The sequence below is a fragment of the Gammaproteobacteria bacterium genome (assembly GCA_021647245.1).
Lineage (GTDB): Bacteria > Pseudomonadota > Gammaproteobacteria > RBG-16-57-12 > RBG-16-57-12 > JAFLJP01.
Window position 1 is genome coordinate 1 of sequence record JAKIVC010000016.1, and the last position, 57,671, is coordinate 57,671.

At 50.0% G+C, this 57,671-nt stretch carries 52 protein-coding genes, 1 tRNA gene and 1 pseudogene (1 of these 54 running past the window's edge); 29 read left to right on the top strand and 25 right to left on the bottom strand.

Annotation, left to right across the window (positions count from 1 at the left end; all coding sequences use genetic code 11):
• A partial coding sequence (locus L3J94_05945; GenBank protein ID MCF6218293.1) for a replication-associated recombination protein A occupies positions 1–900 on the top strand: 900 nt, incomplete at its 5' end.
• 81 nt (positions 901–981) lie between these two features.
• On the top strand, positions 982–1,464 hold the full coding sequence (locus L3J94_05950) for a DUF1456 family protein (GenBank protein MCF6218294.1): 483 nt from the start codon (positions 982–984) through the stop codon (positions 1,462–1,464).
• Between the two features lie 98 nt (positions 1,465–1,562).
• Here the strand turns inward: L3J94_05950 and L3J94_05955 are convergent, their stop codons facing one another.
• From L3J94_05955 to epmB, 3 genes are all read right to left on the bottom strand, one after another.
• The gene (locus L3J94_05955) at positions 1,563–3,629 is read right to left on the bottom strand and encodes a bifunctional diguanylate cyclase/phosphodiesterase (GenBank protein ID MCF6218295.1); all 2,067 of its coding nucleotides are present in this window, start codon (positions 3,627–3,629) and stop codon (positions 1,563–1,565) included.
• A gap of 119 nt (positions 3,630–3,748) precedes the next feature.
• Entirely contained in the window at positions 3,749–5,494 is a 1,746-nt protein-coding gene (locus L3J94_05960; protein MCF6218296.1) for a hypothetical protein, read from the bottom strand.
• A 105-nt stretch (positions 5,495–5,599) separates the two neighbouring features.
• Positions 5,600–6,607 carry an EF-P beta-lysylation protein EpmB gene (gene epmB, locus L3J94_05965; GenBank protein ID MCF6218297.1) on the bottom strand — a complete coding sequence of 336 codons (1,008 nt, stop codon included), beginning with the start codon at positions 6,605–6,607 and terminating at the stop codon, positions 5,600–5,602.
• Between the two features lie 53 nt (positions 6,608–6,660).
• Between epmB and efp the strand changes: the two genes are divergently transcribed.
• Together efp and genX are read left to right on the top strand one after the other, a co-directional pair.
• Complete coding sequence (gene efp / locus L3J94_05970) at positions 6,661–7,230, top strand: elongation factor P (protein MCF6218298.1); 570 nt, start codon at positions 6,661–6,663, stop codon at positions 7,228–7,230.
• 6 nt (positions 7,231–7,236) lie between these two features.
• Complete coding sequence (gene genX / locus L3J94_05975) at positions 7,237–8,232, top strand: EF-P lysine aminoacylase GenX (protein MCF6218299.1); 996 nt, start codon at positions 7,237–7,239, stop codon at positions 8,230–8,232.
• 71 nt (positions 8,233–8,303) lie between these two features.
• On the opposite strand, the gene L3J94_05980 is transcribed toward genX, so the two are convergent.
• Positions 8,304–8,471, bottom strand: coding sequence for a DUF3330 domain-containing protein (locus tag L3J94_05980; GenBank protein ID MCF6218300.1), 168 nt, complete (start codon positions 8,469–8,471; stop codon positions 8,304–8,306).
• Between the two features lie 48 nt (positions 8,472–8,519).
• The gene (gene asd / locus L3J94_05985) at positions 8,520–9,419 is read right to left on the bottom strand and encodes an archaetidylserine decarboxylase (protein MCF6218301.1); all 900 of its coding nucleotides are present in this window, start codon (positions 9,417–9,419) and stop codon (positions 8,520–8,522) included.
• Positions 9,420–9,712: 293 nt separating this feature from the next.
• Here asd and hemH point away from each other — a divergent pair, with 293 nt between their 5' ends.
• From hemH to yrfG, 3 genes are read left to right on the top strand one after another with little or no spacing between them, the layout of a single operon-like run.
• Complete coding sequence (gene hemH, locus L3J94_05990) at positions 9,713–10,759, top strand: ferrochelatase (protein MCF6218302.1); 1,047 nt, start codon at positions 9,713–9,715, stop codon at positions 10,757–10,759.
• A 26-nt stretch (positions 10,760–10,785) separates the two neighbouring features.
• The gene (gene tadA / locus L3J94_05995) at positions 10,786–13,185 is read left to right on the top strand and encodes a Flp pilus assembly complex ATPase component TadA (protein ID MCF6218303.1); all 2,400 of its coding nucleotides are present in this window, start codon (positions 10,786–10,788) and stop codon (positions 13,183–13,185) included.
• A 54-nt stretch (positions 13,186–13,239) separates the two neighbouring features.
• Complete coding sequence (gene yrfG / locus L3J94_06000; GenBank protein MCF6218304.1) at positions 13,240–13,899, top strand: GMP/IMP nucleotidase; 660 nt, start codon at positions 13,240–13,242, stop codon at positions 13,897–13,899.
• Between the two features lie 198 nt (positions 13,900–14,097).
• Here the strand turns inward: yrfG and L3J94_06005 are convergent, their stop codons facing one another.
• Positions 14,098–14,691 (bottom strand): CBS domain-containing protein, encoded by a 594-nt coding sequence (locus tag L3J94_06005; protein MCF6218305.1) that lies wholly within the window; start codon positions 14,689–14,691, stop codon positions 14,098–14,100.
• A 122-nt stretch (positions 14,692–14,813) separates the two neighbouring features.
• Positions 14,814–15,398: a CBS domain-containing protein gene (locus L3J94_06010; GenBank protein MCF6218306.1), complete on the bottom strand. Its 585-nt coding sequence runs from the start codon at positions 15,396–15,398 to the stop codon at positions 14,814–14,816.
• Between the two features lie 140 nt (positions 15,399–15,538).
• Here L3J94_06010 and L3J94_06015 point away from each other — a divergent pair, with 140 nt between their 5' ends.
• A complete protein-coding gene (locus L3J94_06015; protein MCF6218307.1) occupies positions 15,539–16,009 on the top strand; it encodes a hypothetical protein in 471 nt (156 codons plus the stop codon).
• A 225-nt stretch (positions 16,010–16,234) separates the two neighbouring features.
• Here the strand turns inward: L3J94_06015 and L3J94_06020 are convergent.
• Positions 16,235–16,311, bottom strand: a tRNA-Met gene (locus tag L3J94_06020).
• A 328-nt stretch (positions 16,312–16,639) separates the two neighbouring features.
• Here L3J94_06020 and L3J94_06025 point away from each other — a divergent pair.
• From L3J94_06025 to L3J94_06035, 3 genes and pseudogenes are all read left to right on the top strand, one after another.
• Positions 16,640–16,738: pseudogene (locus tag L3J94_06025) on the top strand (transposase).
• 626 nt (positions 16,739–17,364) lie between these two features.
• A complete protein-coding gene (locus L3J94_06030) occupies positions 17,365–17,751 on the top strand; it encodes a hypothetical protein (protein ID MCF6218308.1) in 387 nt (128 codons plus the stop codon).
• Positions 17,752–17,851: 100 nt separating this feature from the next.
• The gene (locus L3J94_06035; protein MCF6218309.1) at positions 17,852–20,017 is read left to right on the top strand and encodes a tetratricopeptide repeat protein; all 2,166 of its coding nucleotides are present in this window, start codon (positions 17,852–17,854) and stop codon (positions 20,015–20,017) included.
• Between the two features lie 16 nt (positions 20,018–20,033).
• Here the strand turns inward: L3J94_06035 and L3J94_06040 are convergent, their stop codons facing one another.
• The 3 genes from L3J94_06040 to suhB all read right to left on the bottom strand — a co-directional run bounded on the left by L3J94_06040 (position 20,034) and on the right by suhB (position 23,549).
• Complete coding sequence (locus tag L3J94_06040; protein MCF6218310.1) at positions 20,034–21,095, bottom strand: hypothetical protein; 1,062 nt, start codon at positions 21,093–21,095, stop codon at positions 20,034–20,036.
• The gene (locus L3J94_06045; GenBank protein MCF6218311.1) at positions 21,082–22,590 is read right to left on the bottom strand and encodes a HAMP domain-containing protein; all 1,509 of its coding nucleotides are present in this window, start codon (positions 22,588–22,590) and stop codon (positions 21,082–21,084) included. The genes L3J94_06040 and L3J94_06045 overlap by 14 nt, the downstream gene beginning before the upstream one ends.
• Positions 22,591–22,751: 161 nt before the next feature.
• Positions 22,752–23,549, bottom strand: a complete 798-nt coding sequence (suhB, locus tag L3J94_06050; GenBank protein MCF6218312.1) for an inositol-1-monophosphatase — start codon at positions 23,547–23,549, stop codon at positions 22,752–22,754.
• A gap of 189 nt (positions 23,550–23,738) precedes the next feature.
• Here suhB and L3J94_06055 point away from each other — a divergent pair, with 189 nt between their 5' ends.
• The 11 genes from L3J94_06055 to iscX all read left to right on the top strand — a co-directional run bounded on the left by L3J94_06055 (position 23,739) and on the right by iscX (position 32,217).
• Positions 23,739–24,482 (top strand): RNA methyltransferase, encoded by a 744-nt coding sequence (locus L3J94_06055; GenBank protein MCF6218313.1) that lies wholly within the window; start codon positions 23,739–23,741, stop codon positions 24,480–24,482.
• 67 nt (positions 24,483–24,549) lie between these two features.
• Complete coding sequence (cysE, locus tag L3J94_06060) at positions 24,550–25,326, top strand: serine O-acetyltransferase (protein ID MCF6218314.1); 777 nt, start codon at positions 24,550–24,552, stop codon at positions 25,324–25,326.
• A 249-nt stretch (positions 25,327–25,575) separates the two neighbouring features.
• Positions 25,576–26,040 (top strand): Fe-S cluster assembly transcription factor, encoded by a 465-nt coding sequence (locus tag L3J94_06065; protein MCF6218315.1) that lies wholly within the window; start codon positions 25,576–25,578, stop codon positions 26,038–26,040.
• 2 nt (positions 26,041–26,042) lie between these two features.
• Entirely contained in the window at positions 26,043–27,182 is a 1,140-nt protein-coding gene (locus tag L3J94_06070; GenBank protein ID MCF6218316.1) for a cysteine desulfurase, read from the top strand.
• Positions 27,183–27,242: 60 nt separating this feature from the next.
• Positions 27,243–28,457, top strand: a complete 1,215-nt coding sequence (locus L3J94_06075; GenBank protein ID MCF6218317.1) for an IscS subfamily cysteine desulfurase — start codon at positions 27,243–27,245, stop codon at positions 28,455–28,457.
• Positions 28,458–28,475: 18 nt separating this feature from the next.
• Positions 28,476–28,853, top strand: a complete 378-nt coding sequence (gene iscU, locus L3J94_06080; GenBank protein ID MCF6218318.1) for a Fe-S cluster assembly scaffold IscU — start codon at positions 28,476–28,478, stop codon at positions 28,851–28,853.
• A gap of 10 nt (positions 28,854–28,863) precedes the next feature.
• Positions 28,864–29,187: an iron-sulfur cluster assembly protein IscA gene (gene iscA, locus L3J94_06085; protein ID MCF6218319.1), complete on the top strand. Its 324-nt coding sequence runs from the start codon at positions 28,864–28,866 to the stop codon at positions 29,185–29,187.
• Complete coding sequence (gene hscB, locus L3J94_06090; protein ID MCF6218320.1) at positions 29,187–29,714, top strand: Fe-S protein assembly co-chaperone HscB; 528 nt, start codon at positions 29,187–29,189, stop codon at positions 29,712–29,714. Before iscA ends, hscB begins: the two co-directional genes overlap by 1 nt.
• Positions 29,715–29,814: 100 nt before the next feature.
• Complete coding sequence (hscA, locus tag L3J94_06095) at positions 29,815–31,683, top strand: Fe-S protein assembly chaperone HscA (GenBank protein MCF6218321.1); 1,869 nt, start codon at positions 29,815–29,817, stop codon at positions 31,681–31,683.
• Position 31,684: 1 nt separating this feature from the next.
• On the top strand, positions 31,685–32,026 hold the full coding sequence (gene fdx, locus L3J94_06100; GenBank protein ID MCF6218322.1) for an ISC system 2Fe-2S type ferredoxin: 342 nt from the start codon (positions 31,685–31,687) through the stop codon (positions 32,024–32,026).
• The gene (iscX, locus tag L3J94_06105; GenBank protein ID MCF6218323.1) at positions 32,023–32,217 is read left to right on the top strand and encodes a Fe-S cluster assembly protein IscX; all 195 of its coding nucleotides are present in this window, start codon (positions 32,023–32,025) and stop codon (positions 32,215–32,217) included. The genes fdx and iscX overlap by 4 nt, the downstream gene beginning before the upstream one ends.
• A 53-nt stretch (positions 32,218–32,270) precedes the next feature.
• On the opposite strand, the gene L3J94_06110 is transcribed toward iscX, so the two are convergent.
• Entirely contained in the window at positions 32,271–32,876 is a 606-nt protein-coding gene (locus tag L3J94_06110; protein ID MCF6218324.1) for a penicillin-binding protein activator LpoB, read from the bottom strand.
• 206 nt (positions 32,877–33,082) lie between these two features.
• Here L3J94_06110 and L3J94_06115 point away from each other — a divergent pair, with 206 nt between their 5' ends.
• Together L3J94_06115 and L3J94_06120 are read left to right on the top strand one after the other, a co-directional pair.
• The gene (locus L3J94_06115; protein ID MCF6218325.1) at positions 33,083–33,883 is read left to right on the top strand and encodes an outer membrane protein assembly factor BamD; all 801 of its coding nucleotides are present in this window, start codon (positions 33,083–33,085) and stop codon (positions 33,881–33,883) included.
• A gap of 14 nt (positions 33,884–33,897) precedes the next feature.
• Positions 33,898–34,431, top strand: a complete 534-nt coding sequence (locus L3J94_06120; protein MCF6218326.1) for a nitroreductase family protein — start codon at positions 33,898–33,900, stop codon at positions 34,429–34,431.
• 35 nt (positions 34,432–34,466) lie between these two features.
• On the opposite strand, the gene L3J94_06125 is transcribed toward L3J94_06120, so the two are convergent.
• The 4 genes from L3J94_06125 to rapA all read right to left on the bottom strand — a co-directional run bounded on the left by L3J94_06125 (position 34,467) and on the right by rapA (position 41,470).
• Positions 34,467–36,113, bottom strand: coding sequence for an NAD+ synthase (locus tag L3J94_06125; GenBank protein ID MCF6218327.1), 1,647 nt, complete (start codon positions 36,111–36,113; stop codon positions 34,467–34,469).
• Positions 36,114–36,116: 3 nt separating this feature from the next.
• Positions 36,117–36,989 (bottom strand): succinate--CoA ligase subunit alpha, encoded by an 873-nt coding sequence (sucD, locus tag L3J94_06130; protein MCF6218328.1) that lies wholly within the window; start codon positions 36,987–36,989, stop codon positions 36,117–36,119.
• On the bottom strand, positions 36,989–38,146 hold the full coding sequence (sucC, locus tag L3J94_06135; GenBank protein MCF6218329.1) for a succinate--CoA ligase subunit beta: 1,158 nt from the start codon (positions 38,144–38,146) through the stop codon (positions 36,989–36,991). Before sucC ends, sucD begins: the two co-directional genes overlap by 1 nt.
• A 432-nt stretch (positions 38,147–38,578) precedes the next feature.
• Positions 38,579–41,470: an RNA polymerase-associated protein RapA gene (rapA, locus tag L3J94_06140; protein ID MCF6218330.1), complete on the bottom strand. Its 2,892-nt coding sequence runs from the start codon at positions 41,468–41,470 to the stop codon at positions 38,579–38,581.
• A gap of 142 nt (positions 41,471–41,612) precedes the next feature.
• Here rapA and L3J94_06145 point away from each other — a divergent pair, with 142 nt between their 5' ends.
• The 4 genes from L3J94_06145 to truC are packed head-to-tail and all read left to right on the top strand — an operon-like array spanning position 41,613 to position 43,748.
• Positions 41,613–42,257, top strand: a complete 645-nt coding sequence (locus L3J94_06145; protein MCF6218331.1) for a DUF480 domain-containing protein — start codon at positions 41,613–41,615, stop codon at positions 42,255–42,257.
• Positions 42,257–42,514, top strand: a complete 258-nt coding sequence (locus L3J94_06150) for a GIY-YIG nuclease family protein (protein MCF6218332.1) — start codon at positions 42,257–42,259, stop codon at positions 42,512–42,514. The genes L3J94_06145 and L3J94_06150 overlap by 1 nt, the downstream gene beginning before the upstream one ends.
• Positions 42,511–43,035, top strand: coding sequence for a SprT-like domain-containing protein (locus tag L3J94_06155; protein MCF6218333.1), 525 nt, complete (start codon positions 42,511–42,513; stop codon positions 43,033–43,035). Before L3J94_06150 ends, L3J94_06155 begins: the two co-directional genes overlap by 4 nt.
• Positions 43,035–43,748, top strand: coding sequence for a tRNA pseudouridine(65) synthase TruC (truC, locus tag L3J94_06160; protein ID MCF6218334.1), 714 nt, complete (start codon positions 43,035–43,037; stop codon positions 43,746–43,748). The genes L3J94_06155 and truC overlap by 1 nt, the downstream gene beginning before the upstream one ends.
• Before the next feature lie 21 nt (positions 43,749–43,769).
• On the opposite strand, the gene L3J94_06165 is transcribed toward truC, so the two are convergent.
• Positions 43,770–47,024 carry an EAL domain-containing protein gene (locus L3J94_06165; GenBank protein MCF6218335.1) on the bottom strand — a complete coding sequence of 1,085 codons (3,255 nt, stop codon included), beginning with the start codon at positions 47,022–47,024 and terminating at the stop codon, positions 43,770–43,772.
• 261 nt (positions 47,025–47,285) lie between these two features.
• Here L3J94_06165 and L3J94_06170 point away from each other — a divergent pair, with 261 nt between their 5' ends.
• Complete coding sequence (locus L3J94_06170) at positions 47,286–47,798, top strand: RNA methyltransferase (protein MCF6218336.1); 513 nt, start codon at positions 47,286–47,288, stop codon at positions 47,796–47,798.
• A gap of 108 nt (positions 47,799–47,906) precedes the next feature.
• On the opposite strand, the gene L3J94_06175 is transcribed toward L3J94_06170, so the two are convergent.
• The 8 genes from L3J94_06175 to purB all read right to left on the bottom strand — a co-directional run.
• The gene (locus L3J94_06175; protein ID MCF6218337.1) at positions 47,907–49,583 is read right to left on the bottom strand and encodes a BatD family protein; all 1,677 of its coding nucleotides are present in this window, start codon (positions 49,581–49,583) and stop codon (positions 47,907–47,909) included.
• The gene (locus L3J94_06180) at positions 49,577–51,409 is read right to left on the bottom strand and encodes a VWA domain-containing protein (GenBank protein MCF6218338.1); all 1,833 of its coding nucleotides are present in this window, start codon (positions 51,407–51,409) and stop codon (positions 49,577–49,579) included. The genes L3J94_06175 and L3J94_06180 overlap by 7 nt, the downstream gene beginning before the upstream one ends.
• Positions 51,406–52,395 (bottom strand): VWA domain-containing protein, encoded by a 990-nt coding sequence (locus L3J94_06185; protein ID MCF6218339.1) that lies wholly within the window; start codon positions 52,393–52,395, stop codon positions 51,406–51,408. The genes L3J94_06180 and L3J94_06185 overlap by 4 nt, the downstream gene beginning before the upstream one ends.
• On the bottom strand, positions 52,388–52,906 hold the full coding sequence (locus L3J94_06190; protein MCF6218340.1) for a DUF4381 domain-containing protein: 519 nt from the start codon (positions 52,904–52,906) through the stop codon (positions 52,388–52,390). The genes L3J94_06185 and L3J94_06190 overlap by 8 nt, the downstream gene beginning before the upstream one ends.
• Positions 52,903–53,856, bottom strand: a complete 954-nt coding sequence (locus tag L3J94_06195) for a DUF58 domain-containing protein (protein MCF6218341.1) — start codon at positions 53,854–53,856, stop codon at positions 52,903–52,905. Before L3J94_06195 ends, L3J94_06190 begins: the two co-directional genes overlap by 4 nt.
• Before the next feature lie 5 nt (positions 53,857–53,861).
• Positions 53,862–54,821, bottom strand: a complete 960-nt coding sequence (locus L3J94_06200; protein ID MCF6218342.1) for a MoxR family ATPase — start codon at positions 54,819–54,821, stop codon at positions 53,862–53,864.
• A gap of 86 nt (positions 54,822–54,907) precedes the next feature.
• Entirely contained in the window at positions 54,908–55,834 is a 927-nt protein-coding gene (gene rdgC, locus L3J94_06205) for a recombination-associated protein RdgC (protein MCF6218343.1), read from the bottom strand.
• Between the two features lie 509 nt (positions 55,835–56,343).
• Positions 56,344–57,671 carry the 3' portion of an adenylosuccinate lyase gene (gene purB / locus L3J94_06210; GenBank protein ID MCF6218344.1) on the bottom strand. 43 nt of this gene lie beyond the right edge of the window, so 1,328 of the gene's 1,371 nt are visible here — the last part of the coding sequence; the start codon falls outside the window, past its right edge; its stop codon occupies positions 56,344–56,346.

Consider the following 57,671-nt stretch of genomic DNA (forward strand, 5'->3'; position numbering starts at 1 on the left):
CCCTCATTTGAGCTGAATAACGCACTGTTGTCGCGGGCACGGGTCTATGTGCTGAAATCACTCACTCACCACGATATCCGACAAATTATCGACCGTGCACTTAACGATAAAACACGCGGTCTGGGGCATCGTAAATTACAAATACCCCATGAGCAGCGTGAGCAGATAGCGCAAGCGGCTGATGGTGATGGTCGCCGCTCATTAAATCTTCTGGAGATTGCAGTCAGCCTTGCGGAGTGGCGAGATGATGTTGAGGTGATCGAGCAACCCACCTTGAACGAAGTACTCTCCGGTGGTCTGCGTCGTTTTGATAAGGGCGGTGAAGCCTTTTATGATCAAATATCGGCAATGCATAAATCGATGCGTGGCTCTAATCCCGATGCCTGCCTCTACTGGATGGCACGGATGCTGGATGGGGGCTGTGATCCGCTCTATCTCGCCCGCCGAATTGTTCGTATGGCATCGGAAGATATCGGTAATGCCGACCCACGGGCGCTACAATTAGCGATGAATGCATGGGATGTGCAGGAGCGCCTTGGTTCTCCAGAGGGTGAGCTTGCTATCGCTCAGGCGCTGGTCTACCTCGCAGTAGCCCCCAAAAGCAACGCAGTATACAAAGCCTATAATGCCGCAAGAGCGGATGTGAAAAACCAAGGCTCTATCGAAGTGCCGGTTCACCTTCGAAATGCGCCTACCAAGCTGATGAAGGAGCTGGGTTATGGTAAAGCCTACCGCTATGCCCACGACGAACCGCACGGTTATGCCGCAGGAGAAAACTACTTTCCTGAAGAGATGGGTGCTCGCCATTACTATCAGCCCGTCGCACGAGGAATGGAACAGAAAATCACTGAAAAACTCAACTTTCTGAAAGAGCTGGATGCACAGGCACTAAAAAAATAAAACACCATAAAAATAACACCAATGGATGGGTTTTATTATGATGGTGAGCGATTTAACTGATTGAATTACTGGAATTAAACCGTGACTAATAATGATATTTTACGCCGTCTTCGCTATACCTTCGATTTCAGTGACTCTCAAATGATGCGGCTTTTTAGTCAGGCGAACCACAAGGTTACAAGGGCGCAGGTGAGTGCCTGGTTAAAAAAAGATGACGACCCGGGCTACCAAGCTTGTCGTGATATCGAGCTGGCTACTTTTCTCAACGGTCTGATTAATGAGGTGCGGGGCAAAAGAGAAGGGCCACAACCAGAGCCTGAACAACGGTTGAATAATAATATTGTTTTTAGAAAACTCAAAATCGCGCTGAATTTACAGAGTGATGATGTTTTGGCCGTGTTGGCGCTGGCGGGTCAGCGCATGAGCCAACATGAGTTGAGTGCTTTTTTTCGCAAGCCAGAGCATAAGCACTATCGCCTTTGCAAGGATCAGGTGTTGCGTAATTTTTTAAAAGGTTTGCAGCTTAAGGAGAAGCCATCTGATCAGGTCAACGAAATCAGCTGAAAGTCAGAACAGTAAAACCCCTGCAACGCCCCAGCCATTGAAGTACGGAAGGGTGCGGCCGACGGCGTTGAGATGACAGGAGAGTCTAAGAAAATGCCTTACTCTTCAAAATTGTAGTGCATCTCCCGATCAGGCTGCTGCAAGTAGTATCCTTGGACAAAGTTGACACCACTCTGCCAAAGCACGGCCAAGGTATTGGCATCATGCACAAACTCTGCGATGGTTTGCATATTGTTGGTTTGTGCCATCTCCGATATTTTTTTAGTCATCTCTTGCGCGCCTTTGTCATTGACCAGTGTGCCTATGAGTGATCCATCAATTTTAAGAAAATGAGCTTTAAGGCGGGTAAGGTAATCAATTGATTCTGGAAGCCCCAGAACATGCCCTATGGCGGTGAGACAGTGGAGTTGATTGATCATACTGATAAAGGCTTCAGACTCTTTTTTATGATTTAGAACGTGCTCTTGGTCGAGTTCAAAGATTAAGTTGTCACCGGGGATACGTGAATCCCGGAGGTATTTACTGATCCATTTGATGGTCTCTGGATCCAGCAGTGACTCTTCGGATAGTTTGATGAAAAGTTGTAACTTTTTGCCTTGCTGACGTTGTTTGATTAGCGTGTTGATGCTGTTAACAATGACCCAGCGATCAAACATTTTCATCAAACCCGGCTCTTCTGCGGCAGCTGGGAAAAAATCACGGGGTGTGATCTCTTCATTTTCACTGTTTACCATACGCAGTAGTACTTGGTAGCGCTCACCCGGTGTGGCATGCAGGCTGACGATGGGCTGAAAAACTAACCTGAAGCCATTCTCTTTAAGTGCGGTTTTAATCAGGTCTGTATCGCAGCTACTTTCGGCTTTATCCGGTACGGTGTCATGAGGCATCTGCATCCGGTTGCCTCCCGCTTGGTGCGCGCTGTTGCAGGCACGCTCCAGTTCGACTAATACTTTCTCTGCGGAGTGCTCTCTGTTTTTAAGTGGCGTATAACCAATGCTGACGGAGGTTATTATCTCTTGATCATCAATTAGAAAGTGAGCGCTGGCAATCGCACTGCATATCTCTTGACAGAGCTGGTTGATTTCGGTTTCTGACGATATTGGGTGATGGCAGGCAAACATCTCATCAGCAAAGCGCGCCAAGTTGCTGGCATTCTTAAGTATCGGCTGAATGATGTCGGTGATATCTCGTAGAATCATGTCACAACCAGCGATACCAAGCTGCTGTTGTAGCTCGGGGTAGTTGTCAAGTTTGATGAGAAATATCGCGTGAGGGAGTTCATCCCATGCAGCAGGGTCTGCTATGAATACTTTTAACTGCTCAATAAAATGGCCACGGTTATTTAAGTTGGTGACAAGGTCTTTGTTGCTCAGCTCCAGTAGTTTCTGGTTCAGCTCTTCATCGTAACTCTGGTCCTGTATCACCAGTTGGATACTAGGCTCGCCTTCTAGCAGTGCTTCTGTGAAATCGATACTGACATTAAGCCGTTGTGTCCCCTTGATCGCGGTGCAGTTGAGCGTGGCGTGAGCCAGCTCTTGCCGGCTAAGTTGCCGTAGGATGCTTTTTACTTCATCGCGAGAGGCCTTATCAATCAGGTCTAGCAGTGGTGTGCTGTCGAGTTCATCCTGCTCTATAAGGTCGAACATTTCTAGGTATGAGGTGTTGGTATAGGCATGCATTCCATCTTGAATGTAAGCGATGGCATCACGGGAGCTATCCATCAATATACGATTTCGTTGCTGCTCCTCTTCTGTTTTTTGCTGGGCATGGTACAGTTGATTTTGCAGGGTGTGGGCACTGATCATTCTCGGGAGTAGTACCTCAAGAACCTTGATTTGATCGTGTTCGATAATCTGGGTAGCACCCGCCATATAGAGTGCATGGGTCGCCTCGCAACGCTCTTTTTGGCAAAGGTAGACGGTAATGAGGTTGGGCTGTTGTATGCTGGTTTGCTGTTGTAGCGTTAGCGGTGGCAGGTCGATTGCGGTGGTGTTGATTATGAATACATCCCAAACCTTTTCAGAAAAGGCATCTTGTAGCGCATCGCTATCGCTTACTGATCGATCTCTTACTGCAAATCCGGCGTTTTTGAGGATGTTGATGTACTGTTCACGCTGCTCCTGCTCATGTTCCCACATAAGAAGGTTAAGGGTATTCTTTTTCAATAGGGTTCCTTTCTTGTGCTGCTTAGTGGGTTTTTTATTATTATGGAGGTTTTGATTCTGTCAGCAAAAAAACATTCAGATTTGTTCAGAGTTTACCTCATAAGTAAAGGCATCAGAAGTTAAAGAAGCTCCCAAGCGCTGTCTAAGTCATCATCAGTGCCTCGAGTATCAACAGCATGCTTTGAGGAAAGCTTGGTTACTTTTTCTATATTCTCATATTGATACAGGGCATGGCCACCCCCGCGCTTGGTTTGCTGCTTGAGTAGTACCAATGTATCTTCATCCCTGTGGTGTAAAGTTATCCGCTGGCCCTCTTTAAAGGTATTGGGTGTGACCAGGGTTGCTGGCTGTTTGATTGCGCGCAGCTCGGGGAGCAGCAGTGCTCGCATTTTGTGTTGTGCTTCGGAGTATACCTCTTCTGCGTATAAACCGATCTCAACGGGAGTGGCGCTGGGGGCAATGAGCTCAATGCCAATGACCAGTTCATTGCTTGCTGTTTGATGTACCCAGCGAATCAATGCCAACCCAAACTGCTTCCCTGAGCCGTTAAAGCCTTTGTGTAAGCTCACCAACTCACCAACTTTGAGACCATCGGCGGTTGTATTTTGTTTGAATTTTAGCTTGTAACCATTTGCACTCTCATCAACGACATTGAAGTCATAGGTTTTATATTCAACTGGATTATTAGCGCGATCTTCTCCGAAAACGGTTGTAGTGGTGGCTTCACGGTAGACATTCCAGACATCAGGTGCATCGTCACGTCCGACACTGGTAACGAATGAGTTCATGTAGCAGGCCGGGCGTGCCACGTCATGGTTGCCGTGACCGATATGGTGGCTAAGCATCCAGTGGATTGCACTAATACCAATTGCTAGGGTAAACATATCCGATTTTTCTGAACGACTAAAGACCCTTTTTTGCTCACCGCCTAACTGCTTTTGTAGGCGCTGCAGGGTCTCTTTGTGTAGTGGAGCCAAGTGGGGGTTGCTACGGGCCTTGGTTATTTCATCTTCCAGAGCGTAATGCAGGCTGCTGGTATCGATGATTCGCCAGCCATCGCTCTGTTGTGTGGGTTTTTCAAGATACAACGGTCCATCATCACTGTTTAGGTTAACGAACAGGGAGTGTAGTTTCGGAGTGTATTTTTTCATGCTGAGTAGGCGGCAGCTGGAGACCCAGGTTTCTAAAAGGTGGTTAAGTTGGATTATCTCTCGCTGCTCCAGGCAGGCGGGCGTGGAGGCCGTGAGAAGTAGCGCCTGCTTGAAACGATTAATAACGCTCCAAGGGGAACGGCTGCCAAATACAGCAATATCCGCGAGGGAAAGTTGCTCTGCATACTGCATTATCAGGCACTGCTCACGCCAGAAACTTTTAGGTATTGCGCTGTAGGTCAGGTGCAGGCATAACAGGAGCCGGTTGTTAAAGGCTAGGTGGTTCTGCATCATGGTGGCTAGCCGAAGGCGACTTTTGTTTGATCTACTCTCATTGATGCTGTCAAGAATAATGGATTTATGGGCAATAACGACCTCATGCAGCACACTTTGCGCCAGACGTGCTATTTTGCGGTTTTTTGCAGGGAAGGGCAGCGACAGACCGATGTAGTGTTTCTCCATCGCCTCAAGAATGTAGTCGATGGGGTCATACAGCTGCTGAAGCAGTTGCTCTCTTTCTGTGGGGGAGAGTTTGAGCAGGTTGGATTCGGTGAGTAGCGCGTAGACCTGCTTTGCCATCAGGCCTAAATTGGCGCGTGGCATATCCGCTAGCCACCGCTCTATCGCTTTGGGGCGCAGGTCGCGACTATCTCTTGTCTGAGCTTGCTGCTCAGGTATTTTGAATCCGAAACTCTCCACCCGACACATTTCCATTCATGCTTCTTAGGCTTGCAGCCTGTACAGAAGGATTTTCATACTCTATTCCAGTAAGATAGTCTAGTCGTTACATCCAAAATATGCAACTTTCTGTGGCGTGATTCACGTTATCACTGTTTTGTTCGGCTCTCCTGCTTGCTCCTGAACCAGGGTGGGTACTAAATAGCCTGGGAGTTCCGCTCTGAGTCCCTTGTACAGTTGCCTCGCCTGTTTAATCGGAGTGTCAAAGTGTGCGGCACCCGATGTTTTATCCAGTAAGTGGAGGTAGTACGGGATGATCTGCTGCTCAAATAGTTTTTCACTGAGCGCTTTGAGTGATGAGACTGAGTCGTTGACCCCCTTCAGCAGTACGCTTTGATTAAGTAGGGTGATGTCGCAGCTGGAGAGCTTTTTCATGGCGCGCTCCACTTCGTGATCAAATTCGTTGGCGTGGTTGAAGTGAAGAACCATCACCTGTTGTAAGCGACTCTGGTTCAGGGCTCTCAGTAGCCCGTCGGTGACGCGGCTGGGCAGTGCAATGGGCTGGCGTGTGTGTATGCGCAGGCGCTTGAGGTGGGGGATGGTGTTGAGTTTGGTTATGATCTGCTCGAGTCGCTCGTCACTGAGCGATAGGGGATCTCCGCCGCTAAGAATAACTTCACTTAAACGGCTATCGTCTGCAATATATGCCATGGCTTGTGTGAGTGACTCTTCATCTAACCGCGATGCCTGATATGGAAAGTGGCGACGAAAGCAGTATCGGCAATGTATTGCGCAAGCTGCTGTGGTGATTAACAGGCAGCGGCCCGAATATTTGTGCAGCAAGCCTGGGGCTTTCGTTGATGCATCGTCACCCACGGGGTCAACACCGTAGCCATCGATCAGGTCAAGCTCCTCTCCTCGTGGCAATATTTGGAGTAATAGCGGATCGTTGGGGTCACCTGGGCGCATGCGTGAAAGATAGCTTTCGGTGACGCGCAGAGGGAATTGCTTGCACGCCTGGTATCTCTCAGCAAGCTGATGGTGGCTGAGGTTTAGTCGGTTGAGGAGTGTCTTGGGATCTCGAATTGCCTTGGCAAGTTCACTTTGCCATGCGGGGACCTGACATATTGGGCTTGTTCGCGTTATCATGTGGCTCTTTCATGTTTCAAACAGTTGACTAATTTTCTCAGAATGAGGGTGAAATGGCTACATACAGTACTAATGAATTTCGTGGCGGCCTGAAGATCATGCTTGATGGTGACCCTTGTGCGGTTATCGAGAATGAATTTGTAAAGCCGGGGAAAGGGCAGGCATTTAATCGCGTGAAGATTCGTAACTTGAAAACGGGTCGGGTGGTTGAGCGTACTTTTAAGTCAGGCGAGAGTGTTGAGGCGGCAGATGTTATGGATACTGATATGCAGTATCTCTATACGGATGGTGAGTTTTGGTATTTTATGGATGCCAATACTTTTGAGCAAATTGGTGCGTCTGAATCAGCCGTTGCGGGTACCAAGCAGTGGTTGAAAGAGCAGGATACCTACACATTGACGTTGTGGAATGATGCCCCTATTTCTGTTACACCGCCAAATTTTGTGGATCTGGCGGTAACTGAGACGGATCCTGGCGTTCGAGGTGATACTTCGGGTGGCGGTGGTAAGCCTGCAACATTGGAGACGGGGGCCGTTGTTCGCGTACCTCTCTTTATCAATATTGGTGATGTACTGAAAGTGGATACTCGCTCAGGCGAGTATGTTTCACGCGCAAAGGATTGATGGCGAATGGTTTCTGGTGATGTTGGGTGGAGCCCTTCGGCGACACTCGAAAACCTGAAAAAAAGAGCATCTATTTTATCCGAAATACGTATGTTTTTTACGAGTCGTGCAGTGTTGGAGGTGGAGACACCTATTTTGAGTCGGGCGGCTCTGAGTGATCCATCCATTGAGAGCTTTAGCACTCGCTATGTTGGCCCAGGGGTTTCTCAGGGGCGGGATTTTTACCTTCAAACCTCGCCAGAGTTTGCTATGAAGCGGTTGCTCGCCTCCGGTTGTGGTGCCATTTATCAGATCTGCAAAGTGTTTCGTCAAGGGGAGAGTGGGCAGCGCCATAATCCTGAGTTTACGATGTTGGAGTGGTATCGGCCTGGCTGGAGCCACCATCAATTAATGCTCGAAGTCGAAGCTTTGGTGTGTGAGCTGTTAGCACCGTATCGTGATTTGGCAGCCACTGAAAGGGTGACTTATCAAAGCGCTTTCTTAAGCCATGTGGGTGTGGATCCATTTTTTGCGACCCTTGATGAGTTGAAGGCGTGTGCTGAAGGGTTGGGTATTTCAATATCGTGGAAGAGTGGCGATACAACCCGGGATGAGTGGCTTGATTTGATTTTAAGCCACGCGATCGAGCCGCATCTGGGGCTAGGGAGGCTGACATTTTTATGTGATTACCCGCCTTCACAGGCAGCGCTTGCGGTTGTCAGGCCGGGAAAGCCGGATGTAGCTGAGCGCTTTGAACTTTATCTGGAAGGTGTTGAGCTGGCGAACGGTTTTCATGAGCTGGTGGATGCAGAAGAACAGCGGCAGCGCTTTGAGGGTGATATTGTTCGGCGGCGTGAATCGGGTTTGGTGCAAAACCCGTTGGACGAGGCATTTCTTTCAGCTTTATCGTCAGGAATGCCCCCCTGTGCTGGAGTTGCACTGGGGCTGGATCGTTTGCTGATGTTGGCCTGTGATGTGGATTCGATAGAAAAGGTGATGGCCTTTGATCTGTCGAGATCCTAGACTTTATGTATTTACTCGTCAACAATCCATATTATGGATAATTAAGCTGGTGGCGAGTTAATACATAAAGTCTAGTCTGGCTTCTGTTTTCCCCATTTTTCAAAGCACGCTTGGCCACAAAAATGGTAAACATATTCAGCCCCCTCTTCGCGTTTTGCCAAATCTTTTGGAATCTCTTCCATGCAGATTTTACAGGCGAGTACTTCGGGTTCTTCCGGCTTAAGTTTTGGGTCGCTCATAACCACTCTCCTTGAACGTTACACTAACCTGAGTGTAGCTCAAAAGGGTCAATTCTGCTGGCTTTGCTGAGGGTGTTCCGCAAGTAACTCTCCTAACCGGACGGTTTCACCAGCTTGAATGTTGTCAGCAAGCTCTATTTCGGGGTTGGCAAACAACATAATGACAGTTGACCCCATATTAAAGCGCCCCATCTCCTCTCCCTTTGTAAGAGAGACTCTCTGTTCGCCTTCATAATGCCACTGCTTAACATTGTGGCGTGAAGGAGGGGTTACCACGCCGTGCCATACGGTCTCGATGCTGCCGACAAAAATAGCCCCCACAAGGATCATCGCCATCGGGCCGTGTTCGGTCTCAAACAGTGCGACTACCCGCTCATTACGTGCAAACAATCCGGGGATGACTTTGGCTGATGCCGTGTTTACGCTGAATAGCCGACCTGGAACGTGCAGCATCTGCGTCAATGTTGCATCACAAGGCATGTGGATGCGGTGGTAATCTTTAGGCGAGAGGTAGATGGTGGCAAAGCGTCCGTTGTTGAATGTTTCGGCGAGCTGTGGGTCTCCGCCGACTAATGCTTTCAGGGTGTAGTCATGCCCTTTGGCTTGATAAATTCGACCGTTATTAATGGTTTCCGCCTGGCTAATAGCGCCATCTACAGGGCATGCGAATCGATTGTTGCCCGTGATAATCTCCCGTGCATCTTCTCTAAGCTCTCGGGTGAAGAAGTGGTTGAAGGTGGGATAAGCTGTTAGCTCAGGCTGTTTCGCTTCATTCATGTCGATATTAAACTGTTTGGCAAACCAGCGAATATGCATATTTTTGAAGGGGGCAAAGCGGATTCGGGTGAGTGCTAACATCGCTCTTGAGAGTAGATGTTGCGGCAGAAGATAGAGCGGTGCCGCCTTAAGGTAGTCAATGAGCGTAGCTGTTGATTCGTCTTGTTTCATCTTTAGTGTCTTGGTCTTTGAATGCGTGGCAGGGGAAGCTTTCAGCAATTCATGATTATGACATGCCTGTATAGCCAGAGCCTATTTTTTTGTCATTTTTGGTTTAAATCCCCAAATAATTTATGAACTATGTACAATCGAGCTTGTTCCTTGATTTAATAGGAAATATCTGGCTGTTTCGTGGGTTTCTCGGGTGGTGGGGCTTTTTGTGAATTCCCCGGCTAAAACTACGGCCAGTGTAAGGTGTTCATTTTATTCAGTTGCATTGCATCGCAATAGTGTGCGGATTTTTTATGAAATACAAAAGTGAAATCTCTCCTCATAATCGCCAGGCGAGGGTGGGGGTGTTGTTGTTGAACCTAGGTACGCCGGATGCGCCGACTCCCTCGGCACTGCGCCGTTACCTGGCTGAGTTTTTGTGGGATCCCCGTGTTGTTGAAATGTCGCGGCCGCTCTGGTGGCTGATTCTCCACGGCATTATATTACGCACACGTCCCAAGAGGTCAGCACGCGCTTACCAAACGATCTGGACTGAGCAGGGCGCCCCACTGTTGGTGACTTCTCAGCAGCAGGTAGAGAGCTTGCAGGCACGATTGCAAGAGGAGGTTTCACCTCATTTTGTTGTAGAGCTTGGGATGCGTTATGGTAATCCATCCATTGTTTCTGCTTTGGCGCGACTAAAAGAGGCTAATGTCCAGCGCCTTGTGGTGCTACCGCTCTATCCGCAATATTCAGCGGCGACGACAGCCTCCTGTTTTGATGTTATCTATCAGGAACTACAGCGCTGGCGCTGGATCCCGGAGCTGCGCTTTATCAATGGCTATGCTGATCATCCGGCCTATATTTCGGCACTGGCGGGGAGCATCGAGCGCGCTTGGCAGGCGGAGTCGCGCAGTGATCTGCTAATATTCTCTTTCCACGGTACGCCGCAACGCTATTTTGAGGCGGGTGATCCCTACTACTGCTTTTGTCAGAAAACGGCCCGCTTAGTTGCCGAACGCCTGGGGTTGGAAGCAGCGTCTTATGAGGTGACTTTTCAATCCCGCTTTGGCAAAGAGCCGTGGTTACAGCCTTATACAGATGAAGTATTGGCCGCTCTACCGGCTAAAGGTGTCAAGCGCGTGGCGGTCGTCTGTCCAGGCTTCTCCGTCGACTGTCTGGAGACGATTGAGGAGATAGATGTGGAGAACCGTGAGATTTTTCTTACAGCGGGTGGCGACTCATTTCAGTATGTTCCGGCGCTAAATGCTTCTACTCATCATATTGACATGATGTTTAAGTTACTTCTTCAGCATACTGTGGGTTGGCCGTTATCGGAACAGAATAAATTGGCAGAGTGACCGAAAATACTCCTTGGGTTTGAAATATGGATACTACCGTGGATAAAACAGAGCTACCGTACCCCTCACTGTTAATAGAAGATAGTGATATAGCCGTGGGGCCAAAAAGTGCCATCATTGTTACCCTTATCAGTGGTAAAAAGCTAAAAGGTCGCCTAGTTGAGTTTTTGCCTAACTCACCCACCATGGCGGTTGCCGGAAAAGGGGGCGAGAAGCTCGTTATTCACCTTGGACTGATCAAAACGCTGACCTTTCCAACCAAACGCAACAGAAAGACGCGCCAGCCTGTGCTTGATGAAGCTCAGGGGGTCGAAATGCCGCCCAGCAGTCAGCCCTTTAAAATTACTTTTAATGATGGCAGTGAGGTGAAGGGGGAGACCTTAGGTTATCGCCCTGATCAGCACGGCTTACATCTTTTTCCACTGATGGATGAAAATCTTTTTATTCAAACATTCTATTCACACCGAGCGATAAAAAATTATCAGGTGGGTGAGTTTTTAGGTGAATTGTTGCTGAAGGATGGGCTGGTTACCGAGAGTGATTTGCAGCAGGCAGTTGAAACGCAATCGTGTGATCGCAAGCAGCAGCTGGGTGACTATCTGGTCAGTAATGCCATCGTTTCAAGTGAGGATTTGCAAAAAGCACTCCTGCGCCAACGCTCTATGCCCAATATGCGTCTAGGCGAAATTTTGGTCAGCGAAGGGTTGGTAAATGAAGCGCAAATTGATGAAGCGCTGGCTGCTCAGAAGGTGGACCGTGGTCGTCCCCTAGGGGAGATTCTGGTCAGCCAGGGGGTGGTTGAGCAAATTGATATTCAGCGCAGTCTGGCTAAAAAGCTGGGTATCCCCTTCGTTAATCTAGCGGAGTATCAAATACCTCCCGATGTGATTGAGCGGCTTGGAGAAGGCGTGGTTAGAGAGCTGGAGGTGATCCCCATCAGCATGTTTGAGGGGCGCCTGGTGGTGGCCATGGAAAATCCGATGGATCGTGAGGCGATTGAGGTTATTCGCTTTAACTGTAACGTCACCGTTGAGGCAGTGATGGCGGATGTGGCAGGGATTAGAAAAGCGATCGATTTTTATTACTCTGCTGCGGCCGGGAGCGAATTTTCCGATCTTGAAATAGAGGATGATGGGCTGGATGATGACTTGCACAGTCAGGAGCTGGAGCAGAATGTATCGGATAACCTTGTCGTTAAAATGGTGAACAAAATTGTCATCGATGCCCATGCTCAGGGGGTTTCCGATATACATATTGAGCCTTATCCGGGCAAAAATAAAACCATTATTCGTTTTCGAAAAGATGGCACGATGCTGGAGTATGTACAACTCCCCTCCCAATATAAAAATGCGTTGGTTGCCCGTATTAAAGTCATGGCTCTGCTCGATATTTCCGAAAAACGCCATCCCCAGGATGGGAAGATTGACTTTAAAAAGTTTGGCCCATTGAACATTGAACTACGGGTTGCCACCGTACCGACAGCCGCTGGCCTGGAAGATGTTGTGATGCGTATTTTAGCGGCGGGCGAACCGATTCCGCTGGATAAATTGGGTGTCAGTGATCACAACCTGGTGCGGCTTAAAAAACTCATATCCAAACCCTATGGAATGATTTTTGTCTGTGGCCCTACCGGGTCGGGTAAAACCACTACACTGCACTCGATTCTTGGTCATATTAATGTTCCTGAGCGTAAAATATGGACAGCTGAAGATCCGGTTGAAATTACTCAAGTTGGACTTCGCCAAGTACAGATAAACCCGAAAGGGGGCCTTACTTTTGCTGATGCGATGCGCGCCTTTTTGCGTGCAGATCCCGATGTGATCATGGTAGGTGAAATGCGCGATAAAGAGACCACCGGCATGGGAATCGAAGCCTCATTAACGGGGCACCTGGTCTTTTCAACACTTCACACCAACAGCGCGCCTGAGAGTATTGTGCGTCTGCTGGATATGGGGATGGATCCCTTTAACTTTTCCGATGCGCTGTTGGGTGTTCTGGCACAGCGACTGGCTAAACGCCTCTGCTCAGAGTGTAAGCAGGCCTACCACCCGGATGAATCAGAGTTAAGAAATTTACTGGATGAGTACTGTAGCGATATGCCAGCTGAGGGGGATGAAGCGCCTCAGCAGAAAGTACTGGCCGAATGGAAAAATCTTTTTCTGGATGAGGATGATAAGTTTACACTCTATAAGGCGCAAGGGTGTGATCATTGCAGTGATACCGGTTATGCTGGGCGCTTGGGGCTGCATGAGCTACTGGTGAGCAGTGATGACATTAAACGGGCTATTATTGGTAAAATGCCGATCGTTGATTTGACCCGCCTGGCGATGACCGAGGGGTTGCGCACACTGTTACAGGATGGCATTGAAAAAGTGCTGCAAGGTTCAACGGACATACACTGTATTCGTGCGGTGTGTAGCAAATAGTTGCAAAAGATCCTTGGCGCAGAGGTCTCACCTTAAACGTAGTGAAGTTTTAATATGATCAAGTGGCAGCACGTTGATACGGTAATGCTGGATATGGATGGCACGTTGCTGGATCTCAACTTTGACAATAGCTTCTGGCAACAACAACTGCCACAGTATTACGCAAAAAAACACCAACTTAGCTTTGAAGAGGCGCGCCATGAGCTGATGACGCGCTACGCACAGCACAAGGGCACGCTCCAGTGGTACTGTCTTGATTACTGGCGAAAAAGTCTGGATATTGACTTGATGATGCTGAAAAAACAAACAACCCACCTTATCAAGGTACTCCCCCATGCGATCGAATTTATCGATCAGCTGCGCCAAGTGGGCAAGCGGGTTTTATTGGTGACCAATGCACACCCGGATAATCTGCTGCTAAAAATGGAAGTGACACAACTCAACCACCACTTTGATGAGATTATCTGCTCCCACGATTACGGGTACTGCAAAGAGGACCAGCGATTTTGGTCAGCTTTTGAGCAGCAACACGGGTTTGATGCCGGTCGTTCGTTGATGGTGGACGATAATTTACAGGTGTTAGCCAGTGCGCGGAAGTATGGTATTGCGCAACTTTTAGCCGTGCGCAAACCGGATAGCTCCCGACCAGAAACTCCGGTTGTTGGATACCCTTCCGTAAGTGATTTTTCTGAAATTATACCCAGCATCGGTTGATTTGGATCATTCGTAACTATTCAGCGTAAATAATTAAAAAATACTTAGAGACCTTACTGGCATCGGCAGCAACCAACGCCCGAAGGTCTAGGATAGCGGCTAGGTTTAGGGTAGGTGAGAGGGTATGGCAGCTACTCAAGGTTGTAAGAAAAGGGTAGATCAACTCCCGTTGACCTACCGCTATTGCTTAGAGAGTGTTCAGTGATGCAGAGCACTCTCTACTTCGGCGAAGGTGCTGGCAATTTCGATGACCTCCACCTGTTTATTCATTAGCCGGCTGATGTGAGAGAGTGAAAAAATACCGCAGATCGCTTGTTGCCCATCGGCTTGGCGATCAGCAATCAGGATGTGGTGTCGACCGCTGCGCTTGAGTGTTGCGAGTATGTTGCCCGTTTTTGCATACTCTACGTCACTGAGATCAAGCACTTGAATCTTCTCAATCGGTGTCATCACATCTTCCACATTGATATCATCTCGTTTACATCCGACCCGCTGCATATGTTTTATTGGCTTTTCTCCCAGTATATCGATGCTGGTGATAATGCCTTTGAGGTGTTGATCTTCATCAACCACAAACAGCATACGCACCGCTCTTTCAATCATTTGGTGGTTGGCTTTTTTTAGTGGGGTGCTGGCCCGGGTGGTTGCGGGTATGACTTGGTTAAGGTTTGTCATCACCTTGGCTGCGGGGCTATCTTCCGTGATCTCGGTCATATAGTCCGCACGGGGTCGTATGACCGGTGTTGGTTTATTGAGTGTTGTCTGTTGAATGGCTGCATACTTTGAATGCATAATCTCCTCTCCTTTGGTATCAACTTTAGAATGGGGCTGTTTAAACCTAGTTTAGTAAAGTTGATTATTCAAGTCGGGAATTAAGCGCCACCCATTTTGGGGGGAGGAGAAGAGTGACAATTCTAGTGATTTCTTTCGGTGATGGTCGTTTTGGGGCTACCTGCAATGGTGGTTTGGGTGTTCATCAACTGACTGATGTGTGAAAGCGAAAAGGTGCCGCATATTGTGAGTGAACCATCACTTTGATAGCTGCCAATCAGGGCGTGGTGTCGGCCACTCTCCTTTAAGGTGCTGATGATGTCACCGACCTTCGCGCGTTCGATATCACTGTAGTCCAACACCTCTATTTCACTGAGTGGTGTCATCAATTGCTTCACGGTTATTTCATGGGCACCGCAGCGAAAACTGCGCATATACTGGACCGGTTTTTCACCCAGTAGGTCATTGCTGGTGATGATGCCTTGTAGCTGCCGGACCTCATCCACTACAAATAGCATGCGGACACCACGATTTATCATCTGTTGGTTGGCATTTTTCAGGGTGCTGTTTGCATGGGTTGTGGCCGGGGTGGTGAGCTTTAGGTCGCTCATCACCTTAAATGCGGGGCTTTCCTCAGTGATCGCCATAGTGTAGAGAGTGGAGGGTGGCGTGATTGAGGTTGGCCGTGCTAGTGTTGATTGTGGGATGGGTGTGTAGTTTGCTGCCATGACCGCCTCTCCTTGATATTTTATGCAGATTTCATTAAACCCTAGTTCACTACGGAATATTGTTCAAGGTAGCTTTTTTTCTTTTTCTGCAGGGGCGTGTTTGGTATGGTGAGTGTGAACATAAAAATTAAGGTCTACCGATGAAAAAAGTCATTGTGTTGCTGTTACTGTTGCAAGCCCTACCACTCTCAGCGTCAGAGTATAAAAATTCGATTGAGTTGCCGAAGGATATCTCCCTACTACTGAAACAGGAGATGCAGCAAATACGTCAAGGTATGGAGTCTCTTACCTGGCTGGTTGCATCTGGTGATTTCTTAGCGGTAGCGAAGGTCGCTCAAGCGTTAGAAGAGGGCTATGTAATGAAGCGTAAACTTAGCAAAGAGCAGCGCCATATACTGGTTGCCGCACTACCCGCCGGTTTTAAAGCACTTGATCAGCGCTTTCATGCGCAAGCCAGTCTGTTGGCTGCCGCAGCACAGCAATATAACGCAGAGCTAGTTAATTTTTATATCTATAAAATGAATGAGGCGTGTGTCGCCTGTCACTCACAATTTGTGAGTGACCGGTTTGATGGTTTTTCACCACCCTCAGCACAGCACAGTCACCACTAATAAAGCGAACGTCTCCAGTAGGCGTTTCTACAGTAAAAACGCTACTGGGGTAGATACTTCTGGGTGATAGGATTTGGCGGTTGATCGACGGGCAAAATTACGGATAAGAGGGTTCAGAAGTATCTAGAATATCACTAAAAACCTTCGGAATAAGGATGATGGAAGCATGTTTTTTTAAGCGTGGTAGAGTGGGTTTTTTACGCGCTTTTAGAGATAGGATAAAATTGGTAGCGGGGACAGGATTTGAACCTATGACCTTCGGGTTATGAGCCCGACGAGCTACCAGACTGCTCCACCCCGCATCAACTGGAGCGCATAATAGCAGCTTGGCGTGGTAATGCGAGAACTATTTATCCCTCACCCTCAGATATAAGTAAGGGTTAAGCCTAACTAATTGATTTAACATTAAAAAATAAACCGCTCAGGGTGCGCCGTCTCGTTGATTTCATGAGTAATTATGGAGATGAGGCAAAATACCGTGAAGCCTTGTGTAAAATGCGCTGGCTAAGGTGAGTATCACTGTAATGAATGCGTTGCACCCAGATGGCCGCTAAGCCTCCTTCACCATATGTCCGTAGCCGGTAGATAGTTTGCTCCCGCAATATCTGCATTTCCGTCGTTCATGGCGGTCAACCCGTATTCGCCAACATGTGCAGCAACAAAGGACTCAATCGCTTTAGCTTGAGAGGAAAAAACAAAGTACAAGGCCAATGGCAACTCTACTACTGAGTGCGCAATTAGAGAGAAACTGGCCAACTATGGAAAGAGGGTAAAGTAGAGGTCAAATAAAGCGCTCAATAGCCCGAAAATACCGCCATTTACAGGTAAATATCGGACTGAAAGATGATTGTCATTGAAAGTGATGTGGAACTGAGTAATGGTTAGGGTGATCAAAAAAAGAGATACTGGGCAGGTAGTAAGTGACTCTGAATGGGTTTTTCTACAGCCTTGTTAGATTCAAGCTGGGACAATAGGGGGCAAAATGAGTTTTGCCAAGCAAAGCTAAGGCCTCCCGACCCCCAGATAGAAACCTCTAAACCGCAGAAAGCCTTGGCTGTATAATGGTTAGCAACGAAACCCACCGTCATCCAATGGGTGCACAGCTCAAGGCTTATGATGATTCTACCCTACAAACTTGATACCACAAACGACTTACTCACATCCCGTGCCGGCTTATTAGCCACGGCCCAGTTAATGGACTCTCTCAATCTCGCCGAGCGTATTGATCACCACTTTCCGCTGCCCAAAAGTAATCGCGTGTATAAACCATCTGAATTCATCAAGGCGCTCATTTTAATGCAGTATGAAGGCCGCTTTCACCTAGACGATATTTGCCACCTTGGCGCTTGTATGCCATGGCGGCAAAGGTGGTTAAGACGGGACGACAATTATTTGTAAAGCTAAAGGAAAAACATCGAACACTACTGGAGCAAGTGCTGGCTGCCCTGAATGAGCTCAATCTATGGTTGAACGCAATCAGAAACCAAGTGCTAACCAAAGACTGGTGGAAGATATTAGGCGCAAAAATTCGAGGGCATTATGAATATTACGGGGTAAGTGAAAACTACCGTTCCATTTATAAGTTCTACAAACTGGCCATAAAACTCGCGAAGAAGTGGATGAACAGACGAAGTCAGAAGCGGAAAATGAGCTGGGAAAAAATGATGAGTTATCTTCTTCTCTACCCACTGCCGAAACCACGGGTTGGGCATAATTTTTTACGCAGCCACATAAAGTTGTGAATTAAATTGAAGAGCCGTATGAGGGGAATCTTCAAGTGCGGTTCTGTGAGGGGCGCCATGTTTCCTTGCGTTTACAAATTAATAAACATAGGAGACATCAATGTCTATTCAACACTCAAGAAGAAATGCTCCGTGTCTCTGTGGAAGCGGAAAGAAATTCAAGAAATGTTGTGAAAAAAAAGGGAAGCTGCGCTCTGCTAACCCCTCAGATGCGGAATTTAACTCGCTTGTCAGTCTCTACAATTTGGGGCGCTATGGTGAGCTGGAAAGTGGGAGCCGTTCTTTGATTGAGCGATTTCCAGATGCGGGCCCTGCTTGGAAGTTATTAAGTGTTGCTTTGTTAATGCAGGGGAAGGTTGCCCTGCCAGCTTTTCAGAAAACGGTGATATTGATGCCTAATGATGCTCAGGCGCATTTTAATCTGGGTTCTGTTTTGAAGAATATGGGTTGCTTTGAAGAGGCGATTGCTTGTTTTCGAAGGGCACTTCACATTAACCCGGCCTACAGTGAGGCGTTAAGTAATATGGGCAGCGCTCAGAGTGGTCTTGGTAATTTCACTGAAGCGGTGGCTAGCTTTAGCCGGGCGCTTAAAGTGGCTCCAAACAGTGCGATAGCGCATAACAACATGGGGATAGCGCTGAGGCAACTGGGTAAAACTGAGGAGGCGGTGAGTAGCTTTAATTGTGCGTTGCAGGTCAACCCAGGCTATGTCGAGGCAATGAATAATTTAGGCAATGCTCAGATAGATCTTGGTGAGTTCGGTGAAGCAAAAGATTGCTTTAAACGTGTACTGGCGATAGACCCGGGCAATGCAGCGGCTTATTGTAATCTGGGCAATGCTCAGGTGGAACTTGGGGCGCTTAATGAGGCTGTAGATTGTTTTAGGCGTGCGCTGACCATTAATCCAAGGTCCTCGGAGGCATTAAATAATTTGGCTAATGCGCAATGCGATTTTGGGCAGCTTAATAATGCGATTGAGAGTATTCGCCAGGCTTTAGAAATAGACCCTGATTTTCCTGCGGCCTTTAGTAGTTTGCTCTTTCTCCAGAATTACTCTGCCGCCCATGTTTCCCCCGCTTTTTTAAAGGAGGCTCATCAGTATGGTCGAATGGTCACTAAAAAAGCGCTATCGCCATTCACTGCGTGGCGGTGTGCTGTCTCCCCCGAGCGATTGCGTGTTGGTGTTGTATCAGGAGATTTGCGGACTCATCCTGTTGGATTTTTTTTAGAAGGGCTGCTGGCTCAAATAGATTCTACAAAAATTGAGTTAATTGCTTATTCTACCCAACCTCAGTTTGATGAGCTTACTGATCGTATAAGGCCACTGTTTAGCCATTATAAGCCATTATTCGGCCAAAGCGACCAGGCAGCTGCTGAGCTAATACATGGCGATGCGGTACATGTTTTGGTTGATCTTTCTGGTCACTCTATCCATAACCGGTTGCCTGTATTTGCGTGGAAACCGGCTCCCGTGCAGGTGAGTTGGTTGGGTTATTTTGCAACCACGGGTGTGAAGGAGATCGATTATTTGTTAGCCGATAAGATCTGTGTACCCGAAGCACGGCAGAGTGATTTTAGTGAAACGGTATGGTATCTGCCTGATACGCGATTGTGCTTTACACCGCCAAAGGGTGATTCTACAGTCACAACCTTGCCTGCGTTGCGAAGTGGTTTTATTACTTTTGGCTGTTTTCAGGTGTTAGCAAAAGTCAGTGATGAAGTGCTTGATACATGGTCAAAAATACTCTCTGCGTTACCCAATGCTCGCTTGCGTTGGCAGTGTAAGCAGTTTGCAAGTGCTGATGTGGTCGAGGAGGTCTCGCAACGCATACAGCAGCATGGAATCAACCTTGAACGGGTTGATATGTATGAAGCAATATCTCGAGAGGCATATCTGATGGCGCACTCAGATGTCGATATGATATTGGATACCTTCCCATACCCTGGGGGGACAACAACGTGTGAGGCGCTGTGGATGGGGGTGCCGACACTGACGCTGGCTGGGGAGGCTCTGCTGGCTAAGCAGGGGGAAAGTATTAACAGGGTCGTGGGATTAAATGACTGGGTGGTGAGTAGTACGACAGACTATATTGATAAGGCGGTTACTTTGGCGAGTGATTTACCCCTGTTGGCCGCACTCCGCGCTGGGTTGCGTGAGCAGGTTAGTTCATCACCACTGTTTGATTCTGCGCTATTTTCAAGGAACCTGGAGCATGCATTATGGGGAATGTGGCAGGCGCATGCTCAGCTTAATAAAGAGCCGTAAATTTTGAATAGTGACCTCATTTTTTATCTTTTTCGGTCAATCTTTTAAGGTTGCTTATCACCTGCTCGGTCCGCAGGATATTGATTTGTGCCTGTTTGTTGTCCGGGGACAATTTTAGTACTTGGCTCCAGCTGGTAATGGCATCGGAAAACTGGTCCTGGCGGTAATATTTTCTGCCTTGCTCTAGGTGCTGCTCGACAACTTGCTCGATCGCTTTGTGTAGCTGCTGTTGTAGTGGCTGAATCTTTTCACTGTTTCTGTTGATTGCTTCGGCCTGTTTTAGGAGGACGATGGCTCGCTCCAACTCTCTTTTTTCCAGAGCACTTTCCAGTTGTGAGGTTAACGCTCTGAGCCGTTGCCGTCTCTGTTGGGCAAGGCTCTGTTGCCTCAGCTCTATGTTCTCCTGGTGCTGTTGCGTCAGTACGTTCTCCAGCGCTGCTTTGGCCTTTTTACTCTCTGTTGTGGCGCTTAGCTGATAGGCCAGCGGTAGTGTCTGCTGGGCGAGAACCAGGTTCTTTTCTTGTAGGGCTTGCTGACCTGTTTTTAGTAGTTTTTTGACCATTGATTGTGTTTTTTTACGATATTTAAGAGATCGCTTTTTTGCATCTGGATTTTCAGGGTCGAGGTGTAGCAGTTGTCGATCAATGGTCATGTTGGCATAGAGTGCTTCTGAGTTGGCGATGAGTCGCTCAATTTCAAGGTGTTGCTGCTCTTTTTCCTGGATGGCTTTCCAGCGTGCTTTTGCTTGTTTTAATGCCGGGCTGTCGGGGATGCGGTGCTCAGCTTGTAATAGCAGTCGGTTGGCCTCTTCCCAGCGCTGGTCACTGATCTGTTGCTCCAGTTTTTTCGGCAGGGCGGCCTCGTAGTTGGCGATAACTTTTTCGACCTGTTGCCGCTCATCCGGGTTGTTGGCTGCTTGTGTGAGTGCCTGGGCGTAGTCACCACGGATGATGAGTTCAATTACGTTGAGGTTGGAGGGCGGTGTCGGTTTTTTCTCTTGCAGTGGTGCGCAGGCGCTGAGAGTGCCTATGATCAAGATCAGCAGGGTGGATTGAAAAAAGGTTTTATTTTTTTGCATTGGGAATAAGGGTTTTCTTGAATAGTTGATAACACTGCTCCCGCGCATCGCCAATGTCTGTGACCCAATATGTCTCTACGGGTTCTTTTTTCCCTCGTAGCTTCAGTGTGCCATGAGGGGTGACAACGGGCGTGTGCTTTGCGGCAGATAGCTCATCCAGCAACTGCTGGGTGATAATGGTTTGGTTTGATTCGGCCGCCGAGGCGAGTCGGGAAGCAAGGTTTACGGTATCACCAATCACGGTGTAGTTCATCCTTTCGGGTGAGCCAATGTTTCCGGCCAGCATTCGCCCACTGTTTACACCAATGTGGAAATGCAATATTCGCAATCCATGGCGTTGCCGATGCTGGTTGACCAGTGCTATCAGCTTTTGAATCACCACGGCACAGCTAATGGCGTGGTAGCGGTGATCTGAGTCATCGTCAGGCACACCGAACAGCAGCATGGCGCAATCGCCAATATATTTATCCACATGTCCTTGAAAGAAGTCGGCAGCTTTACTGATGTAACTGAAGTAATCATTAAGTAGTGAGCTCAGTTCGTCCGGTGGTAATTTTTCTGAAAGCTGGGTAAACCCCACTACATCGGCAAACAGTACGCTGGCATCGACGTAGCGCCCTCCCAGTTGCTCCCACTGGGTGTCATGTACGATTGTTTTGGCCAGCGAAGGGGAGACGTAGCGAGAGAAGCTCTTCTCTAATACGCCTCTTTGCCGCATCCCCTCCTGCATTTTACTAAAGGAGACAAAGAGGCGTTCCACTTCATCCGTCGGTTGGCCGGTTATTTCGGGCGTTTTCATTTCACCGTGGTCGATGGAAGCACTGGCCTTGGCCATGTTCGTGATGGGGCGCGTGACACGTCGCCCCAGGTAGAGTGAGATGATGGTGCCAAATATCAGCAGTACCAGCGTTGTAACCAGTAGTGCCCGTATGATTTGTTGCTGGGCCTGGCGCATTTTTGACTGACTCAAGGTGATTAAGCCGTAACCAACGATCACATCTTTAAACAGTGCGGGAGCCACGAATGCGCTCTGTTTTCCCACTCCACCGTCACTATAGGTGTGCTGCCATTGAATGCGGGCAGACTTTTTCAAGGCATCTTCTGAGAGCTTACGCGGCGCAATGCCTGCCAGGGCAAGTGCCTCTCCCTGTTCTGAGTAGAGCGCCACACCCAGTACACTTTTGTCATTTAAAAGATTATTGGTAATCACCTCCAGCGCCAGTGGGTCATTAGCCAGTAGCGAATCTTTGGCTGACTCAACCATCTGCTTGGCAACGGTCTCTCCAAGCTCTAAATATTGCTGGTCAATAAGGCGTGAGTGGTTGTGGGTGATGATCAAGCCGAGCAGAATCATGCTACTGCTTATCAAGAGTGTAAATAACAGTGCCAGTTTGTAGGCAATTGGCATCTTGGCCAGCAGGCGCGATAGTCGGGTTTTGCGTTGTGCGGTGGTATTATCTGGTGTGGGGGGGGGCATAGTACTAATCAGACTCACTCGATATCTAAAATGGCAGTGAAGTAATACCTTTAATTTAAAGCACCCACACTCTACCACAGATTATATAAATTGAGTGACCTAGCGTAATGACGACTGAGTCAAAACAGAGCAGGAGTCACTGTCAAGTTTGACGCCCTCACGCTGCTTGGTCTAGTTTATTAACACTGAAATTTTTCGGGTAGCAGTGGTTTGATAGTGGAGAGGATGCCGTGGAATACTTTGGGACTGCCGGCGATAATATTGCCAGATTTTAGGTGATTTTCACCCCCCGAAAAATCGGTCACTATGCCGCCCGCCTCTTGTATGATAAGCGTGCCTGCGGCGATGTCCCAGGGCTGGAGGTTAAACTCCCAAAAACCATCAATACGACCTGCAGCCACGTAGGCAAGATCCAGTGCTGCCGAGCCTGGGCGGCGGATACCGGCTGTTTTGGGTATGAGTGCTTCCAGCGTTTTCATGTAGCTGTCAAGGTAGCTGAAGTCACTATAGGGAAAGCCAGTGCCGAGGAGTGCACCCTCAAGGCTGCGGCGTTTGGTTACACGTAGTTTTCGGTCATTCAGCTTTGCGCCACCACCCCGGCTGGCGGTGAATGTTTCACGACGCATAGGGTCATAAATAACGGCAACTTCCAGACGCTCTTTGTGCATTAGTGCAATTGAAACGGCAAATTGTGGGAAGCCGTGCAGGAAGTTGGTTGTGCCATCCAGCGGGTCAATGATCCATTGATACTCGTTACCCTGCTGGAGACCGCTCTCTTCAGCAAGAATGGCGTGCTCAGGATAGGCTTTTTTGAGGGTGTCGATAATCTCTCGTTCCGCATGCCGGTCAACATCACTGACAAAGTCATTGTGGGATTTTGAGGTGACATCCAGCGTGTCACAGAGTTCGAGAGAGCGCTCGATAAAATCACCTGCACGGTGTGCGGCTCGGATAGCGATATTCAGCATTGGATTCATTAATTCATTCTCTCATGGTTGGCGAGCCTGCGGGCGCGACATTCTAACAGTCTTTGCAATGCCATGAAACGTCGATCTGCCGAATTTGTTACCATGGGGTGCTCTGGGCCAATTCAAGGTGGATTGATGCCGTTCAGAACCTCTCTAAAATCAATCAACTTGATCGTTCAAAGCGATATGTGGAGTATCATGAAGTTAGCGAATATTCGTATTGTGATGGTCGAAACAACGCACCCGGGGAATATCGGTGCTTGTGCCCGTGCAATGAAAAATATGGGGCTGTCGCGACTCCATTTGGTGAAGCCGGCCCGTTTTCCTGATAATGATGCCTTCGCTCGGGCATCGGGTGCGAGCGATATACTGGATCAAGCGGTTGTGTCTGATTCATTGGCGCAGGCGGTAGAGGCGTGCGGTGTGGTGGTGGGTGCCAGTGCACGCCGCCGGTCAATCGCCTGGCCTGAATTTAATCCCCGTGAGTGCGCTGAGTTTGTTGCACCTTATAGTGAAGACGTGGAGGTTGCGATTGTCTTTGGTCGCGAAAGCAGTGGTCTTACCAATGAGGAGTTGGATTGTTGTAGTCATCTTGTGCACATTCCTTGCAATCCGGAATTTTCATCACTCAATGTGGCGGCGGCCATTCAGGTCATCTGTTATGAGCTGCGTATGCAGTTGCTACAGGGAGATGTTGCTCAGGATGAGCAGGCGGTGCCTGACCGACTTGCTACATCTGAAGAGTTGGAGGGAATGTATGAGCAGATGCAGCAAACGCTGATCGAGATCGACTTTCTCGATGCGGATAAACCTCGTAAACTAATGAGAAGACTGCGGCGCCTCTACAATCGGACGGCACTTGAGCGTCGCGAGGTGAATATCCTGCGGGGTATATTGAGTGCTGCTCAGCGGCAGGCGCGTATTGCAGCGGACAATCAGTAATATGATATGTGGGAAGTGATTCCTGCCCTGTGTTTGTTAAAGCGATTTAATTGATAAAGAAACGATTATGTTTACACGTTTGAAAGAAGATATTCTTTGCGTATTTGAGCGAGACCCCGCCGCACGCAATATGTTTGAAGTGCTGACCACCTATCCAGGTTTACATGCGCTCATTCTCCATCGTCTGGCGTACTGGCTCTGGGGACTCGGCTTGAAATGGCTAGCGCGTATGGTTTCGTATATTTCGCGCTGGTTAACCGGTATTGAAATTCATCCGGGTGTAAAAATAGGGCGGCGTTTTTTTATCGACCACGGAATGGGTGTTGTGATCGGAGAGACTGCGGAGATTGGTGATGATTGCACGCTCTATCACGGGGTTACGCTGGGTGGAACACGTTGGAATAAAGGAAAGCGTCACCCTACCTTGCAGGCCAATGTGATTGTCGGTGCAGGCGCAAAGGTGTTGGGGCCAATCATCATTAGTGAGGGTGCGCGTATTGGCTCCAATGCGGTGGTTGTTAAGTCAGTTGAGGCGGGTGCCACCGTGGTGGGCATTCCCGGGCGGGTGGTGAGCAAAGAAGTATCGCCCAGTGACGAGCAGTTGCGTAATCGACAAAAAATTGCGGAAAAGATGGGTTTTGATGCTTACGGTGCCACTGGTGACATGCCCGACCCCGTTGCCAATGCGATTCACCTGATGCTGGATCATATTCATGCTATGGATAAAAACATGGAGAGCCTCTGCAAGGCGATGGAGAAAGATGGCCTTAAGGTGAGTCAGCTGGAGTTGCCGGATATAGAGGCGTGCGAACTAACACCGAAAGAGAAAAAAGAGCCATTGTAGTCCCGTTAGCCCGCTTTATTTTTGTTGGGTTGTAAAGTTGACAAAAACAGTAAGGTAAGAGTAGTATCTTACCAATTGCTTAAGTTTATTGTTTTACAGGGTTTTATTCAATGCTAGTCCGGATGTTTCATTTGTTTACGTAATTTATGAATTATTTGGCTTAGGTTTTCGTGAGATTTTCACGGCATCTTTAATAAGATATTTTGAGTAGCCCGGTAGCGTTATTGAATCTTTAATGCAGGTATCTGAATGAGATTAACCACCAAAGGCCGCTATGCGGTGACCGCGATGTTGGATCTGGCTCTTCACAGTGATAGTGGCCCGATCACCTTGTCTGAAATCTCTCAGCGCCAAGGGATATCCCTCTCTTACCTAGAGCAGTTATTTGCTCGCCTGCGTAAAAATGGCCTGGTGCTCAGCACCCGTGGGCCGGGTGGTGGTTACCGCCTTAGCCGCGAGGCGGCTGAAATAGCCGTGGTGGAGGTGATCACTGCGGTAGATGAATATGTTGATGTGATGCGCTGTGCCGGAAAAGCAGACTGCTCGGGTGATGGCCCTTGCTTGACCCATGAGTTGTGGGAAGAGTTGAGCCAGAAGATTCATGAGTTTTTGGCGAGCATCAGTCTGGGTGACTTGGTAGGGCGCAAGGGTGACAATGGCGTGGCACCCTTAAATAGAGTGGCCAATATGGCCGAGGTTGAGCCGGCCATTTAAACGTGTCCACCTACCTGGATCACAATGCGACAACGCCGCTGGATGAGCGTGTGCTTGAAGCAATGCACCCCTTTTTAACAGCAAGTTATGGTAACCCCTCGAGTGTGCACGGCTTTGGCCGCCATATGCGGCGGGCAGTCGACAACGCACGTGAGCAGCTCGCCGCACTGGTAAATGCTCACCCATCACAGGTCATTTTTACCAGTGGCGGGACCGAGGCCAATAACATGGTTTTTTCTGGATTGGCGCAGCGGCAACCACCGGGCCGGGTGCTGATCAGTACGATTGAACACCCGTCGGTGCTGCGCGGCACAAAACATATGGATCGCCTGAAATGGCAGATTGAGAGGATTCCTGTTGACCAAGCAGGGCGTGTCGAAGTGGATACTCTGGCGGGTATGATTGATAGCCAGACCCGACTGGTTTCGATCATGGCGGCTAATAACGAAACCGGCACGATTCAGGACATTGAGGCCTTGGCTGCCACCTGTCGCGAGCATAACGCAGTTTTTCATTGCGACGCGGTGCAGGCACTAGGGAAAATCAAGGTCGATTTTCCCGCCAGCATGGCTCACTTGATGAGCCTCTCCAGCCATAAAATTTATGGGCCGCAAGGGTGTGGTGCGTTGGTCGTTGAAAAGTCCATTGATTTGGCACCCCTTATGTACGGAGGTGGCCAAGAGAGAACACGCCGTGCAGGTACAGAAAATGTAGCCGCCATTGTTGGTTTTGGTCGAGCTGCCGAAATAGCGGCAAATGAGCTTGAAAAAAACCGGCAACAGCTGTTGTTACTGCGCCAATTATTAGAGCAAATGCTCCAAACCATTGAGGGTGTGGTGCTGTTTGCAACGCAGGCGGAGCGGCTGCCTAATACCGTGATGTTTGCTGTTGAAGGGGTTGCGGGTGAAACCATGCTGATGGCTCTCGACGAGATGGGATTTGCGGTCTCCAGTGGCGCTGCCTGTGAAAGTACCAAAGGCGAGCCAAGCCATGTGTTAACGGCAATGGGGGTCTCTTATGAGTTGGCTCAAGCCTCCATACGCATCTCTTTGGGGCGCGCTAATACAGCACAAGATGTTGAAAATGTCGTTGTGGCTTTGAAACATAAAATTCTGATGATGCGCAGTGTGGCGCGTTATTAAATACGATCAAATGAAAATATTCCTGGCGACAGTAGAACACCTGAAAGGTAAGTGTAAATTATGAAGCGTCCAATCTATCTCGATTACTCTGCAACCACCCCGGTTGATCCCCGTGTGGCCAAAAAGATGATGAACTACCTGACCATGGACGGTGAGTTTGGTAACCCGGCCTCTCGCTCCCATGTCTATGGTTGGCAGGCAGAAGAGGCCGTTGAGTGGTCACGCAACCAGGTGGCTAACCTGATTGGTGCCGATGCCAAAGAGATTGTCTGGACATCCGGCGCAACTGAGGCGGACAATTTGGCAATAAAAGGCGCGGCGCACTTCTACAACAAGAAGGGCAAGCACATTATTACCTGTAAAACTGAGCACAAGGCGGTATTGGATAGTTGCCGTCAACTGGAGCGCGAAGGTTTCGAGGTGACTTATCTCGACCCTGAAAGTAACGGCTTGATTGATCTGAATAAGCTGCAAGCGGCGATGCGTGATGACACCGTTTTAGTCTCCATTATGCACGTTAATAATGAAATAGGGGTGATTCAGGATATTGCCAAGATAGGTGAGATCTGCCGTGAGCGCGGTATTGTTTTTCATGTGGATGCCGCACAAAGTGCCGGCAAGGTGGCCATCGACATGAAGAGCCTGAAGGTTGATCTGTTATCACTCTCTGCCCATAAAATATATGGCCCTAAGGGAATGGGCGCACTTTATGTGCGCCGTAAGCCGCGCATCCGTATCGAGGCGCAGATGCACGGTGGTGGCCATGAGCGTGGGATGCGCTCGGGTACCTTGCCGGTACACCAGATTGTTGGCATGGGTGAGGCCTTTCGTATCGCCCGTGAAGAGCTGGCGATGGAGACCGAGCACGCGACTGCCTTGCGTGAGCGATTCCTTAAAGGTGTTGAGGGTATTGAAGAGATCTACATTAATGGTGATATGACACAGCGTATTCCGCAAAATTTGAATATCAGTTTTAACTTTGTTGAGGGGGAGTCACTGATTATGGCGCTGAAGGATCTGGCGGTTTCATCCGGCTCCGCTTGCACCTCCGCAAGCCTTGAACCCTCTTATGTGTTGCGTGCGATTGGTCGCAGTGATGAGTTGGCACATAGCTCGTTACGCTTTTCATTTGGTCGCTTTACCACTGAAGAAAATGTGGACTTTGCGGCTAAATTGATCCAGGAAAAGCTGGGTAGGCTACGTGATTTGTCGCCGCTGTGGGAGATGCATAAAGAGGGTATCGATATCGAAAAAGTTCAGTGGGCAGCCCATTAAGATTCAGAGGTAATTATCATGGCATATACAGAAAAAGTACTCGATCACTACGAAAATCCCCGCAATGTGGGTTCGTTTGATAAAGAAGAGAAAAATGTGGGTACCGGCATGGTGGGTGCGCCCGCTTGTGGTGATGTGATGAAGCTACAGATCAAAGTTAATGATCAGGGTGTGATTGAAGATGCCTGCTTTAAAACCTACGGTTGCGGCTCTGCTATTGCCTCCAGTTCACTGGTTACCGAGTGGGTGAAAGGCAAGACACTGGATGAAGCGTTAAGCATTAAAAACTCTGAAATTGTCGATGAGCTTGAGTTGCCACCGGTTAAGGTTCACTGCTCGGTACTGGCAGAAGATGCCATTAAGGCCGCAGTAGAAGACCTTAAGAAAAAGCAGTAAGGAGAAGCATATGGCGCTAACAATGACTGAGGCGGCCGCAGGCCATGTTCAAGCCTTTCTTGAAAGCCGGGGCAAAGGTGTTGGCCTGCGTCTGGGTGTGAAAACCAGCGGCTGTTCGGGCATGGCTTATGTGCTTGAGTTTGCGGATCAGCTTGAGCCGGGTGACCAAGTGTTTGAAGATAAAGGGGTGAAGATTATCGTTGATGAAAAGAGCCTGCTTTATCTGGATGGTACCGAGCTGGACTTTACCAAAGAGGGGCTGAATGAGGGCTTTAAATTCAACAACCCCAATGTTAAAGATGCTTGTGGTTGTGGTGAAAGCTTTAACGTCTGATGATCGACCTTCCTTGCACTGATAACTACTTTGAGCTATTCCAATTGCCGCTTCAATTCGCAATTGACCCGTCGCAGCTAAGCCGCGCTTATCGAGAGCTACAGCGGGTCGTTCACCCTGACCGATTTGTGAACGCCTCAGCTCACGAGCGTTGCCTGGCTCAACAAAAAGCGACCTTGGTCAATGATGGTTACCGGATACTGCGAGACGATCTCTGCCGCGCTCGCCATCTATTACAGCTAAAGCATGTTGAGTGTCAGCAGCATACCCTGAATGATACGGAGTTCCTGATGACGCAGATGCAGCTGCGGGAAGAGTTAGAGATGATTGCAGCCAACCAGGATTTAGGTCAGCTAGGCGCGCTTTTCACACATGTACAACAGCAGCAGCAAGCGTGTAAAGATCGATTGCAGGCTCTTTTTTCCGCAAAAGATGATCTTCAGCCTGCCTGTGATGAGGTGATTAAGTTACAATTTCTCAATAAACTATATGAAGAGGCAGCGTCATTGGAAGAGCGTCTCACTTAAGCCAATCCAATCAATGAGAGAGTGTTGCACGAGAAGTCGTTTTCATTCCGGCAAGGAAAAAACAAATCATGCAACACTCTCAATGAATTAAAGAAACGTCATGGCACTACTACAAATCAGTGAACCCGGCCTTAGTGCCGCCCCCCATCAATATCGCTTAGCGGCCGGTATCGACCTGGGTACGACTAACTCATTAGTCGCCAGTGTTCGTAATGGTATTGCTGAAGCGCTGTGCGACGAATCGGGGGAGTATATCTTACCCTCGGTCGTGCGCTATCGCGAAAACGCAGCGCCCCAAGTGGGGGCGCAAGCGCTGGCGGCTGCCAGCGAAGACCCTCTGAATACCATCGCATCCGTCAAGCGCCTCATGGGGCGTGGCATAGAAGACATTAAACACCTCGGAGCACGTCTACCGTATCAGTTTGTTGCGGGTGATAGTCAGATGCCACGTATTCACACCGTTGTGGGTGATGTCAGTCCTGTTGAAATTTCTGCTGAAATCCTTAAAACACTGAAGCTACGAGCCGAGTCGACTCTCGGTGGCGAGCTTACCGGTGTTGTTATTACCGTGCCTGCCTACTTTGATGATGCACAGCGCCAGGCAACCAAAGATGCTGCCACGGTCGCGGGATTAAAGGTGATGCGCCTGCTGAATGAGCCAACGGCGGCAGCGCTGGCCTATGGGCTTGATCAGAGTGCAGAGGGTATTCATGCCATCTATGATCTGGGTGGCGGTACCTTTGATATTTCCATATTGCGGATGCAAAAAGGGGTGTTTGAGGTGCTTTCAACCGGCGGCGATTCGGCGCTAGGTGGCGATGATTTTGATCGGGTACTGGCTGAGTGGGTGATGGAACAGGCGAAGATTGATGATGATGCCAAGCATAATCAGTTACGCCATGTGATGGCGATAGCCCGACGAGCCAAAGAGCGGCTGACAGAGGTCGAGTCGGTCACTATTAAGCTTGATGCCAGCTTTGGTGTGGCGTGGCAGGGTGAAATAACCCGCCAACAGTTTAATCAGCGGGTAGAGGCTTTCGTTTCACGGACGCTGGTTGCCTGTCGGCGTGCGATGCGAGATGCCAATATCAGCGTGGATGAAATTAAAGAGGTGGTCATGGTCGGCGGCTCCACTCGGGTGCCACTGGTGCGAGAAAAAGTGGGTGAGTTTTTTGCGTTAGCGCCACTCACCACCATAGACCCCGACAAAGTTGTCTCGATGGGTGCGGCGCAACAAGCGGATATTCTGGTAGGCAATCAACCGGCTGATGATGCACTGCTGCTGGATGTTATTCCACTTTCACTGGGGCTGGAGACGATGGGCGAGCTGGTGGAAAAAGTGGTGCCGCGCAACACCACAATCCCCGTGGCGCGTGCTCAGGATTTTACTACGTTTAAAGATGGTCAGACGGCAATGACGATTCACGTGTTGCAGGGTGAGCGAGAGCTGGTCTCTGACTGTCGTTCGTTGGCGCGTTTTACCCTCAGGGGAATTCCGCCAAAAGCCGCTGGCGGTGCGAAAATACGGGTTACTTTTCAAGTGGATGCAGATGGCTTGCTGACGGTGTCTGCCAAAGAGCTGACCACAGGCGTTGAGAGTTGTGTAGAGGTAAAACCTTCCTACGGACTGGAGGCGAGTGAAATTGAGAGCATGCTGCGCGACTCGATGAGCCATGCAAAAGAGGATTTGGAGGCGCGTCGCCTGCGCGAAGCTCAGGTAGAGGCTAACCGTTTAGTCGAGTCGGTTGATGTGGCGCTCAATGCAGATGCCCGCTTGCTAAGTGATCAGGAGCGAGCAGCAATCGAGCAAGCACTATCGGCTCTTAAAGCCGTTATGAATGGTGATGACCACAGCGCTATCCAGCAGAACAGCTCTGTGTTACAAAAAGCGACCGCTGACTTTGCAGCCCGGCGCATGGATGCCAGTATTAAACAGGTCCTTGCTGGCCATCAAGTGGATGACATTTAACATGCCAAAAATCATTTTCCTACCCCACGAAACCCTCTGCCCAGAAGGTGCTGTGATTGAGGCCGAGCCAGGTGTCAGTATTTGTGATGCCGCATTGGCAAATGACATTGAGATTGAACACGCCTGTGAGAAAGTCGGTGCTTGTACCACCTGCCATGTCATCGTCCGCGAAGGTGCAGACTCACTGAATGAAGCGACTGAAGATGAAGATGATATGCTGGATAAAGCGTGGGGGCTGGAACCCGATTCTCGACTCAGCTGCCAGGCAGTGGTTGCTGATGAAACGCTGGTGGTGGAGATACCCAAATACACCATTAACTTGGTTTCGGAGGGGAGCAAATGAAGTGGATAGATCTATTTGATATCGCCATCGCACTGGACGAGGCTCACCCGGATGTTGACCCAAAGCGAGTACGTTTCACCGATTTGCACAACTGGGTCATTGAACTTGCTGAGTTTGATGATGATCCAAGCCACACGGGCGAAAAGGTGTTAGAGGCGATACAGATGACATGGATTGATGAGCGCGACTAATCTTGGCAAGCCAGCCGGTGAAGGCTGGCTCTGTCAAAATTGAGGATTTATGGTTACCAGTTAAGCATAGATTTCTCAGAAACTTTTTGAATTTTCTTCTGCCCCACCCACACTTCACGATTGGTTTTTACATTAATCAGCTTTAAATCGACCTGATAAGAGGTTACAGATTTTCTACCGGATTTATCTGCAATCGAGTTAATTGAGCCAGAGAGCATAAAGGTTGATGCTTGCTCTTGTCCCGCCTCAACGGCTTGCGCTGCGTGCAGATCCTGGTCTGATTTTTCATTACGAAGATCCTGGCGCTCTGAACCACTGACAACAAAGTCAGCCAAATCGCTGCGAATAACGGCTTTTTTGATGTCATTAATAAACATATCAACCGGAATATGCTCGTGTGATTTATTTTTAACTCGACCAATCATAATAACCGCACGTTCGCCCGGATGTGCGCGGTTAAAGCGCTTCAACCAAGGGAATGAGAGCATGTCAGTAATCATCTCATCAGCGACCAGCTGTGAATCTTTACTGTTCCAGCGATCGCTGATGGCATGCTCTTCTGATGCATCTACCCGCATAACATTTGTACCGCCACAGCCGGTGACAACCAGGGTGAGCAGCAGAAGGAGTGCTAAGGGTACTGTTTTTAGAGTGTTCATTTTTTATCATCCTAATAAATGTTTGTTCGCCCGCATTATGCCGTATCAATCATGCGAGGTATAGTGCGGCGTTTATATTGGGGGAAAGTTCGCCGCAGCAGCCCCTGCGCACAGTGTGTGATCGCTTTCTCATCTCCTCTATTTCCTCATGCCGTGCGATGCACTACACTAGCGTATTGTCACTAGCCAGTTTTTAAAAGCAATCTATGTCTGATCACCTGTTATGTTTAATAAAAAAAGTATTTTTTATCCTTATTGTTACGGCACCGCTGCATTTAAGTGGTTGCGCCACTTTGGAGGCCGATATGCCTTCAGGCTGGAGCTCTGAACGACTCTACGAAGAGGGGGTCGACTCACTGCGCCATGAGGACTACACCTTTGCAATCGAACACTTCGAAATGATGGAGAGTCGCTTTCCGTTTGAAGCACTCACCCAGCAGGCGATGCTGATGAATGCCTTTGCTTACTACAAGGTGAATGACCCTGAATCAGCAATCGCTGCGGCTAACCGTTTCATCAAGCTCTACCCAACCCACTCTGATGTTGATTATGCCTATTATTTACGTGGTTTAGCGCACTTTCACAGCCGCGATAGTTTCATGGATGATCTTTTCAAGGTCGACCCGGCCAAGCGAGATCCGGAGTCTGTGCAGCGCTCTTTTTACTACTTTTCAGAACTGATTAGTCGCTTTCCGGGTAGCCGCTATGTTGCCGATGCCAGGCAACGCATGCTGTTTCTGCGTAACAGTTTGGCGCGTAATGAAGTACATATCGCCCAACACTATATAGAACGTGGTGCCTATATCGCCGCGGTTAATCACAGTAAAGAGGTGCTGGAGCGATTTAATGGTACCCCCTCAACAGGGGATGCATTGGCAGCTATGACAGAAGCCTATATTCTGCTCAAACATATTGACCTGGCGCAGGATGCACTCAAAGTATTGCAATATAACGACCCTGATCACCCGGCCATTTCCGAGTTGCTCGACAAACTGGCCAATGCTTAACAGGAGATAACAAGATGTGGGACCTTTTTGCTACGGTACGAAACCGCCATTCAGTGCGTAAATATCAGGCCGACATGCCGGTAGAACAAGAGAAACTGCACGCCATACTGGAAACGGCCTGCGCCGCTCCCAGTGCGGGCGATCTACAGGCTTATCATATTTATGCGGTAACGTCTGTAGAGCAGCGCGCCGAGATCACCGCAGCAGCACAAGGGCAGTCATTTATTAATGAAGCGCCACTCTGCTTGGTGTTTTGCAGTGACCCACAACGCTCAGCCAGTGAGTTTGCAGCGCGAGGCGAGGCACTCTACGCCCTGCAAGATACCACTATAGCTGCGGCATACGCGCAACTGGCCGCGGTTGCCGCAGGGCTGGGATCGGCATGGGTTGGTCAGTTTGACGAGCAGCCGTTAATAGACGCGCTTAAGATAAAAGAGGGGCTGAAACCGATAGCCATCTTGACCATCGGTTACCCTGCCGAATTGCCCGAACTCTCGTCACGCCGGCAGATGAAAGAGGTGGTAACGCTCTGTGAAAAACCTGCTTAGGCACTTTGCTCGCACCAAGCGACACCGCAATAAAATCAACGTTGTCGGCGGTTATAAGCTGAAGTGATTGGGTAGCGGCGGTCACGACCAAATGCCCGTTGCGTGACTCGCACCCCTGGGGCCGCTTGGCGGCGTTTGTATTCATTCAGATCAACCAAGCGAACCACCCGCTTAACCGTTTTCTCTTCAAATCCCGCAGCAATAATCTCCTCAATACACTGCTCTTGCTCCACATAACGCGCCAAAATAGCATCCAGAATATTGTAGGGTGGCAAGCTATCCTGATCTTTTTGGTCAGGTGCCAGCTCAGCAGAGGGTGGGCGATCAATGACCCGCTGCGGAATGACCTTAGAAAGGGCGTTGCGATATTCAGACAGGCGGTATACCAGCATTTTGGGCACATCTTTCAGTACCGCGAAGCCACCCGCCATATCACCATAAAGTGTGGCATAACCCACTGCCATCTCACTTTTGTTACCGGTGGTTAAGACAATTTTACCTTTTTTATTGGAGATGGCCATTAACAGCACCCCGCGGCAGCGTGCCTGAAGGTTCTCCTCGGTGGTATCCGCTGGCAAACCGGAAAACTCATCAGCCAGGCTGCACATAAAAGCATCGTAAAGCGGTTCGATAGTGATCACACGGTAATCGACACCCAGTGTCACCGCCTCTTCTGCGGCATCCTCAAGGCTCATGTCGGCAGTGTAGCGTGAGGGCATCATGACCGCTTCAACACGATCAGCGCCAATGGCATCCACTGCAATCGCCAGCGTCAACGCTGAGTCAATGCCCCCAGAAAGCCCGAGTACTGCGCCACTAAAGCCGTTTTTATCAATGTAATCCCGCACCCCAAGCACTAGCGCACGATAGATATTACGCTCTTCGCGAAAGGTGGGTTGGCTGATGCCACGTTGAGTAGTGATGCCATCGTTGCTGCGAAAAAACTCAGCGACAAATAGCCCCTCTTCAAAGAATGGCACCTGCTGTTGCAGATCTCCCTGTGCATCCACAACAAACGATCCACCATCAAAAACCAGCTCATCCTGGCCGCCAATTAGATTGGTATAGACAATGGGAGATGCGGTTTCACGGGCACGCTGCCGAGCCACTTTAATGCGCTCCTCTCCCTTGGCTACGTGATAGGGGGAAGCGTTGGCCACTAATAGTAGCTCTGCACCTTGTGCAACGGCTTCAGCGGCTGGTTCAACATGCCACATATCTTCGCAGATCAGTAGTGCTAATTTAAAACCATTCACCTCAAGGGTTGCGGGGGGCTTTGTCGTCGAATCAAAATAGCGTTTTTCATCAAAAACACCATAATTTGGCAAAAATCGTTTATAGGTAGTGGCCAAAATAGCACCCTCTGCAATGGCAGAGAGCGCATTATAAGTGTGGCCATTGAGCTGCTGCGGGTAGCCAACAATTGCGGTGATACCGATCATCTGTTGCTGCAACCGCTTAAGCCCGAGGTTAATGCGCTGGTACAGCCCCGCACGTAACAGCAGGTCTTCTGGTGGGTAGCCGGTAAGTGCCAGCTCCGGGAATAGGATTACATCCGCATCGAGCTCGTCCCGTGCGCGTACCGCCGCATCAACCAGCTGGGTAACATTGCCCTCTACGTCACCGACCAACATATTGAGTTGTCCCATTACAATGCGTAGATTATTACTCTGCCCTGCCATTCATCAACCTTCAAAAAAATCCAGCATACGTGGCCCTAACTCAGTCGGACTCTGTACAATTTGTACCCCGGCCTCAGCAAGCACCGCACATTTATAGGCTGCACTGCCAATACCACTACTTTGAATCATGCCGACACCGCCAATATACTTACCTGGCGGTGCCATTACACCGGCGATATAACTTAACATCGGTTTACGCACCTCATCGGCAATATATTGTGCGGTGCGCTCCTCAAGATTACCGCCTATTTCGCCCACTAAAATAATCCCTTTGGTGCGCCGATCACCTTCAAAAAGCTTAATGACATCAATAAAGTCCATCCCCATGACAAAATCACTGCCAATGCCCACAGTGGTGGTCTGCCCCAGCCCAATCTGGGTAGTCTGCATAACCGCTTCATAGGTGAGGCTGTCAGCGCGTGAAACAATGCCAATAGTGCCTTTTTTGTGGATCGCACTGGGCATAATACCCAGCTTGGACTCCCCTGAGGTAATGATTCCAGGGCAATTCGGGCCAATCAAGCTGACCCCGTGTGCGCGAGTAATCGCCTTCACCTTTATCATGTCGTGCGCGGGAATACCCCGAGTGATGCAGACAATGGTTTTGATACCCGCATCGGTCGCCTCAAGAATAGCGTCAGCCGCTTGCAACGGGGGAACGAAAATCATCGAAGCAGTGGCATTGGTTGCCTCAACGGCTTCAGTGACGGTGTCAAATATTGGGCGATCAAGGTGTCTCTCACCACCCCTTCCCGGTGTTACACCCGCCACTAGGTCGGTGCCATAAGCGATGCATTGGGCGGCGTGGTGGGAGCCTTCGGTGCCGGTCATGCCCTGGCAGATAACCCGTGTGTTTTTGTCGGCTAAAATAGCCATTATGAATCCGCTGCCAAAACAGCCGCGACAATCGCATCATCCAGTGCCTGAACAACATCAACCCGTTGCTCTGCCTGTGTAAACAGTAGTTTCGCCTCTTCAACGAGGCTGCCCTCTATCCGTGCAACCACCGGACAACTCACACCATATCTGCGCATCGCTTCAAGCACTCCGGCGGCGACAATATTGCACTGCACAATACCACCCACAATATTAATTAAAATACTTTTGCAATGCTCTTTTTGCCAAACAAAGCCACACGCTTCAGCCAGCGTCTCAATGCTCACCTCGTTGTTTACATCAATAATATTGGCAACCTGGCCACCCTTTAGCTGAATCATATCCAAGGTGGCAAGCGCAAGTCCGGTGCCATTTACAATGCAGCTGATATCACCCTCCATGGTGATAAAGCCGAGACCATGGCTATCGGTGTGGTTATGATGAAAGTCATCCTGGCTCAAATCTTCCAGCTGTGCCAGCTGAGGCTGCCGATAAAGGGCATTGTCATCGACCTGAACCCGGGCATCCAAGACCATCATCTCCCCTCGTTCACTCTCCACCAAACTATCCACCTCAATCAACAGCAGGTCTTTCTCTATAAACAGCTGATATAGCGCATGAGTTATATCGAAAAATTGCGACCAGCTCGCCTTCTCAACACCCATTGCAACCGCAAGCTGGCGACGTTGAAAACAGTGTAACCCAGAGGAACGATCTACTTTGACATGAAATGGAGTGCAGGAAGGTGGCTCAGGAGCGCCATCAACGGGCGCAAGCGCTGCACCCTGAAATATAATTTCTCCTAGCAGGGGGTCAAACATCAGACTCAATCGATAGCTTTTTTTTATACCACAAGGTGCTTCGATTAAAAGGTGATTCACAGGTTGCCCATCGGGAGCGTTTTCGGCGGTAATCAACCGTTCACCTAACATGCTTTTTGCGTAGAGGCGTAACTTCTCCAGATCACTAAAACAGCGCACACCGCCCGCCGCTGCCCGCGCACCCGCATGCACCTGCGCCTTAACAATCCACTGCTGACCACCTAAACGACTAGCCGTCTCAACCGCCGCAGAAGGGCTATCCACCACTTCACCGAGCGGCACCGGAATAGCCGCCTCGCGAAACAGCTTTTTGGCTTGAAATTCATGTAGATTCATGGTGGTCGATATCGATACTCAGCAAAACACCTATTGTGCGGCAAAGTGATATGTTTGGCAAAAAAGAGCGGAGAAGAGTCCCTACCATTCGTAATCGCTGATACCGACAATGGAGGGGGTATTTCCTATAAAATCAATGGACAATGGGGTTATGCATCATTCAATTGGGTAAACCCCTGGGGAGACTTGCATAGGTTTTACCGAGACTACGGCAACGCGTACTCTCTGTTCTCGACCAAGAGAAAAGTAAAGCCATGCGAGACTCCCCGCGTTTGTCGCATACGCGCTGGGATTGTAAGCACTCTATTTCACATAGAGCCAAAGTGTAACGGTGAGTAGTGGTGTTTTTACAGGTGCCTGACAATCTGCGAGAGAAACAGTGGGCGAGAAGGTGAAGCGCTCGCTGTACCGGTTATTTGACACCCGCATAACTCAGGTGCTTACAATCACCCGCAGGCTATCCAGCCTGAGTTGTGCGGTTTGAAACAGCTTCTCCAGATTGCTTAATTCACCTCTGAAAAATTCAAGCTCCTCTTCGCGGATATGGGGGGTGTGTGGTTTTAGCGCCACCAATCGATCCAGCTCACGCTGCAGTGATTGTTTGCTCTGTTGGTGCTCTCGCGCCAGCCGCTCAGGGAGCTGGCTTTCGGCCAGGGTGCTGGCATTTTTGATCATCTCTCTTATCTCTTGACTGTAGCCTTTGATCACTTGTGCTGAGGTCTCCTTATCAATCGGTAACGAGAGCAGGTTGAGCTGCTGATAGCTCAGTTTTCTGCCAATATCATTGCCATCGGCATCAACCAGCACACGCAGCGGGGTGGGGGGTAGGTAGCGGCGGTTGTTTTCGACAATGCCGGGGTTTCCCTCCAGCAAAAAGTGCGTTTCAAGTAGTAATCTACCCGGTGGCAGACCTTGCTGTTTGATGACTATCAGGCAGCTGTTGCCCAGCTCACTACTACTGATCATCTCCATAGCATTTTGTACCATGGGGTGCTCCCAAGTGAGAAAGTGCATATCTTCATTATAGAGTGCGATGTTGCGCTGGTAGGTGATCAGCATGCCCTCTTCAAGCAGGCCGGGGAAGTGTCCCTGCATGTGGTCGCCGGGACGAATCAGGTAACTGGAATCATCATGCTCTTCACTCTCAACCCCATAACAGTCGAATAGTTGCTCCAGATAGCAGTGAAGCTGCTCGGGTTGTTCCTGAGCGGCCGCTTGCTGCACCAGTGCTTGTGCGATTTTGGGGCGGCAGGAGTTGATCTCCAGTAGTGGGTCGCGTCCTTGTTGCAGCACCTTGTTGAGCTGTTGATGCTGTTTTTGGGTGGTGGCTATTAGGTCGCTGATGTCATGGTCTAGCTGCTCTACCTGATGCAGTGCTTCAGTTAACAGGGGTTGCAACTCACTAAACAGGCCTTGTGCAGCGGGGCAAGTATGCGCAAATGCATTGAGTCCTTGCTGGTACCAACTGGCCATCACGGCCTGTGCGCTGTTCTCTAGGTAGGGGATGTGAATCTGGATCGTTTGTGATTGGCCGATACGATCGAGGCGGCCGATGCGCTGCTCCAATAGATCCGGATTGAAGGGGAGGTCAAACAGCACCAGGTGGTGGGCAAATTGAAAGTTTCGCCCCTCTGAGCCAATTTCGGAGCAGATGAGCAGCTGACCACCGCTGGCTTCATCCGCAAAATAGGCGGCCGCACGGTCGCGCTCCACAATCCCCATCCCTTCATGAAACACTGCCGCATGGGTGCCGGATTGAATGCGCAGTGCTTTGGCAATCTCCAGCGCGGTGGTGGCACTGGCGGTGATAAGCAATATTTTGCTGGGACAAAGTGTGGTTAATCTCTCTTGCAGCCAGGTGATGCGAGGGTCAAATTGATACCACGGCACTGGGTTATCCGTGGTTCTATAGAGCAGCTCGGGGGAGAGCAGCTGCTGTGGGTCACTGAGGCTGCTGTTTTCAAATTCACGGAGTATTTCAGCGTAAGGAGGCGGAAGGGGGAGTGGATAGAGCGTAGCCTCCCTGGCAGGAAAGCCCTTTATGGTGGCGCGGGTGTTGCGGAACAAAACGCGCCCGGTGCCATGGCGATCAAGGAGTGAGTTAATCAGTGATTCACGAGCCTCGCCATGTGACTTATTCGCTACGGGTTTCTGCACGATCTGCAATGTGTGCAGATGCTCATCTTCGCCTAGTACCTGTTTCAGGTGACTAACTTGCTCTGGTGTGATGGGCTGTTCGCTCAAAAGATGCTGAACCAGCGAGGAGATGGATTGATAACCCTTCTCATCTTCGATAAATTTCTCATAGTCAGGAAATCGATCCGGATCAAGCAACCGCAGGCGTGCAAAGTGGCTCATTTTACCCAGCTGCTCAGGTGTGGCGGTGAGTAGTAATACGCCGGCTATCTTGGCAGTTAGTTGGGCAATGAGTTGGTACTCCGGGTTTTCCTGCTGGGGTGACCATTGCAGGTGGTGGGCTTCATCAACTACCAATAGATCCCACTTTTCTGCGAGTGCTTGCAACGCACGTTGGGGGTTATTAACCAAAAAACCGAGGCTGCACAATACGAGCTGCTCACTGCTAAACGGGTTGTCAAGACCGCTGCTCTCCTCGATCGCCAGGCAGCGCTCTTCATCAAACAGACTAAAACTGAGGTTAAAACGGCGCAGCATCTCTACCAGCCATTGGTGGGAAAGGCTTTCTGGCACCACAATCAGTACCCGCCGAGCGCGCTCGGTGAGCAGCTGTTGGTGAAGGATCAGCCCCGCTTCAATGGTTTTACCCAAGCCGACTTCATCGGCCAGCAGCACTCTGGGTGCATAACGGTTGGCCACTTCATGGGCGATATACAGCTGATGGGGGATTAGCGTGGTGCGAGCACCCGTCAAGCCTTGCAGTGGTGAGCGTGCTTGCTCATATTGGTGGTGGATAGTTTCACAGCGTAGCTGGTATAGCTTGCTGGCATCAAGCTGGCCGTTGAAAAGACGGTCTGCGGGGCGATTGAGCTGGATAAAATTATCAAGCTGACTCTCATGTAGTTCAGCCGCTTCACCCGCCTCACTTTCTCCCAGGTAGGTGATCACACCCTCATCAACTTGCAGGGATTTAATGCGCATTTTCCATCCGTCATGGCTGGGGATAAGGTCACCCGGAGCAAAGGAGACTCGGCTTAATGGCGCACTCTGTTTGCTGTAGGTACGGGTTTCACCGCTTGAGAGAAACAGGATGGTGACACTGCGAAGGTCACCGCTCATAACAGTACCGAGGCCAAGCGAAAGCTCGGCATCACAAATCCAGCGTTGCCCCAGGGTGAAATCGTCCACGTAATGACCTTAAAATGAGGAGTGAAAAGGGGGTATATTAATGCTTTTTTAGCAAAAAAACAGCCGTGTGGCCTATCATATTTGCTACTTGCCTAATCGGTTCTTTAACGTGACAATGGCGCTTTCTGTTTGGGGGGGGAGTATGGATAACGTGCTAACGACAAATGAGGCAAGGGTGATTGGCTGCTTGTTGGAAAAAGAGCTGACGACCCCTGAGCAGTATCCACTCTCTCTGAATAGTTTAACGAGTGCCTGCAATCAAAAAAGTAATCGCGAACCGGTGATGGCACTTACTGAGAGCGAGGTGCAGGCTATTGTGGATGAGTTGTTAAAGCGCCATCTGCTGATCGAGGCGAGTGGTAGTCGGGTCACCAAATATAAACATCGCTTTTGTAATACTGAATTTGGTGCGCTTAAATTAAATTCTCAATCCCTTGCGGTGTTGATTGTGATGTTACTGCGCGGCCCTCAAATGCCGGGAGAGTTGCGCAGTCGTACCCGTCGATTGTGTGAGTTTTCCGATGTGCAAGAGGTGGAGCGGGTACTTGAAACATTGATGGCGCGGGATGAGCCGCTGGTGGTGAAGTTACCCCGCGAAGCGGGCCGGCGTGAGTGCCGTTATGGCCAGCTCTTTTGTGGTGAAATAGTGATGCCGCTTGAGGTGTTAGCGAGTGAAAGTGAAGAGGATTCACTGCGAAAGCGTGTCGATGAGTTGGAGCAGGCGCTGCAAGCGATGCGCAGCGAACGTGACCAGCTGCAACAGCAAGTGGATGAGCTGCTGAGTTAATGACTGAGTGGTTTGTCTATATGGTGCGTTGTGTAGATGGCAGCCTCTACACCGGGGTAACCACTGAGCTGCAACGGCGAGTGGATGAGCACAACGGCAGTAATCAGCTGGGTGCGCGCTACACTCGCAGCCGCCGCCCGGTGGTGTTGGTCTATCAGGAGCGTTGTGATAGCCGCCCCCATGCTTGCCAACGTGAGTATGCCATTAAACAGCTAACACGCGGTGCCAAATTAGCCCTGCTGAGTGACAGAAAATGAAGACAACTCCGCCCATTAGCCTCGAGCAACAGCAGCAGGTGCTGCGGGCAACGACCACAACACTTCAGCAGGCATCTGAACGGTTAAACAAAACATTTGCCCCGATCCCGGTGCACTTCAATCTGCGTGGCCGTGCAGCGGGTATGTATCGTGTCGTGCAGGGTGTGCGTGAAATTCGCTACAACCCTTATCTGTTTGCTAAATATTTTGCTGATAACCTGGCCAATACCGTACCCCACGAGGTAGCGCACTATGTGGCAGACTCACTTTATGGGTGGCGAAATATCAAGCCACACGGTGTTGAGTGGCAAGATCTGATGCGGATGTTGGGTGTGCAACCCTCAGTGACGTGTCGCTATGATATGGAGGGTATACCCCAGCGCCGCCTACCGCGTATTGAGTACCATTGTGGCTGTCGTAGCCATCAACTCACCACCATTCGGCACAATAAAATAGAGCGTGGCCAAGCTCGCTACCTCTGTAAGGTGTGCCAAAATCCGCTCTTGTTGAAGCCGTCGTGATGCTGGATATTATTTACCGTGATGAGTGGTTGGTAGCGATCAACAAACCGGCTGGATTATTAGTACACCGCTCGATGATAGACCGCTATGAAACGCAATTTGCAGTGCAGATAGTGCGGGATCAGATCGGACAGCGTGTCTACCCGGTGCACCGCCTGGATAAGCCGACCTCAGGGGTGCTGTTATTTGCACTGGATGCGAGCACTGCACGGCAAATGGGCGAGATATTCATCCAGCGCGCAACTGAAAAACGCTATTTGGCTGTGGTGCGTGGTTATTGTGCCGCCGAGGGTGTTATTGATTACCCACTCAAAGAGCAGCTGGATAAAATGACCGATGCACAAGCGGATCAGCAAAAGCCGCCACAGCCTGCGCTCACAACTTACCGGCGACTCAATCAGGTAGAGTTACCCCACGCAGTGGGGCGCTATGCTACCGCACGCTACTCACTGTTACAGTTGCAACCTCAAACCGGGCGCAAACACCAGCTGCGCCGCCATATGAAACATATTTTTCATCCGGTAGTGGGGGATACCAGCCATGGTGATGGTAAGCACAACACGTTATTTCGTGAGCAATTTAATTGCCGGCGGCTGCTGCTGCATGCAGAGACTTTAAGTTTTACACATCCCCATAAACAGCAGGATATTGCGCTAAAGGCAGGGTTAGATGCGGTGTTCAGTGCCGTTTTACAGCGCTTCTCTTGGCCATGAGCTAATGCACCCTACACACGTTTAGTGTTTTTTCAGTTTTTCTATCAGAGCCTGGCTGGTGAGCGGTCTACTGAAAAAATAGCCCTGAATCATATCGCACCCTTGTTGTTGGAGGTGGTCGAACTGGGCTTGAGTCTCTACGCCCTCTGCAATGACTTTCAGGTTGAAGCTTTTACATAAACCGATGATGGCATTGACAATTGATTTGTCATCTTCATTTTCGACAATATCACTGATAAAAGCGCGGTCGATTTTGAGCACATCCGCAGGGAAACGCTTGAGATAGGAGAGGCTTGAGTAGCCGGTGCCGAAGTCATCTATCGCCATTTTGAATCCGGCCTCTTTCAATGAATTCAGCATATCAAGGTTGCGCTGAATATTGCTGATCAATATGGACTCTGTCAGCTCTAGCTCAATGTACGAAGTAGCTAGATCAAACTGGGCAACAATCGAAAGCAAGTTGGTAATGAAGTTGGCTTGTTTAAACTGCAAGGCCGATATATTGATCGCCATGGTGAGGTCGCAATGGCCCAGCTTGCGTAGCGTTTGTAACTCTCGACACGCCTCTTTGATGACCCAGTTACCAATTTCAATGATATGGCCATTCTCTTCGGCGAGCGGAATAAAAAGCTCAGGTGTGACTTTCCCCAGTGTGCCTGAGCGCCAGCGCAGCAGCGCTTCGACTCCAATAATCTGTTTTGTGTGAAGACAATATTGTGGTTGGAATTTTAGAGAGAGCTCTTGGTTTGAAATAGCATTATGCAGGTAGTTTTGCATGAAGTGCTTCTGCTTCGCTTTGGCGTGCATTTCCGCTGTGAAAAAGTGATGGGTGTTGCGGCCACTGTTTTTAGCGTGATACATGGCGGTATCGGCGTGCTGTAGCAAGGTATCAAAATCTTTGCCATCGTCGGGGTAGATTGCAATGCCGATACTGGTGGAGGTGTGAATTTGATGCTCTTCGATTTCAAAGGGGCTTTTCATCAGCTCGGTTATTTTATCGATAACAGACATCACGGGTGAAATATCTTGCAGGTTATCAATCAGTAACAGGAACTCATCACCCCCATGCCGGCTGATGGTGTCGCTTTGGCGTAATGTGCGCTGTAAGCGGCTAACTACTTGTTTGAGCAAGAGGTCTCCGGTGCGGTGGCCCAGCGAGTCATTGACACTTTTAAAGTGATCAATGTCGAGATAGAGCAGGGCGACTTTGGTGTTTTCTCGCTCTGCACTCAGTATCGATTGCTGCATACGATCTTGAAACAGAATACGGTTTGGTAGAGCTGTTAATGCGTCATGGTGGGCCAGGAACTCGACACGTTCGCTAATCAGCTTTGTCTCGGTAATATCGGAAAACAGCGCGATATAGTTTTTTACGCCACCTTTCTCATCAAGAAGGGTGCTGATAGAGAGCCACTCTGCGTAGAGCTCTCCTGCTTTGGTGCGATTCCATATTTCACCCTGCCATTTTCCGGTTGACTGGAGCTCGCTCCACATCATCTGATAGAAATGAGTGCCATGTCTTCCTGAGGATAAAAAGCTCGGGGTCTGGCCGACAGCTTCACTCTCGGAGTAGCCGGTAATGGCTGTGAAGGCCGGATTGACAGAGATGATTCTACTCTCGTGATTAGTGACAACGATTGCTTCGCTGGAGCTATGGAAGATGGATGCGTAGAGGTGTAGCTCCTGCTCCGCTTCTTTACGTGTTGTAATGTCGGTCAGGTAGCCCACAATGTGTGTTATGTCGTGGTTTTTATTGCGGATAATACGGGTGGTATCATAGAGCCACAGATATTCACCATCTTGTTTGCGAAGCCGGTAGGGTTCGTAAATGTAGTGGTCACAGCTGTTGTTATTGATGGCACGATGCGTTTCACTCAGTACGTTGTCCAGGTCATCCGGATGAATAAGTGATAGAAAATCGATCGTCTCCTGTTGAAAGTCTTTGGCAGGATAACCCAGAATATCCATCACATTGTTTGATACATACTCAACCGGCCAACCCTCTTCATTGCGGCGTTTTAGCAGGATAAATTGCCCGTTATCAAATAGATCAAAAGCATCATTCAGCTCATCAGTGGAGGTTTTAATCAGGTTGGAGAGGGCGCTGAAGGTCTGAATGGTCTCTACATGTTGTTCGGTCTCATCTTTTGCTATGTCGTCGATGTTGAATATCGAATCTTCAGACTCACTCAGTGCCACCACGGTCAGTGTTTGATTCATCACCTCATTGGAGTGAGGAGTGTGGAAAAACTCGCCATAGGTAAAAAAGCCGCTGGTGGTGGCATGGTTAGCGAACGGTGCAATTTCAACATTGATATTTTCAGGCATGTAACGCCGTCTTGCCATGCAGGAGTAGACGAAGAAAGTCTCCACATTTTGATTGATGAACGCTATTGAGTCGCTAATTGATTTATTAATAATGGCGGCGGTATTGCCAAAGCCAAACTGTACCTCGCACTCCTGTGGAATATTGCCGGAAAAGCTGAGTGATCCATCACCGTGCACCGCAAGCATTGCACGGGCAATCAGTACGCCGTTTTTCTTCATCACCAGTGGAAACTCAATGCCGGTGCTGGGCATTTTTCGGGTGATATCTGACCCCAGGTAATGCGCATATATTTCAGCAGCGGGCTTATTGTTGATGGAGTAGACGCGATTCTTTTCAGCGTGGGTAATGAGCATCTTTTTGCCAATAGGCTGCCAATCAAAGTTATAGTGATTGTTAACTTGTAGGTGGTCGCCATCCAGTGCGACGGCAACACTCCCTCTTTTGATCAGTTGGTCACCACAGGTAATGTAGGTCTGGGTGAATGTGCCGTTATCACCGGCCATACCTCCGGCGATGATTATATTGGGTGCATGGTCATAAATGCCTTGTAGCAGATCGTCGCCATTGGTTGCGGTGCCATCGGATAACAGGATGAGCAGTTTTGTCTTATTTGTTACCAGTTTGCTGGCAAGCTCACAGCCTGCCTGGTAGCTTGATCGATGGGTAGATGCCTGAGATCTTATTTCGGTTTTGTCGAAGGTGCTGATTGAGATAATACAGTGCTGTGTAGATACAGATTGGTTGCAGATCTCACCATCAGTGGTCGCACCGATGCAGACGGCATGGGGGAGCTGTGAGCTGAGGGTTTCTGCTATCTGTTGGAGAAATTCACCACCCAACCCGCTGAATATTTGAATAAGAATGTTTTTTTCGTCACGATATTCAGCGAAAGGGATCGTGTCGAAAGCAGCCGTAATTGTTTTGACTGAGAAGAGAGATGTGCGCATTCAATCTGATCCTGAGAGAGGGTACAACATAAAGCTTATCGCCCTTTATAATGTTTTTTGATCTTGGAGTATAGCCCTAAAAGCTACGAGCTGACGACGACCCGTTGTCACTGCATTTAGGTGAGATGTTGATTTTACAGTGACACAGAAAATATGCCCGTTCGGTGGCGATTTTTTTGTTTTTTCTGTAAGAGAGGTCATTTGTGTATTATACGTGTTTCTGCTCGGAAATTAGGGCAATAAAGTGAAAAGTAGCCAGTAATGAAGCGATCAAAAGTTTGGATTGGATTAACTGACCCCAAAACACCGACTAACGTGGGTGCGGTGATGCGGGCAGCAGGCTGCTATGGAGCCGATGCTGTTTTTTATACTGGGGAGCGTTATAGCCGTGCGGTTAAATTTCAGACAGATACTAAACGGGTGCGGGAGCGCATCCCGCTAACACCGGTTGAATCATTTTTGAATCACAAAATGGACCAGAGCCAGCGGGTGTGTGTGGAGTTGGTAGAGGGGGCGACACCGCTGCCGCTATTTCAACACCCTGATAACGCTTTTTATATTTTTGGCCCTGAAGATGGCACGATTAGCCAGGCGGTTATTGATCGTGCAGATGCTGTTGTCTATATACCTACCGTCGGTTGCATGAATTTAGCCGCTACCGTTAATGTTCTGCTTTATGACCGACTGGCTAAATCAGCTACCACTGTGACCGGTGATGAGTTGATTCGTCAAAGCCGCGATACCAATAACAGCGTCAAGCTTAAGCCGAAGTAACGCCTCAGCGTATTCATCTTTACCGCAACGCTTGGTTGTTTTCGTACTCAATCAGTCACATATGCGCTATATGCTCCCCGAATAACTGATAGTTGAAAAGAGCGGTGGTTATGGGCCATAAAGTTCGGGCAACAGTGGCTTGGGGCTATTTTTAGCGCTGTTTTTCCCTCTTTTTAGTGCGTTTTCAATCGCATGCCAGCACGCCTTGCCATCCCAGTTTTTATCGTTGGTGTAGATTGCTCTATCCAGTTGCTTGAGTGCCGATTGTGCTTGTGGCAGCTCAAAATATTGAGCCAACTCAGGTAGTGTGCGGGGTGGCTGTTGCGGGTGGTGAGCTTTCCCCCATATTAACAGCGCGTCACGCGCCTGCTGCGGTTGATTGCTATGACAGGCACGGGCGATGGCTTTTAGGCTGATTGTGGGTGAGTGCGCCGAGTTATGGTTGCTTGATTGTGGGGGCTGTAGCCGCTTTCTCCAGCCTAATCCGAGTGTTGTTAACCAGGCAAAGGCAAGCAGTGCAGTGGCTAGCTGCCAGGGCCAGAGTGCTTGCGGCTGGGTGGTTACGGGTGTAGAGGGTACTGCTTCGCTGGGAGCTGGTTTAAAGGGTTGGGTGGTTATCGTATTGATTGACTGCTGTGCGGGTAGCACTTGAATATGCTTTTCCGGCAGTCTGGCAACTTCCAGCTGCTCACTTTCGCTGTTCCACCAGGTGAGGGTGATTGCGGGCAGGGTGAATGGCCCCACCTTGATGGGCACAATGGCATATTTTTCGACGCGGGTGCCGATAACGCCCTGTGAGCTGGTGAGTGTCTCCAGTTGTGGTTGATCCGGGTATGTTTTGAAACCGGCTTGGGGCTCGAGGGACAGTTCGGGTAACTGGCTGGCACTTAGGCCGTGGGCTTGCAGGGTTAGGGTGCGGGTAATGGGTTCACCCACCCGAAAAGGTGTCTGGCTGGGTGACCATTGCTCTTGCAGGGTGAGCTGTGTGGCAGGCAGCCAGTGAATGCCACTGTCACGTTGTGGCTGTGGTTTTACCTGTAGTGTGATGGGCTTGGAGCGTGCTTGTATCGCTCTCCCCTGGTTGAATAACCCACCAAAACTGCCCATGGTTCGCTCTTGGGAGCGGCCACTGAATAGGATGCTCGGAATCTCAATTTCGCCACTCTGCTGTGGCAACAGGGCGTAGCGACGCTCAATAACACCGACCCGTTGACCACCTTGAATGGTCTGATACTGTTTATCATCACCCAGTTTGTAGGTTTCTACACCGGCTATTTCTGGGGCGGGAAGTACCCCCTCAGCGAGGTTGATGGTGTGCATGAGCCGCACCGTCAGAATAACCTGTTGCTGTAGATAGGGTGTGGTGTTGTCTACCGAGATCTCAAGTGCCAGCTCACGAATCTGCGCAGCCTGTGGGCTGCTCGCTTCGACCACTTGCAGGGTGATGGGCTGGCTCTGCAGGTTGCCGATCTCAATGGTCGGAATGACCACTCTCCCTGCCTGCTTGGGGGCGAGGGTAATCTGCAGCTGTTTGACGCTATCTATACGACCATTAATGATGCTGACCTGGCTGCTCTGCTGACTGCCCAGTATGTCGAATAGTCCCTCCAGAGCGGTCAAGTCAGGGTTGATGGGGCCGTCATAATCGCGCAGCGTCAGCGTGAGTTGTAGCGTCTCATGCTCGCTAATGGGGTTGCGGTCTACGGTTGCTTGCAGGGTTGCTGCTTGCAGTAGCGGGGTGGTGAATATCATCACCAGTAAAAAGATCCGGCGCACGATTACCATGGTTGGTGGTTCTCAGGTTGTTGGGGTTGTTGTTGGTGCTGCTGCTCAAATTTTCGGCGCAACAGGCCACCAGGGTCGTCTGGAATGCGGCGCAGCCACTGTTGCAAGTATTGCGCTTGCTCCTCTCCTTCGGTATCAAGCTCACTCTGTAGTGCCTGCTGGTTTTGCTGCTGATCACTCTTGGTCGCTTCAGTGTCACTCTGTTGGGGCTGCTCTGTGGCCTCAGACTGTTCAGCAGCGTCCTGCTGTTCTGTGCTGTTTTGTGTTGACTCTGAGGGTGGCTGTTCAGCTGCCGATTCGGGCGGTTGTGTCTCTTTTGACTGCTCACCTGAGGTGTCACCCGGTTGTGACTGCGGCTCACCTTGTTCGCCCTGTTGTGGGCTATCTCCCGCTTGTTGCTCTCCCTGGTCACCCTGCTGCTCGCTATCGGATGGTTGATCTTGTTGTTGCTCCATCAGTGATTGCAGTAGTTGTAAATTAAACTGGCTATCTTGATGGTCAGGGTTCTGCTTTAGGGCTGATTCATACGCCTTGATCGCTTCGGATAGTTTACCCGCTTTTGCGAGGGCATTGCCTTGATTATAGAGGCTATCGACGCTGTTCTGTTGTCCAAATAGCTCGGCAGCCTGTTGATAATCACCGGCACGATAGAGTGCCGTGGCGCGCCACAATGGGTCATCAAACTGCTCTGCCGCTTGTTGGAACTGCTGTTGCTGCATCGCCTTGGCGGCTTGTTGGTCAGGGCTCTGCCATAGGTTATCCCACGCCAGTGCGTAGCTCATTTGTGGCTGCAACAACAGCGCACAAAACAGTACTGAAAAAAGCCAGCCACGGCGAAAGGCAAAAGCGCCAATAAGTAGTAGCGGCAAGAGCAGCCAGATGCCTTCATCATGCCACTGCTGTTGGCTCTGTTGTCGCTCACTCTCACGGCCCGCATTGAGCGGCTGTTGGCTGGCTGGGAATAGCGTTTTCAAGTCGCTCTCATCATAGCGCAGTGGCGAGTAACGGCCCGCTCCGGCAGCTGCAAGGCGCTGTAGCGAGGGGTGGTCCGCTTTGCTGATAACAATGGCACCACGGCTATCTTTAAGGAATCCTCCACTCTTCAGGGGGATTGGACTGCCCTGACGGTTACCCACTCCCAGCACTGAGAGTCGCCTGTTTTTAGTGGCCAGCTGTTTTGCCAATGTGTAAGCCTGCTCATCACTTACGCCATCGCTGATAACGAGGAGTTGTGCTTGTTGAAAGCCCGCATCATCAAGCAATTTATTGGCACGTTGAATGGCGACACTGAGCTGACTACCTTGGCTGGGCATAATCTCACTGCTGAGTGCGGGTACCAGGTTGGCAATGGTGCGATTATCATCGGTGAGTGGTGAGACTACATAGGCGTGGTCGGTATAAACCACCAGCCCGGTCTGCCCCTCTTTGCGCTGTGCCAGAATATCCAGTATTTTGTGACGGGCGTGGGTTAGGCGAGAGGGGGTGATGTCGTTGGCATCCATTGAGCGGGAGAGGTCAAGCAGGATCACCAGCGCAGACGCTTGCATATAGAGTGGTTGTGGCTGCTTCTTCCAAGCTGGGCCGCTGATGGCAAGGGTGGCGATAATCCACGCGGTGAGTAGCAGTAGTGGCCAATAACGGCGCTGAGTTGTTTGATCATTATCCAAAAGGTGTGGCAGTAGCTCGGCATCCACCACTTTTGACCAGTCACTCTGGCTGTTTTGAGCGCGCCAACTACGCCATGTCAGCCATAATGCGGGCAGTAGTGCCAGCAGCCACCAGGGGCGTAACAGGTGTAGGCTTTGCCAGTCGATAGCGATACTCACTGTGACCTCCCCCGGTACCCGGCAAAGCAGAGTGATAAAATCAGTGCCAAACCCAGTGGCCAGAGGTATAGCTCTTCACGGGGGCGATAATATTCACTCTCTCCCTCAGAGGGTTCGAGTTGATCGAGTAGCTGATAAATTTCACTCAATTGAGCGCTCTCTTTGGCCCGAAAGTAGCGCCCACCGGTTAACGCTGCAATCTCACTCAGCAGCGCTTCATCCAGATCAGCGGATGGGTTAACGGTGCGGCTACCAAAAAAGCCAGGCACCTGCATGCTCTCAGCGCCCAGGCCGATGGTGTAGATTTTGATATTATCTTCAGCCGCCAGTCGTGCGGCCTCCCGAGGGTCGACTTCACCGGCGGTGTTATCACCATCTGTGAGCAGGATTAACACCCGGCTTTGATCGGGGCGGTCACGGAGTCGCTTGATTGCCAGCCCAATGGCATCACCGATGGCAGTCGCTTTACCGGCGATACCAATTTGCGCCTCGTTCAACATCTGCGTCACCGTGTGGCGGTCGTGGGTGAGGGGAGTTTGCAGGTAGGCCTGACTGCCGAATAGTATCAGGCCAACACGGTCGCCAAGGCGCTGCTGGATAAATTCACCACCAATCACTTTGACCACGGTGAGGCGATCGACCGACTCTCCACCCAGGGTGAGGTCGGGCACCTCCATACTTCCCGAAACATCTACTGCCATCAGCAGGTCACGACCGGTGAGTGGGGTCGCAACGGGTTCACCCAGCCATTGTGGGCGCATTATCGCAAGAACCAGGCAACACCAGATTAAGATGGCCAGCCAGGGGGAGCGGTTGAATTTTGTGGTTTGAGTGCTGGGTTGCTGTGTCGTGAGTTGTTGCAGCTCATTGAAAAAGGGGACCCGCAGCGCCGCGTGCTGTTGATTTTTTACCGCAGGCAGCAGCCGACGCAATAACCACGGTAGTGGCAGTAGCAGTCCCATTAGTGGCCAGGCCCATTCAAACATGACGGCTCCCCCGCTTGAATAGATGAGTAATACAGTGGCGGCTTAGGGTGATCAGTGGCTCTACCTCAAAATCAGCGGTGTTCTTTTGATAAGGCGCTTGAGACAAAACTTGCCCTATACCCTGGGTAAATGGCTTCCCATCGCTAAAATCATCGAGGAATGCCAGCCAGGCGTGGCCGCTAAGCCCCGCCACACCGTCTTGTGGCTGGGTGGCCAGTGCGGCGCGGCGCAAAAGTTGTGAAAGCTGCTGTAATAACTGCTGTGGTTGGTCTGGGTAGCGGTGTGCCAGTTGCTCTAGCTCACGCAGTGACGCACGTTTGATTGCACCCCGTTGATAGTGGCGGTAGCTGAGCCATGCCAGCAAAATAAGTAGCAGCAGTGTGGCCAGTAGCAGCCACCATCCCGGTGCGGGTGGCCACCCACTGATGGCTTCGGGCAGGTGAATATCACGCAGCTGTGCCAAAGGGTCAGTTGAGGGTGCGGTTGTTGGGTTTGCCAGCGTGCTGTTCATTGTGCAAAGCCTCTCAACTTATCAAACAGCGTGTCGTCGGTGGCAATGGTTGTCAGTTTAATCACTTGGCTTTTTGCTAGCGCTTGTAGCGCCTGCTGGCGTTGTTCGAATCGCTGGTGAAATGCACTGGCCAGTTTGGCGTTGCTACTGAGCGTTAAGCGTTGCTGGCCATCGCTTACGGTATAGTAGCCCTGTTCAGGCAGATGAGACTCCAGTGGGTCGTATATAAACAGACAGACCACTTCGTTGTGGCGGGCAAGGCTGCGCAGGTGTTGAAGGGTTAGCGCATCCAGGTCATGGAAATCACTGATGATATAGAGGCGGCTGCCAGTTTTGCTGATCGCTTGCAGGCGCAGTAGTTGGCTCTCAAGGGAGCATTTTTGGCCCTTATCGGTAACCGCCAGCTGGTGTGCTAGCATCAAGTTGATGAGCTGTAGCACCGCTTTTTGGCCTCGCTTGGGGCGTAGCTCATGGTGGTGTGCTTCGTTGAAAAGAGAGAGGCCAATCCGGTCACCACGGTGCTCACCTAGCCAGGCGAGTAACGTGGCGGCCTGTATCGCCTGGAAAGATTTAAAAGTGACCCGACTGCCGAAGTGCATCGGGCGGCGCAGATCAAGGGAGATTAATAGTGGGCACTCCCGCTCTTCACGAAACAGCTTGGTATAGGTGCGGCCAGTACGTGCCGAAACACGCCAGTCGATATCACGGGTATCATCACCCGGCAGATAGGGGCGCACTTCATCAAACTCAGTGCCCCGGCCACGAAAGCGTGATAAATAGCCCCCCGACTGGGCAGAGCGAACCTGGCGTGGCTTCTGGCTGATGAGTAGTTTGGCGTGATGACGCAGCGCCAGCAGAGCTTGTTGTGTTAAGTGCAGTGGCTCGCGGGTAGTCGTGGCACGGGGTGTTCCGCGAAACAGCTCTTTTATGCTTCTTTTTAAGTCGAGCATCGTTGCTAGGGTACCGGTACCCGGTTGAGTAGTTCATCGATCAATTGGTCGCAGGTGACACCCTCCGCTTCTGCTTCGAAGCTCAATAAAATACGGTGACGCAGCACATTGTGTGCCACTGCATGAATATCTTCGGGTGAGAGGTAGTCGCGTCCTCGCAGCCACGCATGGGCGCGGGCGCAGCGATCCAGTGCCATGGTGGCCCGCGGGCTGGCACCGTACTGAACCCATTGGGCGAGGTCTTCACCGTAGCGGCCAGGCGTGCGGCTGGCCATGATCAGTTCAACAAGATAGCGCTCTAGCGGCTCGGCCAGGTGCAGTTGCAGAATCTCTTTGCGGGCAGCGAATATCGCCTCCTGACTGAGTGGCTCAGCGGCTTGTAGGGGTCTGCTTTGCAGCGCTTCATTGCGGGTCAGGTGCAAAATTTCCATCTCTTCGCTGGCATTAGGAAACTCAATCCGCACATGCATCAGGAAACGGTCCAGCTGCGCCTCGGGCAGCGGGTAGGTGCCCTCCTGTTCAATGGGGTTTTGTGTCGCCATCACCAGAAACAGCTCGGGGAGGGGGTAGGTGGTGCGGCCAACCGTGATCTGCCGTTCAGCCATCGCCTCCAGTAGAGCCGATTGCACCTTGGCCGGGGAGCGGTTGATTTCGTCCGCTAACACCAGGTTGTGAAAAAGTGGCCCCTCCTGAAAGTGAAAGCTCCCCTCTTGAGGGCGGTAAATTTCAGTGCCAATGAGATCGGCGGGTAGCAAGTCCGGGGTGAACTGTACCCGATGGAAGTCAGCATCCAAACCACCTGCCAACGCTTTAATCGCAGTGGTTTTAGCCAGTCCGGGTGCCCCTTCAACCAACAAGTGGCCATCGGCAAGCAGCGCAATCAACAGGCGATCAATAAGGTCGGATTGTCCAACGATATGTTGTTGAATATGCTTGCGAAGTTGTTCTACTTGATGGTATGACATGGTGGCTTGCTCTTCCATTCTATGTGCAGTTTAATGTTTGTCTGATCTGGCCTTCATGAGTTCCCAAAGTAATACATTATTTTGTGTTAAATTTTCTCAGCGTAGTGGCTTTTATCTTCGCCACCAAACAGTTCCAGCAGGCGGGGAATGAAACGCGCCAGCTCCAGCGTCATGATGCTGAAGTCATTATCAAAAGCCATGGCGGCATCATCTGCACCTCTGTTGTCGCTCTGCTCGAGCAGTTCGTCAGAGAAGCGTAAACGCTTGATTGAGAGATCGTCGCCAATGATACAGGTGAGTTGTTCATTCCACTCGATGGCGAGTTTGACCACCTCTTTGCCCGCATTCAGATGTACCTGAATCTCCTCACTCATCAAATCTTGACGCTTGCAGCGGATAATTCCACCCTCTTCGGTGGGCTCACGCAGCTCGCACTCATCCTGAATAACCACATCATCAGGGTGATTGCTGCTCGCTAACCATTGGGTCATTATCGATGCGGGTGCCTGCATCAGTGTCGGATGAACTGCCGGTAGTGAACCCAGTGCCTTGCGCAGCTCACTGACCAGCTCTTCCGCTTTTTTGGCGCTGGCCGCATTGACAACAATCAGGTTCTCTTTTGGCGCAATGTAAGCATAAGTGTGGCTGGAGCGGCTGAACGCCTTGGGCATCAACTCAAAAACCACTTCGTCATGCATCTCTTGGCGCTCCTTGCGGCGCACCGCTCGTCCTTGCTCTGCTTCAATTGCTGCCGCTTTCTCATTCACAATCTCTTTAATCACAGAAGCAGGAATTATTTTCTCCTCCTTGCGCGCACAAACCATCGTGTAACCATTCACCGTGTGAGTCAGCATCTGGCCCTCACGGCCCAGTGGGGAAACCCAACCGAAACTGCTGGGTTGTAACGCGCCACAGGGTTGAAAGGCGTGAGCGGCCAACGGCTCTTCCAGCGCCTCACCGCTCAGGGTAAAGGGTTGTGTGAGACGGAACAGCTGCAAATTGTTAAACCACATGGAAAAGCCTTTTTCTATTATTGAAGTGAAGCGGGGGATTATTGCGAATCTACCGCAGGATTGCCAGTCCCTCGGTCTCATGATAAGTGATCAGGCAAAAAAAAGGCGCTTAAATTTAAGCGCCGATTCCCAGTAATAAGGAAAGGAAGGAGGGTGAAGAGGTTAATGAGAAAGTTGGGGGGGACTCAATAAACCTCTTCGATATTAACTACTTCACACGGCGTGCCAAGGTGTAATGAGTGGGTCTGTTTCTGCCAATTAACGGCGTTTAAAATTACGTTAACTCATTGTGTTTTAAAAGTAATTAAATAAATATTTTTTATTTTAAATACGTTCTATCTACTGTTTTTATGAGGTGTGTTGCTTTTTGGTGTGACACAGAGGGACTCTTATTATGACGTAATGCGTCATTTTGTATATTTTTTTGCTGAATATCTTTGCCCGGTCTGAAACTGAGAGCTTCGCGGGTGCTATGCTCCCGCGAAGGTCATATTAGAGGTGCCGGCTAATCAAACCCTTTTAGCCTGCGCTGTCGCATTGCCGGTGTAGCTGGCGGGGGTCATCTCAAGCAAGCGTTGTTTGGCATCGTCTGGAATATCCAGTGTGCCGATGAATTCACGCATGGTTGTTTGATTAATGCCGCCCTGGCCTCGTGTCAGCTCTTTAAGCTTCTCGTAGGGTTTTTCGATACCGTAACGGCGCATCACGGTTTGTACCGGCTCGGCCAGCACTTCCCAGGCGTTATCCAGATCATTGGCTAAACGCTGCGGGTTGATCTGTAGTTTGCTGATCCCTTTTAAGGTGGCTTGATAGGCAATAACGGCATGGGCGATGCCGACGCCAAGAGTGCGTAGCACGGTGGAGTCGGTGAGGTCACGTTGCCAGCGCGAAATGGGTAGCTTATTGCCCAGATGGTCAAAGAGCGCGTTTGCTATCCCTAAATTTCCTTCTGAGTTTTCGAAATCGATGGGGTTGACCTTATGGGGCATGGTGGATGAACCCACTTCGCCTGCTACCGTCTTCTGTTTGAAGTAGCCTTGGGCAATATAACCCCAGATGTCACGATCAAAGTCGATCAAAATAGTGTTGAAGCGAGCCAGCGCGTTGAACATCTCCGCGATGTAATCGTGTGGCTCAATCTGAATGGTGTAAGGGTTCCAGGCAAGGCCCAGTGAGGTGACAAACTCTTCAGCAATCACTTCCCAGTCAAGAGTCGGGTAGGCTGAGAGGTGTGCATTGTAGTTGCCTACTGCACCATTTATTTTGCCTAGCATCGGTACGTTAATCAGCTGTGCACGTTGTCGTTTCAGACGATAAGCAACATTAGCCATCTCTTTGCCCACGGTGGTGGGTGAGGCAGTTTGGCCATGGGTGCGTGAGAGCATGGCCACATCGGCATAGTCGTGAGCAAGGGCTGTCATGGCATCCACCACCTCATCCATCATCGGCAGCAATGCCTGGCTGCGACCCTGGCTGAGCATTAATGCGTAAGAGAGGTTGTTAATATCTTCAGAGGTGCAGGCAAAGTGAATAAACTCGCTGATCGCCTCCAACTCACTATTGCCCTGAATTTTTTCCTTAAGGAAATATTCGACCGCTTTTACATCATGGTTGGTGGTTCGTTCAATATTCTTAACCCGCTGAGCATCCTCCTCGGCAAAGTTTTCGATAATACCATCAAGAATCTGCTGGGCATGTTGCGAGAGTGGCGGTACCTCGCTGATCGCATCGATTGATGCCAGCTTTTGCAACCAGCGCACCTCAACCAAAACACGGTGACGGATTAAACCGTATTCACTAAAAATTGCACGAAGATCTTTGGTCTTACTGCCGTAGC

Bases quoted from the DNA above. Each gene is read 5' to 3' on its own strand.
- L3J94_05960 (MCF6218296.1), bottom strand. From the start codon at position 5,494: ATGGAAATGTGTCGGGTGGAGAGTTTCGGATTCAAAATACCTGAGCAG.
- epmB (MCF6218297.1), bottom strand. From the start codon at position 6,607: ATGATAACGCGAACAAGCCCAATATGTCAGGTCCCCGCATGGCAAAGT.
- efp (MCF6218298.1), top strand. From the start codon at position 6,661: ATGGCTACATACAGTACTAATGAATTTCGTGGCGGCCTGAAGATCATG.
- genX (MCF6218299.1), top strand. From the start codon at position 7,237: ATGGTTTCTGGTGATGTTGGGTGGAGCCCTTCGGCGACACTCGAAAAC.
- L3J94_05980 (MCF6218300.1), bottom strand. From the start codon at position 8,471: ATGAGCGACCCAAAACTTAAGCCGGAAGAACCCGAAGTACTCGCCTGT.
- asd (MCF6218301.1), bottom strand. From the start codon at position 9,419: ATGAAACAAGACGAATCAACAGCTACGCTCATTGACTACCTTAAGGCG.
- hemH (MCF6218302.1), top strand. From the start codon at position 9,713: ATGAAATACAAAAGTGAAATCTCTCCTCATAATCGCCAGGCGAGGGTG.
- tadA (MCF6218303.1), top strand. From the start codon at position 10,786: ATGGATACTACCGTGGATAAAACAGAGCTACCGTACCCCTCACTGTTA.
- yrfG (MCF6218304.1), top strand. From the start codon at position 13,240: ATGATCAAGTGGCAGCACGTTGATACGGTAATGCTGGATATGGATGGC.
- L3J94_06005 (MCF6218305.1), bottom strand. From the start codon at position 14,691: ATGCATTCAAAGTATGCAGCCATTCAACAGACAACACTCAATAAACCA.
- L3J94_06010 (MCF6218306.1), bottom strand. From the start codon at position 15,398: ATGGCAGCAAACTACACACCCATCCCACAATCAACACTAGCACGGCCA.
- L3J94_06015 (MCF6218307.1), top strand. From the start codon at position 15,539: ATGAAAAAAGTCATTGTGTTGCTGTTACTGTTGCAAGCCCTACCACTC.
- L3J94_06030 (MCF6218308.1), top strand. From the start codon at position 17,365: ATGGCGGCAAAGGTGGTTAAGACGGGACGACAATTATTTGTAAAGCTA.
- L3J94_06035 (MCF6218309.1), top strand. From the start codon at position 17,852: ATGTCTATTCAACACTCAAGAAGAAATGCTCCGTGTCTCTGTGGAAGC.
- L3J94_06040 (MCF6218310.1), bottom strand. From the start codon at position 21,095: ATGCAAAAAAATAAAACCTTTTTTCAATCCACCCTGCTGATCTTGATC.
- suhB (MCF6218312.1), bottom strand. From the start codon at position 23,549: ATGAATCCAATGCTGAATATCGCTATCCGAGCCGCACACCGTGCAGGT.
- L3J94_06055 (MCF6218313.1), top strand. From the start codon at position 23,739: ATGAAGTTAGCGAATATTCGTATTGTGATGGTCGAAACAACGCACCCG.
- cysE (MCF6218314.1), top strand. From the start codon at position 24,550: ATGTTTACACGTTTGAAAGAAGATATTCTTTGCGTATTTGAGCGAGAC.
- L3J94_06065 (MCF6218315.1), top strand. From the start codon at position 25,576: ATGAGATTAACCACCAAAGGCCGCTATGCGGTGACCGCGATGTTGGAT.
- L3J94_06075 (MCF6218317.1), top strand. From the start codon at position 27,243: ATGAAGCGTCCAATCTATCTCGATTACTCTGCAACCACCCCGGTTGAT.
- iscU (MCF6218318.1), top strand. From the start codon at position 28,476: ATGGCATATACAGAAAAAGTACTCGATCACTACGAAAATCCCCGCAAT.
- iscA (MCF6218319.1), top strand. From the start codon at position 28,864: ATGGCGCTAACAATGACTGAGGCGGCCGCAGGCCATGTTCAAGCCTTT.
- hscB (MCF6218320.1), top strand. From the start codon at position 29,187: ATGATCGACCTTCCTTGCACTGATAACTACTTTGAGCTATTCCAATTG.
- hscA (MCF6218321.1), top strand. From the start codon at position 29,815: ATGGCACTACTACAAATCAGTGAACCCGGCCTTAGTGCCGCCCCCCAT.
- fdx (MCF6218322.1), top strand. From the start codon at position 31,685: ATGCCAAAAATCATTTTCCTACCCCACGAAACCCTCTGCCCAGAAGGT.
- iscX (MCF6218323.1), top strand. From the start codon at position 32,023: ATGAAGTGGATAGATCTATTTGATATCGCCATCGCACTGGACGAGGCT.
- L3J94_06110 (MCF6218324.1), bottom strand. From the start codon at position 32,876: ATGAACACTCTAAAAACAGTACCCTTAGCACTCCTTCTGCTGCTCACC.
- L3J94_06115 (MCF6218325.1), top strand. From the start codon at position 33,083: ATGTCTGATCACCTGTTATGTTTAATAAAAAAAGTATTTTTTATCCTT.
- L3J94_06120 (MCF6218326.1), top strand. From the start codon at position 33,898: ATGTGGGACCTTTTTGCTACGGTACGAAACCGCCATTCAGTGCGTAAA.
- L3J94_06125 (MCF6218327.1), bottom strand. From the start codon at position 36,113: ATGGCAGGGCAGAGTAATAATCTACGCATTGTAATGGGACAACTCAAT.
- sucD (MCF6218328.1), bottom strand. From the start codon at position 36,989: ATGGCTATTTTAGCCGACAAAAACACACGGGTTATCTGCCAGGGCATG.
- sucC (MCF6218329.1), bottom strand. From the start codon at position 38,146: ATGAATCTACATGAATTTCAAGCCAAAAAGCTGTTTCGCGAGGCGGCT.
- L3J94_06145 (MCF6218331.1), top strand. From the start codon at position 41,613: ATGGATAACGTGCTAACGACAAATGAGGCAAGGGTGATTGGCTGCTTG.
- L3J94_06150 (MCF6218332.1), top strand. From the start codon at position 42,257: ATGACTGAGTGGTTTGTCTATATGGTGCGTTGTGTAGATGGCAGCCTC.
- L3J94_06155 (MCF6218333.1), top strand. From the start codon at position 42,511: ATGAAGACAACTCCGCCCATTAGCCTCGAGCAACAGCAGCAGGTGCTG.
- truC (MCF6218334.1), top strand. From the start codon at position 43,035: ATGCTGGATATTATTTACCGTGATGAGTGGTTGGTAGCGATCAACAAA.
- L3J94_06165 (MCF6218335.1), bottom strand. From the start codon at position 47,024: ATGCGCACATCTCTCTTCTCAGTCAAAACAATTACGGCTGCTTTCGAC.
- L3J94_06170 (MCF6218336.1), top strand. From the start codon at position 47,286: ATGAAGCGATCAAAAGTTTGGATTGGATTAACTGACCCCAAAACACCG.
- L3J94_06175 (MCF6218337.1), bottom strand. From the start codon at position 49,583: ATGGTAATCGTGCGCCGGATCTTTTTACTGGTGATGATATTCACCACC.
- L3J94_06185 (MCF6218339.1), bottom strand. From the start codon at position 52,395: ATGTTTGAATGGGCCTGGCCACTAATGGGACTGCTACTGCCACTACCG.
- L3J94_06190 (MCF6218340.1), bottom strand. From the start codon at position 52,906: ATGAACAGCACGCTGGCAAACCCAACAACCGCACCCTCAACTGACCCT.
- L3J94_06195 (MCF6218341.1), bottom strand. From the start codon at position 53,856: ATGCTCGACTTAAAAAGAAGCATAAAAGAGCTGTTTCGCGGAACACCC.
- L3J94_06200 (MCF6218342.1), bottom strand. From the start codon at position 54,821: ATGTCATACCATCAAGTAGAACAACTTCGCAAGCATATTCAACAACAT.
- rdgC (MCF6218343.1), bottom strand. From the start codon at position 55,834: ATGTGGTTTAACAATTTGCAGCTGTTCCGTCTCACACAACCCTTTACC.